The organism is Hydrogenophaga sp. OTU3427 (genome assembly GCF_038440225.1).
In the GTDB taxonomy this organism is placed as follows: Bacteria; Pseudomonadota; Gammaproteobacteria; order Burkholderiales; family Burkholderiaceae_C; genus Hydrogenophaga.
In genome coordinates, this window is record NZ_JASATI010000001.1 from 56,230 (window position 1) to 113,018 (window position 56,789).

47 protein-coding genes and 3 tRNA genes (2 of these 50 only partly in view) are annotated in these 56,789 nt (G+C 67.0%); 29 read left to right on the forward strand and 21 right to left on the reverse strand.

Features of this window, described 5'->3' with window-relative positions; all coding sequences use genetic code 11:
• The 6 genes from AAHB17_RS00245 to hpnC all read right to left on the reverse strand — a co-directional run.
• Nucleotides 1-912 carry the 5' portion of a sensor domain-containing diguanylate cyclase gene (locus AAHB17_RS00245; RefSeq protein WP_342128395.1) on the reverse strand. It extends 711 nt beyond the left edge of the window, so only the first 912 of its 1,623 coding nucleotides appear in the window; its start codon is at nt 910-912; the stop codon falls past the left edge of the window.
• The gene (locus AAHB17_RS00250; RefSeq protein WP_342128396.1) at nt 893-1,378 is read right to left on the reverse strand and encodes a hypothetical protein; all 486 of its coding nucleotides are present in this window, start codon (nt 1,376-1,378) and stop codon (nt 893-895) included. Before AAHB17_RS00250 ends, AAHB17_RS00245 begins: the two co-directional genes overlap by 20 nt.
• Before the next feature lie 178 nt (nt 1,379-1,556).
• Nucleotides 1,557-3,089 carry a SpoVR family protein gene (locus AAHB17_RS00255; RefSeq protein ID WP_342128397.1) on the reverse strand — a complete coding sequence of 511 codons (1,533 nt, stop codon included), beginning with the start codon at nt 3,087-3,089 and terminating at the stop codon, nt 1,557-1,559.
• Complete coding sequence (locus AAHB17_RS00260; RefSeq protein WP_342128399.1) at nt 3,086-4,357, reverse strand: YeaH/YhbH family protein; 1,272 nt, start codon at nt 4,355-4,357, stop codon at nt 3,086-3,088. Before AAHB17_RS00260 ends, AAHB17_RS00255 begins: the two co-directional genes overlap by 4 nt.
• A 27-nt stretch (nt 4,358-4,384) precedes the next feature.
• Nucleotides 4,385-6,307 (reverse strand): PrkA family serine protein kinase, encoded by a 1,923-nt coding sequence (locus AAHB17_RS00265; protein WP_342128400.1) that lies wholly within the window; start codon nt 6,305-6,307, stop codon nt 4,385-4,387.
• Between the two features lie 141 nt (nt 6,308-6,448).
• A complete protein-coding gene (gene hpnC / locus AAHB17_RS00270; protein WP_342128401.1) occupies nt 6,449-7,366 on the reverse strand; it encodes a squalene synthase HpnC in 918 nt (305 codons plus the stop codon).
• 130 nt (nt 7,367-7,496) lie between these two features.
• Between hpnC and AAHB17_RS00275 the strand changes: the two genes are divergently transcribed.
• Nucleotides 7,497-8,612 carry an efflux RND transporter periplasmic adaptor subunit gene (locus AAHB17_RS00275; protein ID WP_342128402.1) on the forward strand — a complete coding sequence of 372 codons (1,116 nt, stop codon included), beginning with the start codon at nt 7,497-7,499 and terminating at the stop codon, nt 8,610-8,612.
• Between the two features lie 7 nt (nt 8,613-8,619).
• A complete protein-coding gene (locus tag AAHB17_RS00280) occupies nt 8,620-11,757 on the forward strand; it encodes an efflux RND transporter permease subunit (RefSeq protein ID WP_342128404.1) in 3,138 nt (1,045 codons plus the stop codon).
• A 96-nt stretch (nt 11,758-11,853) separates the two neighbouring features.
• Here AAHB17_RS00280 and AAHB17_RS00285 read toward each other — a convergent pair whose 3' ends face one another.
• Both AAHB17_RS00285 and AAHB17_RS00290 read right to left on the reverse strand, forming a co-directional pair.
• The gene (locus AAHB17_RS00285; protein WP_342128405.1) at nt 11,854-12,372 is read right to left on the reverse strand and encodes a hypothetical protein; all 519 of its coding nucleotides are present in this window, start codon (nt 12,370-12,372) and stop codon (nt 11,854-11,856) included.
• 14 nt (nt 12,373-12,386) lie between these two features.
• The gene (locus AAHB17_RS00290) at nt 12,387-12,641 is read right to left on the reverse strand and encodes a GlsB/YeaQ/YmgE family stress response membrane protein (protein WP_342128406.1); all 255 of its coding nucleotides are present in this window, start codon (nt 12,639-12,641) and stop codon (nt 12,387-12,389) included.
• A gap of 247 nt (nt 12,642-12,888) precedes the next feature.
• On the opposite strand from AAHB17_RS00290, the gene AAHB17_RS00295 reads away from it, so the two are divergent.
• The 7 genes from AAHB17_RS00295 to AAHB17_RS00325 all read left to right on the forward strand — a co-directional run bounded on the left by AAHB17_RS00295 (nt 12,889) and on the right by AAHB17_RS00325 (nt 19,429).
• Nucleotides 12,889-12,975 (forward strand) — tRNA-Leu (locus AAHB17_RS00295).
• Between the two features lie 63 nt (nt 12,976-13,038).
• The gene (gene tig / locus AAHB17_RS00300; RefSeq protein ID WP_342128407.1) at nt 13,039-14,349 is read left to right on the forward strand and encodes a trigger factor; all 1,311 of its coding nucleotides are present in this window, start codon (nt 13,039-13,041) and stop codon (nt 14,347-14,349) included.
• A 174-nt stretch (nt 14,350-14,523) separates the two neighbouring features.
• Nucleotides 14,524-15,138: an ATP-dependent Clp endopeptidase proteolytic subunit ClpP gene (gene clpP, locus AAHB17_RS00305; RefSeq protein ID WP_342128408.1), complete on the forward strand. Its 615-nt coding sequence runs from the start codon at nt 14,524-14,526 to the stop codon at nt 15,136-15,138.
• Nucleotides 15,139-15,260: 122 nt separating this feature from the next.
• Nucleotides 15,261-16,526 (forward strand): ATP-dependent Clp protease ATP-binding subunit ClpX, encoded by a 1,266-nt coding sequence (gene clpX, locus AAHB17_RS00310; RefSeq protein WP_342128409.1) that lies wholly within the window; start codon nt 15,261-15,263, stop codon nt 16,524-16,526.
• Nucleotides 16,527-16,687: 161 nt separating this feature from the next.
• Nucleotides 16,688-19,117, forward strand: a complete 2,430-nt coding sequence (lon, locus tag AAHB17_RS00315; protein WP_342128411.1) for an endopeptidase La — start codon at nt 16,688-16,690, stop codon at nt 19,115-19,117.
• Between the two features lie 87 nt (nt 19,118-19,204).
• Nucleotides 19,205-19,280 (forward strand) — tRNA-Gly (locus tag AAHB17_RS00320).
• 75 nt (nt 19,281-19,355) lie between these two features.
• Nucleotides 19,356-19,429 (forward strand) — tRNA-Cys (locus AAHB17_RS00325).
• A 105-nt stretch (nt 19,430-19,534) separates the two neighbouring features.
• Here AAHB17_RS00325 and AAHB17_RS00330 read toward each other — a convergent pair.
• The 3 genes from AAHB17_RS00330 to AAHB17_RS00340 are packed head-to-tail and all read right to left on the reverse strand — an operon-like array spanning nt 19,535 to nt 23,209.
• A complete protein-coding gene (locus AAHB17_RS00330) occupies nt 19,535-21,124 on the reverse strand; it encodes a benzoate-CoA ligase family protein (RefSeq protein WP_342128412.1) in 1,590 nt (529 codons plus the stop codon).
• 46 nt (nt 21,125-21,170) lie between these two features.
• Nucleotides 21,171-22,724 carry a 3,4-dehydroadipyl-CoA semialdehyde dehydrogenase gene (locus AAHB17_RS00335; protein ID WP_342128413.1) on the reverse strand — a complete coding sequence of 518 codons (1,554 nt, stop codon included), beginning with the start codon at nt 22,722-22,724 and terminating at the stop codon, nt 21,171-21,173.
• A gap of 20 nt (nt 22,725-22,744) precedes the next feature.
• Nucleotides 22,745-23,209 carry a DUF4863 family protein gene (locus AAHB17_RS00340; protein ID WP_342128414.1) on the reverse strand — a complete coding sequence of 155 codons (465 nt, stop codon included), beginning with the start codon at nt 23,207-23,209 and terminating at the stop codon, nt 22,745-22,747.
• A gap of 115 nt (nt 23,210-23,324) precedes the next feature.
• Between AAHB17_RS00340 and AAHB17_RS00345 the strand changes: the two genes are divergently transcribed.
• The 4 genes from AAHB17_RS00345 to boxA all read left to right on the forward strand — a co-directional run bounded on the left by AAHB17_RS00345 (nt 23,325) and on the right by boxA (nt 29,148).
• On the forward strand, nt 23,325-24,248 hold the full coding sequence (locus tag AAHB17_RS00345; RefSeq protein ID WP_342128415.1) for a helix-turn-helix transcriptional regulator: 924 nt from the start codon (nt 23,325-23,327) through the stop codon (nt 24,246-24,248).
• A 129-nt stretch (nt 24,249-24,377) separates the two neighbouring features.
• Nucleotides 24,378-26,039, forward strand: coding sequence for a 2,3-epoxybenzoyl-CoA dihydrolase (gene boxC / locus AAHB17_RS00350; protein WP_342128416.1), 1,662 nt, complete (start codon nt 24,378-24,380; stop codon nt 26,037-26,039).
• Nucleotides 26,040-26,123: 84 nt separating this feature from the next.
• Nucleotides 26,124-27,551 (forward strand): benzoyl-CoA 2,3-epoxidase subunit BoxB, encoded by a 1,428-nt coding sequence (gene boxB / locus AAHB17_RS00355; RefSeq protein ID WP_342128418.1) that lies wholly within the window; start codon nt 26,124-26,126, stop codon nt 27,549-27,551.
• A 307-nt stretch (nt 27,552-27,858) separates the two neighbouring features.
• Complete coding sequence (gene boxA / locus AAHB17_RS00360; RefSeq protein ID WP_342128419.1) at nt 27,859-29,148, forward strand: benzoyl-CoA 2,3-epoxidase subunit BoxA; 1,290 nt, start codon at nt 27,859-27,861, stop codon at nt 29,146-29,148.
• Here boxA and AAHB17_RS00365 read toward each other — a convergent pair.
• Entirely contained in the window at nt 29,142-30,059 is a 918-nt protein-coding gene (locus AAHB17_RS00365) for a LysR substrate-binding domain-containing protein (protein ID WP_342128420.1), read from the reverse strand. The genes boxA and AAHB17_RS00365 overlap by 7 nt on opposite strands.
• 138 nt (nt 30,060-30,197) lie before the next feature.
• On the opposite strand from AAHB17_RS00365, the gene AAHB17_RS00370 reads away from it, so the two are divergent.
• The 10 genes from AAHB17_RS00370 to AAHB17_RS00415 all read left to right on the forward strand — a co-directional run bounded on the left by AAHB17_RS00370 (nt 30,198) and on the right by AAHB17_RS00415 (nt 39,031).
• The gene (locus tag AAHB17_RS00370; protein WP_342128421.1) at nt 30,198-30,887 is read left to right on the forward strand and encodes a substrate-binding domain-containing protein; all 690 of its coding nucleotides are present in this window, start codon (nt 30,198-30,200) and stop codon (nt 30,885-30,887) included.
• Nucleotides 30,888-30,930: 43 nt separating this feature from the next.
• Nucleotides 30,931-31,959 (forward strand): amidohydrolase family protein, encoded by a 1,029-nt coding sequence (locus AAHB17_RS00375; RefSeq protein ID WP_342128422.1) that lies wholly within the window; start codon nt 30,931-30,933, stop codon nt 31,957-31,959.
• 2 nt (nt 31,960-31,961) lie between these two features.
• The gene (gene ligK, locus AAHB17_RS00380; protein WP_342128580.1) at nt 31,962-32,645 is read left to right on the forward strand and encodes a 4-carboxy-4-hydroxy-2-oxoadipate aldolase/oxaloacetate decarboxylase; all 684 of its coding nucleotides are present in this window, start codon (nt 31,962-31,964) and stop codon (nt 32,643-32,645) included.
• 52 nt (nt 32,646-32,697) lie between these two features.
• Nucleotides 32,698-33,693 (forward strand): Bug family tripartite tricarboxylate transporter substrate binding protein, encoded by a 996-nt coding sequence (locus AAHB17_RS00385; protein WP_342128423.1) that lies wholly within the window; start codon nt 32,698-32,700, stop codon nt 33,691-33,693.
• A 38-nt stretch (nt 33,694-33,731) separates the two neighbouring features.
• On the forward strand, nt 33,732-34,730 hold the full coding sequence (locus AAHB17_RS00390; RefSeq protein WP_342128424.1) for a Bug family tripartite tricarboxylate transporter substrate binding protein: 999 nt from the start codon (nt 33,732-33,734) through the stop codon (nt 34,728-34,730).
• 9 nt (nt 34,731-34,739) lie between these two features.
• On the forward strand, nt 34,740-35,672 hold the full coding sequence (locus AAHB17_RS00395; RefSeq protein WP_342128425.1) for an amidohydrolase family protein: 933 nt from the start codon (nt 34,740-34,742) through the stop codon (nt 35,670-35,672).
• Between the two features lie 2 nt (nt 35,673-35,674).
• Complete coding sequence (gene ligA, locus AAHB17_RS00400) at nt 35,675-36,100, forward strand: protocatechuate 4,5-dioxygenase subunit alpha (RefSeq protein ID WP_342128426.1); 426 nt, start codon at nt 35,675-35,677, stop codon at nt 36,098-36,100.
• Nucleotide 36,101: 1 nt separating this feature from the next.
• Nucleotides 36,102-36,971: a class III extradiol dioxygenase subunit beta gene (locus AAHB17_RS00405; RefSeq protein ID WP_342128427.1), complete on the forward strand. Its 870-nt coding sequence runs from the start codon at nt 36,102-36,104 to the stop codon at nt 36,969-36,971.
• A gap of 40 nt (nt 36,972-37,011) precedes the next feature.
• On the forward strand, nt 37,012-37,959 hold the full coding sequence (locus tag AAHB17_RS00410) for a Gfo/Idh/MocA family oxidoreductase (RefSeq protein WP_342128428.1): 948 nt from the start codon (nt 37,012-37,014) through the stop codon (nt 37,957-37,959).
• Between the two features lie 70 nt (nt 37,960-38,029).
• Nucleotides 38,030-39,031 (forward strand): aldo/keto reductase, encoded by a 1,002-nt coding sequence (locus AAHB17_RS00415; RefSeq protein ID WP_342128429.1) that lies wholly within the window; start codon nt 38,030-38,032, stop codon nt 39,029-39,031.
• A gap of 43 nt (nt 39,032-39,074) precedes the next feature.
• Here the strand turns inward: AAHB17_RS00415 and AAHB17_RS00420 are convergent, their stop codons facing one another.
• Together AAHB17_RS00420 and AAHB17_RS00425 are read right to left on the reverse strand one after the other, a co-directional pair.
• Entirely contained in the window at nt 39,075-39,443 is a 369-nt protein-coding gene (locus AAHB17_RS00420; protein WP_342128430.1) for a hydroxyisourate hydrolase, read from the reverse strand.
• Nucleotides 39,443-40,411 carry a Bug family tripartite tricarboxylate transporter substrate binding protein gene (locus AAHB17_RS00425; RefSeq protein WP_342128431.1) on the reverse strand — a complete coding sequence of 323 codons (969 nt, stop codon included), beginning with the start codon at nt 40,409-40,411 and terminating at the stop codon, nt 39,443-39,445. Before AAHB17_RS00425 ends, AAHB17_RS00420 begins: the two co-directional genes overlap by 1 nt.
• Nucleotides 40,412-40,702: 291 nt before the next feature.
• On the opposite strand from AAHB17_RS00425, the gene AAHB17_RS00430 reads away from it, so the two are divergent.
• Genes AAHB17_RS00430 through arsA form a run of 5 tightly spaced genes read left to right on the forward strand, consistent with a single transcriptional unit; the run spans nt 40,703 to nt 45,393 of the window.
• Complete coding sequence (locus AAHB17_RS00430) at nt 40,703-41,167, forward strand: Spy/CpxP family protein refolding chaperone (protein WP_342128432.1); 465 nt, start codon at nt 40,703-40,705, stop codon at nt 41,165-41,167.
• Between the two features lie 14 nt (nt 41,168-41,181).
• Nucleotides 41,182-41,484, forward strand: a complete 303-nt coding sequence (locus tag AAHB17_RS00435; protein WP_342128433.1) for a hypothetical protein — start codon at nt 41,182-41,184, stop codon at nt 41,482-41,484.
• A 20-nt stretch (nt 41,485-41,504) separates the two neighbouring features.
• On the forward strand, nt 41,505-42,191 hold the full coding sequence (locus AAHB17_RS00440; protein WP_342128434.1) for a response regulator transcription factor: 687 nt from the start codon (nt 41,505-41,507) through the stop codon (nt 42,189-42,191).
• The gene (locus AAHB17_RS00445) at nt 42,188-43,537 is read left to right on the forward strand and encodes a HAMP domain-containing sensor histidine kinase (RefSeq protein ID WP_342128435.1); all 1,350 of its coding nucleotides are present in this window, start codon (nt 42,188-42,190) and stop codon (nt 43,535-43,537) included. Before AAHB17_RS00440 ends, AAHB17_RS00445 begins: the two co-directional genes overlap by 4 nt.
• Before the next feature lie 44 nt (nt 43,538-43,581).
• Nucleotides 43,582-45,393, forward strand: a complete 1,812-nt coding sequence (gene arsA / locus AAHB17_RS00450; RefSeq protein WP_342128436.1) for an arsenical pump-driving ATPase — start codon at nt 43,582-43,584, stop codon at nt 45,391-45,393.
• Here arsA and AAHB17_RS00455 read toward each other — a convergent pair.
• From AAHB17_RS00455 to dnaG, 4 genes are all read right to left on the reverse strand, one after another.
• The gene (locus AAHB17_RS00455; RefSeq protein WP_342128437.1) at nt 45,362-46,588 is read right to left on the reverse strand and encodes an esterase/lipase family protein; all 1,227 of its coding nucleotides are present in this window, start codon (nt 46,586-46,588) and stop codon (nt 45,362-45,364) included. The genes arsA and AAHB17_RS00455 overlap by 32 nt on opposite strands.
• A 60-nt stretch (nt 46,589-46,648) precedes the next feature.
• The gene (locus AAHB17_RS00460; RefSeq protein WP_342128438.1) at nt 46,649-47,536 is read right to left on the reverse strand and encodes a DMT family transporter; all 888 of its coding nucleotides are present in this window, start codon (nt 47,534-47,536) and stop codon (nt 46,649-46,651) included.
• A 148-nt stretch (nt 47,537-47,684) separates the two neighbouring features.
• Nucleotides 47,685-50,012 carry an RNA polymerase sigma factor RpoD gene (gene rpoD / locus AAHB17_RS00465; protein ID WP_342128439.1) on the reverse strand — a complete coding sequence of 776 codons (2,328 nt, stop codon included), beginning with the start codon at nt 50,010-50,012 and terminating at the stop codon, nt 47,685-47,687.
• Between the two features lie 262 nt (nt 50,013-50,274).
• A complete protein-coding gene (gene dnaG, locus AAHB17_RS00470; RefSeq protein ID WP_342128440.1) occupies nt 50,275-52,260 on the reverse strand; it encodes a DNA primase in 1,986 nt (661 codons plus the stop codon).
• Nucleotides 52,261-52,341: 81 nt separating this feature from the next.
• Here dnaG and AAHB17_RS00475 point away from each other — a divergent pair, with 81 nt between their 5' ends.
• Nucleotides 52,342-53,988: an acyl-CoA synthetase gene (locus AAHB17_RS00475; RefSeq protein WP_342128441.1), complete on the forward strand. Its 1,647-nt coding sequence runs from the start codon at nt 52,342-52,344 to the stop codon at nt 53,986-53,988.
• Between the two features lie 266 nt (nt 53,989-54,254).
• Here the strand turns inward: AAHB17_RS00475 and AAHB17_RS00480 are convergent, their stop codons facing one another.
• The 3 genes in view from AAHB17_RS00480 to cysT are tightly spaced (each overlapping or abutting the next) and all read right to left on the reverse strand, a layout consistent with a single transcriptional unit that may run on beyond the window.
• Entirely contained in the window at nt 54,255-55,343 is a 1,089-nt protein-coding gene (locus AAHB17_RS00480; protein ID WP_342128442.1) for a sulfate/molybdate ABC transporter ATP-binding protein, read from the reverse strand.
• On the reverse strand, nt 55,340-56,254 hold the full coding sequence (gene cysW, locus AAHB17_RS00485; protein WP_342128443.1) for a sulfate ABC transporter permease subunit CysW: 915 nt from the start codon (nt 56,252-56,254) through the stop codon (nt 55,340-55,342). The genes AAHB17_RS00480 and cysW overlap by 4 nt, the downstream gene beginning before the upstream one ends.
• Nucleotides 56,251-56,789 carry the 3' portion of a sulfate ABC transporter permease subunit CysT gene (cysT, locus tag AAHB17_RS00490; protein WP_342128444.1) on the reverse strand. Its footprint extends 352 nt past the window's final position, so the window shows 539 of its 891 coding nt (coding positions 353-891); its start codon lies off the right edge, out of view; its stop codon occupies nt 56,251-56,253. Before cysT ends, cysW begins: the two co-directional genes overlap by 4 nt.

A 56,789-nucleotide genomic window follows, 5' to 3' on the forward strand; every position in this document is an offset into this window, starting at 1 on the left:
GGGGTCGTGCAGCAGTTCGTGCAAGCGCAAGGTCTGTGGCTGCTGGCGCATGCCCAGGCGTTCCATGAGGCGGCGGTTGATGTAATGAACGCGTCCGCCCTCGGCATCGATCAGCGCGACGTCGCTGGGACTGGCATCGAGGATGAAGGTCAGCAGGTTGTGCGCTTCGTCGATCTGCCGGGTGCGCTCGCGCACGCGGGTCTCCAGCATCTGGTTGGCCTCGTTGAGGGCCTGTGAGGTCTGCACCGCGATCTGGCGGTCCTTGAGGGCACGCCAGATGAGCAGGGCCGTGCCCGCCAGCACGAACAGCAGGGCCAGGCTGAGCAGCGTGAAGCTCTGCAGCAGCCGCTGGCGCTGCCGGTCGGCTTCCAGGGTGTTGGCCACGTGCACATCGGCCACCGCCTTGGCGATGGGTTCGCGAAAGCCCTGCACCTCGTCGAGCACGCGCCGCAAGTCGGTGTTCGCGTCCGTGCCGCTGGACTGTTCGAGCCGCCGCGCCCAATTGTCGACTGCGCGGGCCAGCGCCTCGAGCACCTGAGCGGTTTCCGGCAGGTTCTCGCGGAACTGGACGTTGACCTTGGGTGCGGTGGGCGAATGATCGAGTACGCTGTAGAGCACGTCCAGTCGCAGCAGCAGGTCGTCGCGGCTGGCCTCGCCGGTCACCGTCTGGTGGGTCAGCAGCGCCACCCGCGACAGCTCGTTGTTGACGCTGGAGATGTACCAGAGGTCGTTGTGCTGGCTGGGGCGGGCAAGCCCGCGCGCATGGTTCAGCGCCAGCCACAACGCGGACGCGGCCACCACGGCCATGAGGATCACCACGCCCAGCACCCAGCGCATCATGCGCAGGTGCCGCTGGTCCACCCCTTTCTGCTGGGGGTACTGGTCCTGGCCGCTATTTGATGCGGATTTCATGGATTTGCCAGATCGATCGGTTCAGGTATTCCTGCGCGTCGAGCTCGCGGTGCTGATCGAACGGGTAGATGAGGATGAGCGGGCCCTTGTCGCGCACGCTCAGCATGTCACCGTTGCGGCGTGACGCCAGCACCGGGTCGTAGCGCCGCAGGTCGCTCATGGGCACCGACACCGCGTAGTTGTTGAGCGCGATCAGCTGGATGTCGGCGTTGGGGCCGGCGCCCAGCAGCCCGGCGATGTGGCTCAGCGCCACGCCGCTCCAGCGGTTGTGCCCGGTCAGCCCCAGGCTGGCGGGCAGGCTGGTTTCCAGGGTCTTCTGGGGCATTTTGTCCAGCGCCTGGAGGTCGCAGGGCGTGGCGGACCCGCCGGGAGGGTGCAACACGAGCACCACGCGGCCCGTGGGCTTGGGACACAAGGTCTGGGCGCTCAGCGCCGGATGGCAGGCCCACAGCAACATGGCGGCCATGCCCATGAGCCACCTGCGTTTTTCGGTTGTTTTCACCGCTTTCCCCCATTGACCGGTTCATTGTCTGTTTATAAAAATATGCCAGAAATGAACCCCAATTCCTGACAATTGTGTCAGGTTAGCACAAAGCGGTGACGAAAAATACGCCCAGGGCGGGCCCCACACCACAAAGGTGTCTTCAGATCCGGTTGCGCTTCTCCCACTTGCGCTCCCTCACGCCGGTCACGGTGCCGCTCTCGTCCACGGTTTCCAGCCGGACGTCGAAACCCCACAGCCGTGCCACGTGCTTGAGCACCTCGTCGGTCTGTTCGTTCAGTGGCCGGCGCAGGTAGGGCGTGTGCCTCAGGGTCAGCGCGCGGTCGCCCTGCAGGTCGACCGACCAGACCTGGATGTTGGGCTCGTTGTTGCTCAGGTTGTACTGGTCGGCCAGGCGCTGGCGGATGTGGTGGTAGCCGGCACCGTCGTGGATGGCGGAAATGGTGAGCTGACTGTCCTTGTCGTCGTCGAGCACGGCAAACAGGTGGAATTCGCGGATCAGCCGTGGCGACAGGTACTGGGCAATGAAGCTTTCGTCCTTGAAGTTGCGCATCGCGAAGTCCATCGTCTTGAGCCAGTCGCCGCCCGCGATGTTGGGAAACCACTCGCGGTCCTCGTCCTCGGGTTGCTCGCAGATGCGGCGGATGTCGCGCATCATCGCGAAGCCCAGTGCGTAGGGGTTGATGCCGCGGTAGTAGGGGCTGCCCACCGGGGGCTGCAAGACCACGTTGGTGTGGCTTTGCAGGAACTCCATCATGAAGCCGGGGCCCACCACCCCTTCATCGAACAACCGGTTGAGGATGGTGTAGTGCCAGAAGGTGGCCCAGCCTTCGTTCATCACCTGGGTCTGGCGTTGGGGGTAGAAGTACTGCGAGATCTTGCGCACGATGCGGATGATCTCGCGCTGCCAGGGCTGCAGCAGCGGGGCGAATTTCTCGATGAAGTACAGCAGGTTCTCCTGCGGTTCCTCGGGAAAGCGCAGCGGGGCTTCCTCGGCTTCGGCCTGGGCGCGCTGCGGCACGGTGCGCCAGAGGTCGTTGACCTGGCTTTGCAGGTAGGCCTCGCGTTCGCGCTGGCGGGCCCGTTCTTTTTCCAATGACAGTTTGGTGGGACGCTTGTAGCGGTCGACACCATGGTTTTGCAGCGCGTGGCACGAGTCCAGCAGCAGCTCCACCGCTTCGAGTCCGTGGCGTGCCTCGCAGTCGGCGATGTACTTGCGCGCGAACACCATGTAATCGACGATGGCCGCGGCGTCGGTCCAGGTGCGGAAGAGGTAGTTGCCTTTGAAGAAGGAGTTGTGTCCGTAGGCGGCGTGTGCGATCACCAGCGCCTGCATGGTCAGGCTGTTTTCCTCCATCAGGTAGGCGATGCAGGGGTTGGAGTTGATCACGATCTCGTAGGCCAGGCCCATCTGGCCGCGCTTGTAGCTTTTTTCGGTGGCCAGGAAATGTTTGCCGAAGGACCAGTGGTGGTAGGACACCGGCAGGCCCACGGAAGCGTAGGCGTCCATCATCTGCTCGGCGGTGATGATCTCGAGCTGGTTGGGGTAGGTGTCGAGCCCGAAGCCCCGCGCCACCCGGGCGATCTCCAGGTGGATCTGCTCGATCAGCTCAAAGGTCCACTCCGACTGCTCGGGCAGCCGAAAGTGGGGCAGGGCTTCGTGCGGCGCGTTCATTTGGGTTGCTTGCGGAACAGCTCCCGGAACACCGGGAAGATGTCGGCCGGCGACGCGATGCGTTGTTGCGCGAAGTTGCGGTGCATCTGCGCCACCTCGGCATAGGCGTGCCACAGGTTCTGGGGCTGGCCTTCGGTGATCTCGACATAGGCGTAGTACTGCACCGCGGGCATGATGGTCTCGTGCAACAGCTGCAGGCACTGCTCGGAGTCGTTGTCCCAGTTGTCGCCGTCCGAGGCCTGGGCCACATAGACGTTCCAGTCGCTGCTGGCGTAACGCTCGCGCATGACCTTGGTCAGCAGCTTGAGAGCGGAGGACACCACCGTGCCGCCGGTTTCGCGCGAATGGAAGAACTCGTGTTCGTCCACCTCGGCGGCCTGCGTGTGGTGGCGGATGAACACCACCTGGGTGTGCTCGTACATGCGCGACAGGAACAGGTACAGCAGGATGAAGAAACGCTTGGCGATGTCCTTGCGGCCTTCGTCCATGGAGCCCGAGACGTCGAGCAGGCAGAACATCACCGCCTGTGTGCTGGGCTTGGGCACGCGGATACGGTTGCTGTAGCGCAGGTCGAACGGATCGAGGTAGGGAATCGCCAGCAGGCGCGTGCGCAGGTGGTGGATTTCGCGGCGCAGCACGAGCACGCGTTCGTCGTCTTCGTCGACCTGGGTTTCCAGCAGGCCGATCAGTTCGCGCTCGGCTTCGCTCAGACGGCGTTGCGAGCGGCCACCGATGGCGATGCGCCGCCCCAGCGCGCCTCGCAGGGAACGCAGCACATGGATGTTGGTGGGCGTGCCCGAGATGGTGTAGCCGGCGCGCTGCGAGCGCCATTCGTGGATGGCGGCCAGCTGGGTCTTGACCAGGTCGGGCAGGGCGAGGTCGTCAAAGAAGCAATCGAGGAATTCTTCGCGCGTGAGCTCGAAGATGAAGTCGTCCTCGCCGACTTCGTCGCTGTTGCCGCCCTGGCCTTTGCCCTGACCACCTCCGCCTCCCGAGGGCCGGGGCACGCGGTCGCCCTTGACGTATTTGCGGTTGCCCGGGCGCACGGTTTCCCACACGCCGCCATGGGTGTGGCCAAAGCTGGGTTCGCCGACATCCTTGACGGGGATCGAAATCTTCTCGCCCTTTTCCATGTCGGTGATGGAACGGTCCTTGACCGCGCGCGCCACCGCCTGCTTGACCTGGTCCTTGAAGCGGCGCAGGAAACGCTCGCGGTTGACCGCGGACTTGTTCTTGCCCTGCATGCGGCGGTCGATGAGGTAGACCACGACGCCCTCCCGGTGTGTTGGTGGTGTTCAGGACGCCTTGCGCACCCGCAGGTACCACTCGCACAACAGCCGCACCTGCTTGGGCGTGTAGCCCTTGTCCACCATGCGCGAGACGAACTCCTGATGCTTGTTCGCGTCTTCCGCGCTGGCCTTGGCGTTGAAGCTGATGACCGGCAACAACTCTTCGGTGTTGCTGAACATCTTCTTCTCGATCACGGTGCGCAGCTTCTCGTAGCTGGTCCAGACCGGGTTTTTGCCCGCATTCTGGGCGCGCGCGCGCAGCACGAAGTTGACGATCTCGTTGCGGAAGTCCTTGGGGTTGGAAATGCCCGCGGGCTTCTCGGTTTTTTCCAGCTCGGCGTTGAGCGCGTTGCGGTCGAAGCTCTCACCGGTGTCGGGGTCGCGGAACTCCTGGTCCTGGATCCAGTAGTCGGCGAAGCTCACGTAGCGGTCGAAGATGTTCTGGCCGTATTCGCTGTAGCTCTCCAGGTAGGCGGTCTGGATTTCCTTGCCGATGAACTCGACGTAGTGCTGGGCCAGGTATTCCTTGAGGTAGGAGAGGTATTTCTGCTCGGTTTCGGGCGGGAACTGCTCGCGCTCGATCTGCTGCTCCAGCACGTACAGCAGGTGCACCGGGTTGGCCGCCACCTCGGTGTTGTCGAAGTTGAACACGCGCGAGAGGATCTTGAAGGCGAAACGGGTGGACAGGCCACTCATGCCCTCGTCGACGCCCGCGTAGTCCACGTACTCCTGGCGCGACTTGGCCTTGGGGTCGGTGTCCTTGAGGTTCTCGCCATCGTAGACCTGCATCTTGCTGTAGATGCTGGAGTTCTCGGGCTCCTTCAGGCGCGAGAGCACGGAGAACTGCGCCATCATCTTGAGCGTTCCGGGGGCGCAGGGCGCCTCGGCCAGCGAGGAATTGCGGACCAGCTTCTCGTAGATCTTCACCTCCTCGGTCACGCGCAGGCAGTACGGCACCTTGACGATGTAGATGCGGTCCAGGAAAGCCTCGTTGTTCCTGTTGTTGCGGAAGGCCTTCCATTCCGACTCGTTCGAGTGGGCCAGGATGACACCGTCAAAGGGAATCGCGCCAAAGCCCTCTGTGCCCTTGTAGTTGCCTTCCTGCGTGGCCGTCAGCAAGGGGTGCAGCACCTTGATCGGGGCCTTGAACATCTCGACGAATTCCAGCAGGCCCTGGTTGGCCAGGCACAAGCCGCCGGAGTAGCTGTAGGCGTCCGGATCGTCCTGCGCGTAATCCTCCAGCTTGCGGATGTCGACCTTGCCCACCAGCGAGGAGATGTCCTGGTTGTTCTCGTCGCCGGGTTCGGTCTTGGCGATCGCGGTCTGCTTGAGCACGGACGGATAGCGCTTGACGACGCGGAAGCGGTTGATGTCGCCGTTGAATTCCTGCAGCCGCTTGACCGCCCAGGGGCTGGGGATGGAGCGCAGATAGCGCCGCGGGATGCCGTAGTCCTCTTCGAGGATGGTGCCGTCCTCGGACTCGTTGAACAGGCCCAGCGGCGACTCGTTGATGGGCGAGCCCTTGAGGCAATAGAAGGGCACTTTTTCCATCAGCGCCTTGAGCTTCTCGGCGATGGACGATTTGCCACCGCCGACCGGGCCCAGCAGGTAAAGGATCTGCTTGCGCTCCTCCAGGCCTTGGGCGGCGTGGCGGAAATAGGACACCACCTGCTCGATGGCTTCCTCGGCGCCGTAGAAGTCGCGGAAGGCCGGGTAGATCTTCACCACCTTGTTGGCAAAGGTGCGCGACAACCTGGCATCGTGGCGGGTGTCCAGCAGCTCGGGCTCACCGATGGCCTCCAGCATGCGCTCGGCCGCGCTGGCGTAGGCCAGGCGGTCTCGCTTGCAGAGCTCCAGGTAGTCCTGCAAGGAGCATTCCTCCTCGCGGGTGCGCTCGTAGCGGCTGCTGTAGTGGTCAAGGATGTTCATGCGAATCCCCTTTGGTTTGACCCTCGGCACACAGGCGGAAACAGTGCCGATTCATCATACGCCCGCATTCCACTGACGTGGTGTTGCGTGGTGGCGCGAGTGTGGTTTCCATGCACATCACCGCGCGGCGGTTCGAGTGCGTCAAACGGTGGGGAGTTCCATGCGCGATGCGCGCCACAACAAGACGGGAAGGTCCATCGGGCGCAAGCGGGGCCGCTGCCGCCAGCTGGTGTGCCCGATCGCGGCGATGTGGTCGAGCAGGCGCAGGCCGCCCTGGACCACCAGGCGCAGTTCCCAGCCGCCCCGGCCGGGCAGTTGGAGCGCCAGGGGCGCGCCCGCCAGCATCAGGGCGCGGGCCCGTGCACACAGGTCGGCGACCATGGCGGCCGCCGGTGCCGCCGAAGAGGACAAAGCCAGCAGGCCGGCTTCGTCCACACCGTGCCGTTGCAACACGTCCCGCGGCAGGTAATGACGCTGCCGTGGCAGGTCCACGCTCAGGTCCTGCCAGAAATTGATCAATTGCAGCGCGCTGCAGACCTGGTCGCTGCGGCGCAGCGCATCGCTGTCGTGGACGCCATACAGGTGCAGCAGCAGGCGTCCGACCGGGTTGGCCGAGAGGCGGCAGTAGTCCAGCAGTTCGTCGTGGCTGCCGTAGCGGCGGCCCTCGCTGGTGTAGCGAACGTCCTGTTCAAAGGCGCTCAGCAGGTCGTGCAGCAGGGTGGGGGGCAAGGCGTGGCGGCGTATCACCGTGGCCAGCGGACCGAACACTTCTGGCCAGTCGTTGCCCGTGGGTGTTTCGCCGTTGGCGGCGCGGGCCAGCGTCACGCGGTAGCGCGCAAGATCCTGCAGGCGCTGCGTCGCTGGCGCGTCGCCTTCGTCGGCGATGTCGTCCGCCACACGGGCGAAGCGGTAGATGGCCAGGATGGGTGCGCGCAAGGCGGGTGGGCACAACCAGGAGGCCACCGGGAAGTTCTCGTAGTGCTGGGTGCCGCCATGCCCCAATGCTGCCAGGCCTGTGCCTGGCGGTGGGGCATGTGAAGGTGTGGGCGGTGGTGGCATGGCGGCTGCGATTGTCTCCTGCGGAGGCGGGCTGGCATGATGCCGGCGTTGTTGCACTTTGATGCACATTGACAAGCCCTGGGCTTGCCTCTACATTCTTAGCTAATTACTAACCAGTCAGTCATTAATTATGAAATCCCCGCTTGTGAAGGCCGTCGGGCGCCTGGCGCCGTTCCCCTTGCTGGCCTGGGCCCTGGTGGCCTGTTCGCCGCCGCCCCCGGCCGAGGAGCCGGTGCGGGCCGTCAAGGTGGTGACGGTGGCCGCCGGGGCGCTGGGCGCCACGAGCGAGTACGCGGGCGAAGTGCGCGCGCGCACCGAGTCGCGCCTGGGTTTTCGTGTTGCTGGCAAGTTGATCGAGCGTCCGGCCCAGGTGGGGCAGGTGGTCAAGGCGGGGCAGTTGCTCGCGCGCCTGGACGCGCAGGACTATGCGCTGGGCGTGCAGTCGGCAACGGCGGGCCAGCAGGCGGCGCAGACCCAGCGCGACCTGGCAGCGGCCGACCTCAAGCGTTACGTCGAGCTGAAGAACCAGGGTTTTGTGAGCGGCGCCGAAATCGAACGCCGTGAAGCCACGCTGCGCTCGGCCGATGCCTCGCTGGCGCAAGCCAAGGCGCAGCTTGCGCTGCAGGGCAACCAGTCGGCTTATGCCGCGCTGCGGGCCGAGGCGGCCGGCGTGGTGCTGGCGGTGGAGGCCGAGCCGGGACAGGTCTTGACCGCCGGCACGCCGGTGCTGCGCGTGGCGCACGACGGACCGCGCGACGTGGTCTTTGCCGTGCCGGAAGACCGGCTGGCAGGCCTCAAGCTGGGTCAGCCGGTGCAGGTGCGCCTGTGGTCAGGCGGCGACGCCTTGGCCGGTCAGGTGCGAGAGATCGCTGCAAGCGCCGATGCCGCGACCCGCACCTACCAGGTCAAGGTGGGGCTGCCCGCAGGCGCTCCCCTGCCGCTGGGCGCCACGGCCTATGCCCAGATGGCGCCTGCCGCTGGCGTGCCGCGCCAGGCCATCAAGCTGCCCACCAGCGCGCTGCGCCAAGCCGGCAAGGGCACGGCGGTGTGGCTGTTCGATGCCGCCAGCGGCACGGTCAGGTCGCAGCCGGTGCAGGTGGCTGCGGCCGATGGCAACGACGCGGTGATCGCCACCGGCCTCAAGGGGGGCGAGCAGGTGGTGGTGGCCGGTGTGCACGTGCTCAATGAGGGCCAGAAGGTGAGTCTGTATTCACCCCGCGGCGGCGACAAACCCGCAGCGCAGTGAGGTCCGCATGAACGATCTGACCACGGCCGAGCCGCAGCCCGAGGCTGCGCGCAAACGTTTCAACCTGTCGGAATGGGCGCTGAACCACCAGCCGCTCACGCGCTACCTGATGGTGGTGCTGATGCTGCTGGGTTTTGCCGCCTATTTCCAGCTGGGGCAGGACGAAGATCCGCCCTTCACCTTCCGTGCCATGGTGGTGCGGGCCTACTGGCCGGGCGCCACCGCGCAGCAGGTGGCTGACCAGGTGACCGACAAGATCGAGAAGACCCTGCAGGAGGTGCCATATGCGGATGTCATCCGCAGCTACTCCAAGCCGGGCGAGACCTTGATCATTTTCCAGATCGCCGATTCCTCGCCGCCCAACGCCGTCCAGGGCACCTGGTACACGGTGCGCAAGAAGATCGGTGACATGGCGGGCACCTTGCCGCAGGGTGTGATCGGTCCGTATTTCAACGACGAGTTCGGCGATGTCTACGGCGTCATCTACGCGTTGCAGGGCGAGGGCTACACGGCGGTGGAACTCAAGCGTTTTGCCGACCAGGCGCGCCAGCGACTGCTGGATGTGAAGGACGTTGCCAAGGTCGAGCTGTTTGGCGTGCAGGACGAAAAACTGTTCGTCGAAATCTCCCACAAGCGCCTGGCGGTGCTGGGCCTGGACATGAACGCCGTGCTGGCCCAGTTGGGCCAGCAGAACGCCGTGGCGCCTGCGGGCGCGGTGCAGACGCCGCTGGACGTGGTGCAGGTGCGCGTGGGCGGTGCCTTCAATTCCGTCGAGCAGTTGCGGTCCATGCCGATACGCGCCGCCAACGGCGCGCAACTGCGCCTGGGTGACATCGCCGAGGTGCGCCTGGGCCTGGTGGACCCACCCAGTACCCTGGTGCGCCACAACGGCAAGGACAGCATCGCCCTGGGCATATCCATGGCCCCGGGGGGCGACATCATTGCGTTGGGCAAGGCCTTGCGCGGCGCCGTGGCGACGTTCGAGAAGAACTTGCCGGCCGGCTTGCAGATGGTGCAGGTGCAGGACCAGCCCAAGGCGGTGGCCACCTCTGTGAACGAATTCGTGCGGGTGCTGATCGAGGCCGTGGTCATCGTGCTGGTGGTGAGCCTGCTGAGCCTGGGCCTGCACCGCAACCCCCACGGACGTGGCCTGCGCGCCTTCACCCTGGACGTGCGTCCCGGCCTGGTGGTGTTCGTCACCATCCCGCTGGTGCTGGCCATGACCTTCCTCGTCATGCAGTATTGGGGCATCGGCCTGCACAAGATCTCGCTGGGCTCGCTGATCATCGCCCTGGGCCTGCTGGTGGACGACGCCATCATCGCGGTCGAGATGATGGTGCGCAAGCTCGAAGAGGGCTACAGCATGTTCCGCGCCGCCACCTTCACCTGGGATGCCACCGCCATGCCCATGCTGACCGGCACGCTGATCACGGCGGCGGGTTTCCTGCCCATCGGCATCGCCAAGTCCACGGTGGGCGAATACACCTTCGCCATCTTCGGCGTCACCGTGGTCGCGCTGGTGTTGTCGTGGATCGTGGCGGTGGTCTTCGTGCCCTACCTGGGCGTGGTGCTGCTCAAGGTCAAGCCGTCGCACGCGGGGCACGAGGACGAGGTCTTCGACGGGCCCTTCTACGTGCGCTTTCGCGCCATGGTGGACTGGTGCGTGCAACACCGCTGGATCACCATCGGCGCAACGGTACTGACCTTCGCGCTGGGCATCGTGGGCATGGGCAAGGTGCAGCAGCAGTTCTTCCCCGATTCCAGCCGGCCGGAAATCCTGGTCGACATCTGGATGCCCGAAGGCAGCAGCCTGCGCGCCAACGACGAGGTGGCCAAGCGCGCCGAGGCCCGTTTTGCCCAATTGCCCGGTGTGACGGCGGTCAGCACCTGGGTGGGCTCCGGCGTGCCCCGTTTCTATTTGCCCCTGGACCAGATCTTCCCGCAGACCAACGTGTCGCAGATGATCCTGATGACCGACAGCCTGGTGAGCCGCGAGCGCCTGCGCAAGGAACTGCCGGCCCTGCTCGCGCACGAGTTCCCCGAGGTGCGAGGGCGCATCAAGCTGCTGCCCAACGGACCGCCGGTGCCTTATCCCGTGCAGTTCCGCGTGGTCGGTCCCGACCCGGCGGTGCTGCGCGGCCTGGCCGATGAGGTGCGCACCGCCATGCGCGAGCACCCGCTGACCCGGGGCGTGAACGACAACTGGAACGAGGCCGTCAAGGTCATGCGCCTGGACATCGACCAGGACAAGGCGCGAGCGCTGGGCGTGAGCAGCCAATCGATCGCGCAGGCGGCCCGCACCATCCTCACCGGCACCACGGTGGGCCAGTACCGCGATGGCGACAAGCTGATCGACATCGTGTTGCGCCAGCCGTTGGACGAGCGCGATGCCATCACCGATCTGGCCAACGCCTACCTGCCCACCTCCAGCGGCAAGAGCATCCCGCTGACGCAGATTGCCCGCGTGGGCTTCACCTGGGAGCCCGGCGTGATGTGGCGCGAGAACCGCAGCTACGCCATCACGGTGCAGAGCGACACCGTGGAGGGCCTGCAGGGCGCCACCGTGACGGAGGCCCTGATGCCCGCGCTCAACGCGCTGCAGGCCAAGTGGCCGGTGGGGTATGGCATCGAGGTCGCCGGGGCGGTGGCGGAGAGCAGCAAGGGTTCGTCGTCGATCACCGCCGGCATGCCGCTGATGCTGTTCATCATCTTCACCCTGCTGATGCTGCAACTGCACAGCTTCAGCCGGGCGATGCTGGTGGTGTTGACCGGCCCACTGGGCCTGGCCGGCGTGGCCGGTGCCTTGTTGCTGCTGAACCGGCCTTTTGGATTCGTCGCGCTGCTGGGGGTGATCGCCTTGATGGGCATGATCATGCGCAACTCGGTGATCCTGATCGACCAGATCGAACAGGACCGCGCGCGGGGCGTGCCGACCTGGACAGCCATCGTCGAGGCCGCCGTGCGCCGCCTGCGCCCCATCGTGCTGACGGCGGCCGCGGCCGTGCTGGCCATGATCCCGTTGTCGCGCAGCGTGTTCTGGGGCCCGATGGCGGTGGCCATCATGGGTGGCCTGATCGTGGCGACGGTGCTGACCCTGCTGGCCTTGCCGGCGATGTACGCGGCCTGGTTCAGGGTGAAAAGGTAGCCCCCCCGCGCCGCCTGCGGCGTCCCCCCCCCAAGGGGGTGATGCCAGCCGACCGGCGGAGCCGGATCGGTGGCATCCCCGGCGGGCCTTGGCGTGCTACCGGTCGAGGCTTTGGCGTGACTTGGCGGGTGCTGGGAGCGCCAGGCCAGCCGACTTGACGACGGCGATGCAGTCCTTGATGTGCTGCTCGCCCAGGTAGCGGATGGCGCTGTAGCCGATCAGCGCCGACACCGCCTGGCCCGCCAGCGGCACATATCGTGCCGCCTGCTTGGCGGTCAGGCGCACGCCCACCACCCTGGCCGCGCGCAGCACGAGATCCTGGGTGACGAACTTGCCCACCAGCAGCGTGCCCACCTGGGCCACCGCTTTCTGCACCTTTTCACGTTTGCCGGGATCGAGCCGGTCCAACTGCTCGGGCGTCAGCCCGAAGGCGGCGTTGATGGCCGGGATCAGGCGGGACAGCAGGGCCGCATCCACCGCCCAGTCCAAGCCAGGCACGGGCACCGCGCTGGCCACGCCGGCCACCAGGGCGCGACGGTGCAGCAGTTGCCGGCACTGCCGCACCACGGCCAGCATGGCCGGGTCGGCCGCCGCCATCTGCAAGGTGCTGGCCATGGCCTGCCAGTGCTTCAGTCGCCGCTCTGGACCACGCGGGTATAGGCGAACAGCAGCACGATGGCGCCCACCACCGATGCGATCCAGCCGGCGGCTGCGCCGGCAGGGTACCAGCCCATGAACTGCCCGGCATAGGACGCCGCGAACGAGCCGGCCACGCCCAGCAGCGAGGTCATGATGAGCCCGATGTTCTGTTTGCCCGGCAGCAGGAAACGCGCGATCCAGCCGACGATGAGGCCCACGAACAAGGTGCCGATGATGTGTCCCATGCAATGCTCCCAAAGGTGTTGATATGGCGCGAATGTAGCGCAGGCTGGCCTTGTCTATGTGTAGAAATGTCAAATCTGAACGCGACACACGCCGGCTCCGGCGGGCACTTGGCAGGCCTGGTCCGGGTTGGGTCATGGGATCTTTTTTGAGCGATTCGCCGCAAGCCTTACAATCACAGGTTTGCCGGTGGAAAGCCACCGAGGCAGTGGGCGCAGATGGCCCGCGGCTGGCAGAGAGACAGGTGTCGCGCGGGTGGCGAAATTGGTAGACGCACCAGGTTTAGGTCCTGACGCCAGCAATGGTGTGGGGGTTCGAGTCCCCCCCCGCGCACCACACCACTGGAATTCCGTGCCGCGTCGGCCTGGCGCGGCCCTTGCACATGAATAGGAGTCACAAATGACCGTGAATGTTGAAACCCTGGAAAAGCTCGAGCGCAAGATCACTCTCACCTTGCCGGTGGACGTGATCCAGAACGAGGTGGATGCCCGCCTCAAGCGCATGGCGCGCCAGGTCAAGATGGACGGTTTCCGTCCGGGCAAGGTGCCGTTCAACGTGGTGGCACAGCGTTATGGCTACTCGGTGCACTACGAAGTCATGAACGACAAGGTTGGCGAGGCGTTTGCCCTGGCCGCCAACGAAGCCCAGCTGCGCGTGGCCGGCCAGCCGCGCATCAGCGAAAGCGAAGGCGCGCCCGAAGGCCAACTGGCCTTTGACGCCGTGTTCGAGGTGTTCCCCGAAGTCAAGATCGGTGACCTGTCGACCGCCGAGGTCGAGAAGGTCAACACCGAGGTGAGCCAGGTCGCGATCGACAAGACGGTCGAGATCCTGCGCAAGCAGCGCCGCACCTTTGCCCAGCGCGCCATGGACAGCGCCGCCCAGGACGGCGACCGCGTGACCATCGACTTCGAAGGCAAGATCGACGGTGAACCTTTCGAGGGCGGCAAGGCCCAGGGCTTCCAGTTCCTGGTCGGCGAAGGCCAGATGCTCAAGGAATTCGAAGACGCCGTGCGTGGCATGAAGTCGGGCGAGAGCAAGACCTTCCCCCTGAACTTCCCGGCCGACTACCACGGCAAGGACGTGGCCGGCAAGACCGCCGACTTCCTGGTCACGGTCAACAAGATCGAAGCCGCGCACCTGCCGGAAGTGGACGAGGCTTTTGCCAAGTCCCTGGGCATCGCCGATGGCACCGTCGACGGTCTGCACGCCGACATCCGCAAGAACCTGGAGCGCGAAGTCAAGTTCCGCGTGCTGGCTCGCAACAAGCAGGCCGTCATGGACGCCCTGGTGGCCAAGGCCGAGCTGGACCTGCCCAAGGCGAGCGTGCAAGCCGAGCTGGAGCGCTTGGTGGAAGGCGCCCGCGCCGACCTCAAGCAGCGTGGCGTGAAGGATGCCGACAAGGCGCCCATCCCCGAGGAGCTGTTCCGCCCGCAGGCCGAGCGCCGCGTGCGCCTGGGCCTGGTGGTGGCCGAACTGGTCAAGGCCAACGAGCTGCAGGCCAAGCCCGAGCAACTGATGGCCCACATCAACGAGTTGGCTTCTTCGTACGAGAAGCCGGCCGACGTGGTGCGCTGGTACCAGGGTGACAACCGCCGCATGGCCGAAGTCGAAGGCATCGTGATCGAGAACAACGTGACCGAATTTGTCCTGGCCAAAGCCAAGGTGACCGAGAAGCAGGTCGAGTTCGACGAGCTGATGGGTCAGGGCTGAGGCCTGTTGTCCGCCGGCCCGCCAACGGCCGGCGCTTGAGCCAAGGGGCGCCGCGATGCGGGCGCCCCTTTGTTTTGGGCAACCCGTCCCCAGATGGGGGTTTGGACATTGGTTACAGTACGAAGCAGTGCCAAGTCCTGTTTCAAATACGCGGTCAGCCGTACGGAGATTTCAATGAGTGTGATGGACATCCAGAACCTGGGCATGGTGCCCATGGTGATCGAGCAGTCGGGCCGCGGCGAGCGCGCCTACGACATCTATTCGCGCCTGCTCAAGGAGCGCGTGATTTTCCTGGTCGGCCCGGTCAATGACCAGAGCGCCAACCTGGTGGTGGCGCAGCTGTTGTTCCTGGAAAGCGAGAACCCTGACAAGGACATCTCCTTCTACATCAACTCGCCTGGTGGATCGGTGAGTGCCGGCATGGCGATTTTTGACACCATGAACTTCATCAAGCCCGACGTGTCCACCCTGTGCACCGGCATGGCGGCCAGCATGGGCGCTTTCCTGCTGGCGGCCGGCGCCAAGGGCAAGCGCTTCTCGCTGCCCAACTCCAAGGTCATGATCCACCAGCCGCTGGGCGGCACCCAGGGCCAGGCCACCGAGATCGAGATCCACGCCCGCGAAATCCTCAAGACCCGCGAGCAGCTGAACAAGATCCTGGCCGAGCGCACCGGCCAGCCGCTGGAGAAGATCGAGCGCGATACCGAGCGCGACTACTACCTGTCGGCCGCCGAGGCCCAGGAATACGGCCTGATCGACAAGGTGATCGACAAGCGCGGCGCGGTCTGAGTCGCCGTTCAGCGGATCGCCACAAGGGCGGGCTGGCCTCAGGCCACCTCGCCTTTTTTCGTCTCCGGACGATGGCTTATCATTGACAAACAACGTTTCAGTTCGATCAAGGCATCCCACACATGGCCGATAAAAAAGGCTCAACCAGCGAAAAGTCCCTCTACTGCTCCTTCTGCGGAAAGAGTCAGCACGAGGTCAAGAAGCTCATCGCAGGCCCTTCGGTCTTCATTTGCGACGAGTGCATCGACCTGTGCAACGACATCATTCGCGACGAGCTGCCGGGCACGGCGCTGACCGCGGAAGCCGGTGACGCGCTGCCCACGCCCAGCCAGCTCAAGGGCAACCTGGACAACTACGTGATCGGCCAGGATGCCGCCAAGAAGGCCCTGGCGGTGGCGGTCTACAACCACTACAAGCGCCTGCGCCACAAGCAGAAGGCCAAGAAGGACGAGGTCGAGCTGGCCAAGAGCAACATCCTGCTGATCGGACCCACCGGTTCCGGCAAGACCTTGCTGGCCCAGACCATGGCGCGCATGCTCAACGTGCCCTTCGTGATGGCGGACGCCACCACGCTGACCGAAGCCGGCTACGTGGGCGAGGACGTCGAGAACATCGTCGCCAAGCTGCTGCAGAGCTGCAACTACGACGTCGAGCGCGCCCAGCAGGGCATCGTCTACATCGACGAGATCGACAAGATCACGCGCAAGTCCGACAACCCGTCCATCACCCGCGACGTGTCGGGTGAGGGCGTGCAGCAGGCCTTGCTCAAGCTGGTCGAGGGCACCATGGCCAGCGTGCCGCCGCAGGGCGGGCGCAAGCACCCCAACCAGGACTTCCTGCAGGTCGACACGACCAACATCCTGTTCATCTGCGGCGGCGCCTTTGCCGGCCTGGAGAAGGTGATCGAGAACCGCACCGAGGCATCGGGCATCGGCTTCGGCGCCACGGTCAAGAGCAAGCAGCAGCGCAGCCTCACGGATGTGTTCCGCGAAGTCGAGCCGGAAGACCTGATCAAGTTCGGCCTCATCCCCGAGCTGGTGGGCCGCCTGCCGGTGGTGGCCACGCTGGCCGAGCTCAGCGAGGACGCGCTGGTCGACATCCTGACCCAGCCACGCAACGCCGTGGTCAAGCAGTTTGCCCAGTTGCTGGCCATGGAAGGTGCCGAACTCGAAGTGCGGCCCAATGCGCTCAAGGCCATCGCCCGGCGTGCGCTGGCGCGCAAGACCGGTGCCCGGGGTTTGCGTTCCATCATGGAGCAGGCGCTGATCGACACCATGTACGAGCTGCCCAGTACCAGCAACGTCGAGCGTGTGGTGGTGGACGAGTCCACCATCGAAGAGAACAAGCCGCCGCTGCTGGTCTACCGCGAAGCGGCCAAACAGGCCTGAGCGCCGGGTGGCTGCAGGCGTGTGTCGGCAGCCATCGACCACCGCGTTTGCGTGTGTCGCCGATGATCGCCTGCCGGTCACAGGGATGTGCATTGGGGCGTACAGTGCGTATTGACATATGCACCTGTGCCCCCAAGTACGAACAAATCAGTTGAGGTTTTATGTCCGGCCAAACCCCCTTGCCCAGTACCCCCACCACGCTGCCCCTGTTGCCCTTGCGCGACGTGGTGGTGTTCCCTCACATGGTCATCCCGCTGTTCGTGGGCCGGCCCAAGAGCATCAAGGCGCTGGAAGCCGCCATGGAGGTCGAGCGCCGCATCATGCTGGTGGCGCAAAAGGCCGCCGCCAAGGACGAACCCACCGCGGACGACATGTTCGAGATGGGCTGCGTCGCCAGCATCCTGCAGATGCTCAAACTGCCTGACGGCACCGTGAAGGTGCTGGTCGAAGGCGTGCAGCGCGCCCAGGTGCAGGAGGTGATGGACGGCGAGAGCCACTTCACCGCCTCGGTGTTGCCGCTGGAGGCCACCCAGGAACTGGCCGGCACCGAAACCGCCGAGCTGGAAGCCCTGCGCCGCGCGGTGATGCAGCAGTTCGATCTGTACGTCAAGCTCAACAAGAAGATCCCGTCCGAGATCCTCACCTCCATCTCCAGCATCGATGACGCCGGCCGCCTGGCCGACACCATCGCCGCCCACCTGCCGCTCAAGCTCGAATCCAAGCAGGAAGTGCTGGGCCTGGACCAGGTGGCGCGCCGCCTGGAGAATCTGTTCGCCCAGCTGGAGCGCGAGGTCGACATCCTCAACGTCGACAAGAAGATCCGTGGCCGTGTGAAGCGCCAGATGGAGAAGAATCAGCGCGACTTCTACCTCAACGAGCAGGTCAAGGCCATCCAGAAGGAACTGGGAGAAGGCGAGGAGGGCGCCGACATCGAAGAGGTCGAGAAGAAGATCAAGGCCGCCAAGATGCCGGCCGAGGCGCGCAAGAAGGCCGAAGCCGAGCTGAAGAAGCTCAAGTTGATGTCGCCCATGTCGGCCGAGGCCTCGGTGGTGCGCAACTACATCGATGTGCTGACCGGCCTGCCCTGGAGCAAGAAGACCAAGATCAAACACGATCTGGGCCTGGCCGAGGGCGTGCTCAACGAAGACCACTTCGGCCTGGAGAAGGTCAAGGACCGCATCCTTGAGTACCTCGCGGTGCAGCAGCGTGTGGACAAGGTCAAGGCACCCATCCTGTGCCTGGTGGGCCCGCCCGGCGTGGGCAAGACCTCGCTCGGGCAGTCGGTGGCCAAGGCCACGGGCCGCAAGTACGTGCGCATGGCGCTGGGCGGCATGCGCGACGAAGCCGAGATCCGCGGCCACCGCCGCACCTACATCGGCGCCATGCCGGGCAAGGTGTTGCAGAGCCTGACCAAGGTCGGCACGCGCAATCCGCTGTTCCTGCTCGACGAGATCGACAAGCTGGGCACCGACTTCCGCGGTGATCCGTCGAGCGCGCTGCTGGAGGTGCTGGACCCGGAGCAGAACCACACCTTTGGCGACCACTACGTGGAGGTCGACTTCGACCTGTCGGACGTGATGTTCGTGGCGACCAGCAACTCGATGAACATCCCGCCGGCCCTGCTGGACCGGATGGAAGTGATCCGCCTGTCGGGCTACACCGAGGACGAAAAGACCAACATCGCCGTCAAGTACCTGCTGCCCAAGCAGATGAAGAACAACGGCGTGAAGGACGAAGAACTGGCCGTGGCCGAGGACGCGGTGCGCGACATCGTGCGCTATTACACCCGCGAGGCCGGCGTGCGTTCGCTCGAACGCGAACTCTCCAAGATCTGCCGCAAGGTGGTCAAGGGCCTGCTGCTCAAGAAGTACACCCCCACCGTCCAGGTGACGGCGGACAACCTGTCGGATTTCCTGGGCGTGCGCAAGTACTCCTATGGCCGCGCCGAAGGCCAGAACCAGGTTGGTCAGGTGGTCGGTCTGGCCTGGACCGAGGTGGGTGGCGACCTGCTGACCATCGAGGCCGCGCTCATGCCCGGCAAGGGTGTCATCACCCGCACGGGCTCGCTGGGCGATGTGATGAAGGAGTCGGTCGAGGCTGCGCGCACCGTCGTGCGCAGCCGCTCACGCGCCCTGGGCATCAAGGACGAGATGTTCGAGAAACGCGACATCCACATCCACGTGCCCGATGGCGCAACGCCCAAGGATGGCCCCAGCGCCGGCGCAGCGATGACCACCGCCCTGGTGTCGGCCCTGACCGGCATTCCCGTGCGCGGTGACGTGGCCATGACCGGCGAAATCACCTTGCGCGGCGAGGTCACCGCCATCGGTGGCCTGAAGGAAAAACTGCTGGCGGCGTTGCGCGGTGGCATCAAGACCGTGATCATCCCGGAAGAGAACGTCAAGGACCTGGCCGAGATTCCCGACAACGTGAAGAACGACCTGCAGATTGTCCCGGTGAAGTGGATCGACAAGGTGCTCGAGATCGCCCTGGAGCGCCTGACCGTGCCACTGACCGACGAAGAGGTGGCCGCGGCCGCCGTGGCCCCCACGCCCGTCGCCGCCCAGACCACCGAGTCTGTGAAGCACTAAAAATTTTCGGGCTCAGTTGACGAAATCCAAAAAATAGCGATATACTTTCAGCTTCAGACAAAACGCACAACGTTCTGTTTGAAACATGCGGGAATAGCTCAGTTGGTAGAGCGCAACCTTGCCAAGGTTGAGGTCGCGAGTTCGAATCTCGTTTCCCGCTCCACACATTGAAAAAGGGAAGCCCAGGCTTCCCTTTTTTGTCCACCCTGTTCAATCTTGGGGTGGGCGCACCGCACACGGCGCGATAGCAAAGCGGTTATGCCCCGGATTGCAAATCCGGTTAGTCCGGTTCGACTCCGGATCGCGCCTCCAGATGATCTTCGCAGAAACGACAAAGCCGACCTGAGGTCGGCTTTGTCGTTTCTGAGCGGTGAATCAGCCTGGCCCGTGCCGTTTGCACACACCAGGGCCAACCGATCACGCCGCCGGCTTCTCCCGCTCCCGCAGCTTGAAGCGTTGGATCTTGCCGGTGGCGGTCTTGGGCAGGTCGCTGACGAATTCGATCATGCGCGGGTATTTGTAAGGAGCCAGCCTGTCTTTGACGAAGGCCTTGAGCTCGGCGTCGGTGGCCGCGACGCCGGCCTTGAGCACCACAAAGGCCTTGGTCTTGGTCAGACCCTCCTCGTCGGGCACGCCGATCACCGCGGCCTCCAGCACCGCCGGGTGCTGCACCAGCGTGGCCTCCACCTCGAAGGGGCTGACGTAGATGCCGCTGACCTTGAGCATGTCGTCGCTGCGTCCGCCGTAGGTGTAGCTGCCGTCGGCGTTGCGGATGTACTTGTCGCCGCTCTTGGTCCAGCCTCCCTGGAAGGTCTCGCGTGTCTTGGCGCGGTTGCCCCAGTACATCAGCGCGGCCGACGGACCGTGGATGTAGAGGTCGCCGGGCTCACCGTCGGGCACGGGCTGGCCATCGTCGCCACGCAACTCGATGTCGTAACCCGGCACCGGCCAGCCGGTGGTGCCGTAGCGCACCTGGCCGGGACGGTTGGACAGGTAGATGTGCAGCATCTCCGTGGAGCCGATGCCATCGATGATCTCCACCCCATAGTGCTGGGTGAAGCGCTCACCGATGTCGGCCGGCAGGGCCTCGCCGGCCGACGAGGTCAGGCGCATGGCGACCTGATCGCGCGCCGGCAGCGAGGGCGAGGCCAGCATGCCGGCAAAGCCGGTGGGGGCGCCATAGAACACCGTGGGCTTGAGGCCTGCCTGCGCCGGCGTGGCGCCGGTCCAGCGCGCGAAGGTGGCGTCGGGCGTGGGGCGCTCGGCCATCAGCACGGTGGTGGCGCCCACGCTCATGGGGAAGGTGAGGGCGTTGCCCAGGCCGTAGGCAAAAAACAGCTTGGCGGCCGAGAAGCAGACGTCGTCCTCGCGCAGGCCCAGGATGGCCTTGCCATAGAGTTCGCAGGTCCAGTAGGGGTTGGCGTGGGTGTGCACCGTGCCCTTGGGGCGGCCGGTGGAGCCCGACGAATACAGCCAGAAACCGGGGTCGTCCGGCCCGGTGGCCGCCGGTCTGGCCAGCGGTGAATGGCCCGACACAAAGGCCTCGAAATCGACCTCGGCCGGGTGCAGTGGTGCCAGCGGCCGCGAGACGATGACCTTCTGCACCTCGTGGTCGGACTTGGTCATGGCCGAGGTCAGCGCCGGCAGCAGCGCGCCCGAAACCAGGGCCGCCTGGGCACGCGAGTGCTCCAGCATGTAGGCGTAGTCGTCGGCCGTCAGCAGGGTGTTGACCGCCACCGGCACCAGGCCCGCGTACATGGCGCCCAGAAAGGCCACCGGCCAGTCGTTGCCGTCCTGCATCAGCAGCAGCACGCGTTCCTCGCGCTTGAGGCCCAGGGCGCGCAGGCCGGCGGCCAGGCGGCGCACCCGCTCGTCCAGCGCGCCGTAGCTCAGGCGGCCCTGGTCGTCGATGAAGGCCGGCTTGTCCGCCCGGCCGGCATTGGTCTGCAGCAGGTGCTGGGCGAAGTTGAACGGTGCCTGGGGCGCCGCGATGGCGTGGTGGCTCATGGCCTGTCTCCTGTTGTCCTGTTGTTCTCTGCGGTCCGGCGCCAGCTTACAGCGCCGCCAGCACCTCGGTCGAGGCCTGCAAGGCGCTGCGTCGGTGGTAGAAGTTCAGCGCGCGGGCGCCGCCCAGTTCCTCGCCGCCACCGGCGCGGCCCGGGCCGCCGTGCAGCGACTGCGGCATCACGTTGCCGTGGCCGGTGTGCTGGTTGGCCACATCGGGGCTGATGATGTGCACGCGGCCGTGGCTGTCGGCCAGTTCCAGGGCGGTGGCGGCCAGCGCGCCGGCATCCGTGCCATAGAGCGAGGCCACCAGCGAACCCTGGCCCCGGCGGATCAGCCGCAGCGCGTGGGCGGCGTCGCGGTAGGGCACCAGGGTGGCCACGGGCCCAAACACCTCGGTGTCGTGCACCAGGTGGGCCGCGTCGCTGCCGGCCGCATTGCGCGTGCCCAGCAGGGTGGGGCCGACGCAGCAGGCGACCGCGGGATCGGCGTCCACCAGCGCCTGGGTGCTGCCGTCGTGCAGCACCTCGGTCTGGGTTTGCAGGCGTTGCAGACCCTCGCGCACGGTGGCCAGCTGGGCGCGGTTCACCAGGGCGCCCATGCGCACCACCTCATTGCGCGGGTTGCCCACCGTGGTCTTGGCCAGGCGCGCGGCCACGGCCTGGGCCACCGTGGTGTACAGCGCCTCGGGCACCAGCACGCGGCGGATGGCGGTGCACTTCTGGCCCGACTTCTGCGTCATCTCACGCGCCACCTCCTTGACCAGCAGTTCCACGGCCGGGCTGTCCGCGCCTTCGCCGGGCAGCAGCAAGGCCGAGTTGACGCTGTCGGCCTCGATGTTCACCCGCACCGAATGCTGGGTCACGGCCGGGTGCGAGCGGATCACGGCGGCGGTTTCGGCCGAGCCGGTGAAGGACACCACGTCAAAGGGCTGGAGCGCGTCCATCAGGCCGGCCGAGCTGCCACAGACCACCGACAGCGCGCCCACCGGCAGGATGCCGGCGTTGACCACGTCCTGGACCATGCGCTGCGTGAGCCAGGCGGTGGCCGTGGCCGGCTTGATGATCACCGGCACGCCGGCGAGCAGGGCGGGCGCGGCCTTTTCCCACAGGCCCCAGCTCGGGAAGTTGAAGGCGTTGATGAACAGCGCCACGCCGCGCGTGGGCGTGAGCACGTGCTGCGACTGGAACAGCGGCTCCTTTCCCAGGCGGGCCGGCTCGCCATCGAGCAGAAAGCGCCGGTCGCCCAGCGTGTCGCCCATCTTGGCGTAGGTGCCCAGGGTGTAGATGCCGCCGTCCACGTCGACAGCGGTGTCGTTCTTGACCGTGCCGCTGTTGGCGGTGGAGATTTCGTAGTAGGCATCGCGGTGCGTCTGCAGCACCTTGCCCACGGCGGCCAGCAGGGCGCCGCGTTCGCGGTAGGTGAGTGCGCGCAGGGCGGGGCCGCCCACCTCGCGCGCAAAGGCGAAGCCGGCCTGAAGATCCAGGCCGGTGGCGTCGACGCGGGCGATTTCGGTGCCCAGCACCGGGTCGAACAGCGCGGTGCCCGCGCCCTGGCCGGCCACCCATTGGCCGCCGATGAAGTTGGAAAGCAGTTCGGGCATGTGTGGGGTCTCGGTGGGGTTCAGCGGGTGAATTCGATCTGGCCCTGGGGCAGCAGGTAGAGCACCAGGGCGCGGCCCTGGCTCACGGTGGGGCGGTGGGCGCTGCCGGGCGGGCAGACCAGCCAGCCGGCCGGGCGGCCGTCGAAACAGGCGTCGGCGTCCAGCGGCATGATGAGGTCGATCTCGCCCTGCGGGTGGGTGTGGTGCGGGCCGGCGATGTCCTGCATGTCCACCACGTCGACCGAAAAGCCGTGCAGGTCGTCCGCGGGCTTGAAGATGCGACCGTAGCGTATGCCGCCGCCTTCGCGGTCGCACAGCCAGCCGTCGCGCACGCCGGCCTCGCAGCTGGCGCGCAGGGCGGTGTAGGTGACGCTGCCGACGCCGTGGGTCTGGTTGAGCCAGGTGTCGAGCGTGGCGTCCAGTGGCCGGCCAGCGAGTTGGGTGGTCAGGTTGGCGATCTGATCGCGAAACAGGGCGGGGGTCATGCAAGGGTCTCCTCGAAACGGGGGCTGCAGGCTTGCCGGGATGCAGAAGATGCAGTATTGTGCGTCTGCACTGTAGGCAATCGCGCCCACGGTGTCAAGCACTATATTGCATGTTATGAGCGAAAACTCTGTGTCTGCCGCCGTGCTGGCCGCGACAGACGAAGACAAGAACCCCTTTCTGACCGCCCTCGGCGAGCGTGTGCGCGCCCTGCGCGCGCGCCGTGGCATGACCCGCAAGGGCCTGGCGGCCGCGGCCGACGTGTCCGAGCGCCACCTGGCCAACCTCGAATACGGTGTTGGCAACGCCTCCATCCTGGTGCTGCTGCAGGTGGCGCAGGCGCTGCAGTGCCCGCTGGCGGAGCTGATTGGCGACATCACCACCTCCTCGCCCGAATGGCTGATGATCCGCGAACTGCTGGAGCGCCGCGACGAGGACACCTTGCGCCGCGTGCGCGTGGCCGTGGGCGAGATGCTGGGCACGGGCGGCGCCAACGCGGGTGCGGGCGGGCGCAGCTCGCGCGTGGCGCTGATCGGCCTGCGCGGCGCCGGCAAGACCACGCTGGGCAGCCTGCTGGCCGAAGACCTGGATTTCCCCTTTGTCGAGCTCAGCCGCGAGATCGAGAAATTCGCTGGCTGCAGCATCTCCGAGATCCAGGGCCTCTATGGCGTCAACGCCTACCGCCGCTACGAGCGCCGGGCGCTGGAGGAGGCGATACAGATCTACCCCGAGGCGGTGATCGCCACGCCCGGTGGCCTGGTGTCCGACCCGGCCACCTTCAACCTCCTGCTGGCCCACTGCACCACGGTGTGGCTGCAGGCCGCGCCCGAAGACCACATGAAACGCGTGGCGGCCCAGGGCGACATGCGGCCCATGGCCGCCAGCTCCGAGGCGATGGAGGACCTCAAAGGCATCCTGGCCGGGCGTGCGGCCTTTTATTCCAAGGCCGAGTTCCAGCTCGACACCAGCGCCCAGCCGCTGCAGCCCACCTTTGTGGCCTTGCGCACCCTGGTGCGGGAGGCGCTGAAGCTGCCAACCTGAAAAATAGTGCATAAAAATGCACCTGTCATGTTGCAAACCTTGAGTTAATGCAATATGATGCATATCAGCGGGTGCGCTGTGCCGTCCCGCGATCCGCCGCACCGAACACCGTCCGCCCGAGGAGACCCCATGAGCAACGCCGCACCCCAAGTCGATTACCAGACCGATCCTTCGCAATACCGGCACTGGAAGCTGGCCTTCAACGGCCCGGTGGCCACGCTGTCGGCCGACTTCGACGAAAACGCCGGTCTGCGTCCCGGCTACAAGCTCAAGCTCAACAGCTACGACCTGGGCGTGGACATTGAACTGAACGACGCCATCAACCGCGTGCGCTTCGAGCACCCTGAAGTGCGCACCGTGGTGGTGACCAGCGCCAAGGAAAAGGTGTTCTGCTCCGGCGCCAACATCTTCATGCTGGGCGTGTCCAGCCACGCCTGGAAGGTGAACTTCTGCAAGTTCACCAACGAGACCCGCAACGGCCTGGAAGACTCGTCCACCCACAGCGGCCTGAAGTTCCTGGCCGCCGTCAACGGCGCCTGCGCCGGCGGTGGCTACGAACTGGCCCTGGCCTGTGACGAGATCATCCTGGTGGACGACCGCAGCAGCGCGGTGAGCCTGCCCGAGGTGCCGCTGCTGGGCGTCTTGCCTGGCACCGGCGGCCTGACCCGCGTGACCGACAAGAAGAAGGTGCGCCACGACCTGGCCGACATCTTCTGCACCAGCGTGGAAGGGGTGCGCGGCCAGAAAGCCAAGGACTGGCGCCTGGTCGACCACATCGCCAAGCCGGCGCAGTTTGCCGCCAAGGTGCAGGAGCGCGCGCTGGAACTGGCCGCGCAGAGCGACCGCCCGGCCGACGCCAAGGGTGTGAGCTTGCCCCGCCTGGCCCGCACGGTGGCGGCCGATGCCCTGCATTACGCCCACGTGTCGGTCGAGATCGACCGCGCCAAGCGCACCGCCACCTTCACCGTCAAGGCGCCCACCGGCGCCCAGCCGTCGGACGTGGCCGGCATCGAAGCGGCCGGCGCCGCCTGGTACCCGCTGCAGATGGGCCGCGAACTCGAAGACGCCATCCTGCACATGCGCACCAACGAGCTGGACATCGGCACCTGGCTGATCAAGACCGCCGGTGACGCCGCCGCCGTGCTGGCCATGGACGCCGTGCTGATGGCAAACAAGAATCATTGGCTGGTGCGCGAAACCATCGGCCTGCTGCGCCGCACCTACAGCCGCCTGGACGTGTCCTCGCGCAGCCTGTTTGCTCTCATCGACAGCGGCACCTGCTTCGCCGGCAGCTTCCTGGAGCTGGCCCTGGCCTGCGACCGCAGCTACATGCTGGCCCTGCCCGACGACGAAGCCGCCGCACCCAAGATCACCGTGGGCGACACCAACTTCGGCCTCTACCCCATGGTCACCGGCCAGAGCCGCCTGGGCCGCCGCTTCTACGACGAAGCCCCCGCGCTGGACGCCGTGCGCGCCCGGGCCGGCCAGGCGCTGGACGCCGACGCCGCCTTCGCCGTGGGCCTGGTCACCGCCAACCCCGACGACATCGACTGGGCCGACGAGATCCGAATCGCCATCGAAGAGCGCGTGGCCATGTCGCCCGACGCCCTGACCGGCCTGGAAGCCAACCTGCGCTTCAACGGCCCCGAGAACATGTTCACCCGCGTCTTCGGCCGTCTCACCGCCTGGCAGAACTGGATCTTCCAGCGCCCCAACGCCGTCGGCGAAAAGGGTGCCTTGAAGGTCTATGGCAAGGGCGACAAGGCCGCCTTCGACTGGAACCGCGTCTAAACCACCGTTTTCGTTGTGCGGCGCGGACCGGGTGGCGCGCCGCAACCGAACCCCTTCCACCGTTGAAATCCCAGGAGACTCACCATGTCCAGCATCGACTACAGCGAGAAGATTCCCAACAACGTGAACCTGGCCGAGGACCGCACGCTCAAGCGCGCGCTCGAACAGTGGCAGCCCAACTACCTGAACTGGTGGAACGACATGGGCCCGGACGGCTCGCAGAACTTCGACGTCTACCTGCGCACGGCCATCAGCGTGGACCCGCAGGGCTGGGCCCAGTTCGGCCACGTCAAGATGCCCGATTACCGCTGGGGCATCTTCCTCAACCCCGCCGAGCAGGACCGCAAGATCCACTTCGGTGACCACAAGGGCGAAGCCGCCTGGCAGGACGTGCCTGGCGAATACCGCGCCAACCTGCGCCGCATCATCGTGACGCAGGGCGACACCGAGCCCGCATCGGTGGAGCAGCAGCGCCACCTGGGCCTGACCTGCCCGAGCCAGTACGACCTGCGCAACCTGTTCCAGGTCAACGTGGAAGAAGGCCGCCACCTGTGGGCCATGGTCTACCTGCTGCACAAGTACTTCGGCAAGGACGGCCGCGAAGAAGGCGAAGCCCTGCTGGAGCGCAACAGCGGCAACGCCGACAACCCGCGCATCCTCGAAGCCTTCAATGAAGAGACGCCCGACTGGCTGTCCTTCTTCATGTTCACCTACTTCACCGACCGCGACGGCAAGTTCCAGCTCTGCGCATTGGCCGAGTCCAGCTTCGACCCGCTGGCGCGCACGACCAAGTTCATGTTGACCGAAGAAGCCCACCACATGTTCGTGGGCGAATCGGGCGTGAGCCGCGTGATCAACCGCACCTGCCAGGTGATGAACGAGCTCAAGACCGACGACCCGGCCAAGCTGCGCGCCGCCGGTGTGATCGACCTGCCCACCATCCAGCGTTACCTGAACTTCCACTTCTCGGTGACCATCGACCTCTTCGGTGCCGACGAGTCCAGCAACGCCGCCACCTTCTACAGCACCGGCCTCAAGGGCCGCTACGAAGAAGGCAAACGCACCGACGACCACCAGCTGCGTGGCCAGTTCTACAAGGTGCTCAACGTGCAGAACGGCCAGCTGGTCGAAAAAGAAGTGCCCATGCTCAATGCGCTCAACGAAGTGCTGCGCGACGACTACATCAAGGACAGCGTGGGCGGCGTGGAGCGCTGGAACAAGGTGATCGAGAAGGCCGGCATCCCCGTGCGCCTGACCGTGCCGCACAAAGCCTTCCACCGCAACATCGGCCTGCTCAAGGGCGTGAAGGTGGCGCCGGACGGCCGCGTGATCTCCGAATCCGAATGGAGCGCCAACCGCGACAACTGGCTGCCCAGCGAGGGCGACCGCGCCTTTGTCGCCAGCCTGATGGGCCGCGTGGTCGATCCCGGCAAGTTCGCCAACTGGATCGCGCCTCCGGTGATGGGCATCAACCGCCAGCCGGTGGATTTCGAGTACGTCCGGTTCAATTGACCCCCCCGCGCCGCGCCTAGGGGCGCGTCACCCCCCAGGGGGCAACACCTACGGGCCGGCGGAGCCGGACCCGTGGTGTTCCCGGGTGAGGCACGCTTTTCGGAGAGTGTGGCTCTGTTTCCCGCCGCGCGCGCTACCGAGCATGGGTTGGGGTGGCTGGCGCAGTGAGGTAAAGGAGGAGCCGGCCGCAGGCCGGCGGGGGACACGAACGGAGCCAGTCACCCCAACCCATGCGGCGCCACCAGGTCACCCAAACGCGGCACCCTGCAAGACAATAGCGCACACCCCAGAAGTACGGAGACCTACGATGAACGCCCCTGCCGCTGTCGTCAAGCAGCACCTGATCGACCCCGAAATCTGCATCCGCTGCAACACCTGCGAGTCCATCTGCCCGGTGGGTGCGATCAGTCACGACTCGCGCAACTATGTCGTGGACATCGACAAGTGCAACTGGTGCAACGACTGCATCTCGCCTTGCCCCACGGGCAGCATAGACAACTACCGCAAGGTGCTCAAGGTCAAGGCCTACAGCCTGGCCGAGCAGCTGAGCTGGGACGTCCTGCCCGCCGAGCTGAGTCCGGCCGACCTGGTGGCGGACGGCGCCAGCGGTGAAGCCGAGCCCGTGGCGGCGCCCGAGCCGGCGCCCAGCGCCCTGGCCGCCCCCGGCGAACCGGTGTTCAACAGCGCCGCCTACGGCGCCACGCTGCCGCCCTGGTCGGCGGCACACGCCTACACCAACCTCTATGGTCCCAAGGCGGCCGAGAAGTCCATCACCGCCACCGTCGTGGGCAACGTGCGGGTGACCGAGGTGGGCGGCGAAGGCGGCAGCGACTATGACACCCACCACGTGGTGCTGGATTTTGGCGGCATGCCTTTCCCGGTGCTCGAAGGCCAGTCCATCGGCATCATCCCGCCCGGCACCGACGACAAGGGCCGGCCGCACCACGCGCGCCAGTACAGCATCGCCAGCCCGCGCAACGGCGAACGCCCCGGCTACAACAACCTCTCGCTGACCATCAAGCGGGTGCTGGAAGACCACCAGGGTCAGCCCGTGCGCGGCGTCGCCAGCAACTACATGTGTGACCTCCAGGTGGGCGACCAGGTGCAGGTGATGGGACCGTTCGGCACCAGCTTCCTGATGCCCAACCACCCCCGCAGCCACATCGTGATGATCTGCACCGGTACTGGCAGCGCCCCCATGCGTGCCATGACCGAGTGGCGGCGCCGGCTGCGTGCCTCCGGCAAGTTCGAAGGTGGCAAGCTGATGCTGTTTTTTGGCGCCCGCACCCAGCAGGAGCTGCCTTACTTCGGCCCACTGCAGAACCTGCCCAAGGACTTCATCGACATCCACTTCGCGTTCTCGCGCACGCCCGGTCAGCCCAAGCGCTACGTGCAGGACCTGATGCGCGAGCGCGCGGCCGACCTGGCCCAGATGCTGGCCGACCCCAACAGCCACTTCTACGTCTGTGGCCTCAAGAGCATGGAAGAGGGCGTGGTGCTGGCCTTGCGCGACGTGGCCCAGGGCGCCGGCATGGATTGGGAAAAAGTGGGGGCCTCGCTCAAGAAGGAAGGCCGGCTGCACCTCGAGACCTACTGAGCCGGCTGCGGCTGGCCCTCGCCCAGGAAGCGGGCCGCCATCGGCCCGATCAGCTCCAGCATGGCCTGTTGTGTCAGGGTGGCTGGGCGCTGGGCGCTGATGGCAATGCTCAGGCGGGTGCGCAAGCGAGGCGAATGCACCTTCTGCAGCACGAGCGAATGGGCTTGCGCCGAGGTGAGGACCGCGTTGCGCGACAGCAGGGCGCAGCCGGCGCCGTCGGCGACCAGGTCCAGGATGGCGCTGACGCCGTCGATTTCGAGGGCTATCTGCGGCCGGCAGCCGATGTTGGCCAGTTCGGTCTCGACCAGCATGCGGATGGCGTTGGGGCGGGTCGGGATCACCAGCGGCAGCTGAGCCACCTCGCGCAGCGTGATGCCGTCCTCGCCCACCGCCGTGCCCTGCCGTTGCACCAGGTACAGGTCTTCCTCCATCAATGGCGTGAGTTCGATCTCCGGCGACGGCATGGCGTTGTAGAGCACGACCAGGTCCAGGCGGCCCGACAGAAGGCCGTCGAGCATGCTCGACGACAGGCCCTCGCTGATCGACAGCGAGGCATCGGGCAGGCGCTGGCGGAATTCGCGCGTGAGCGGCACCGTCAGCACCTTGGCCACGCTGGTGGGCAGGCCGATGGCCACCCGGCCGGCCAGCGCACCCCGCACACGCCCCAGTTCCTCCTTGGCCCGCTCCACCTGGTGCAGGATGCCGCGCCCGTGGTCCAGCAGCAGCTTGCCGGCCTCGGTCGGCGTGGCGCCACGGCCATTGCGCACCAGCAGGTTCTGCCGCAACTCCACCTCCAGCAGCCGCACCTGCCGGCTCAGCGCCGGCTGGGCGATGTTGAGCGCGGTGGCGGCCCGGGTGAAACTGCCCAGTTCGGCCACGCGCACGAAATATTCCAGTTGCTTGAGGTCCATGGGGCAGGTGGGTGGTTGGAGCTATATCGCGACTCTCATTATGCCGAATTGTGATAGCTGCTAGCCAACATGCCCGCTTGGCGTTCGGGGTCTCCGTGTCCACAATGCTGGACCAACCGCAGACCACGCCACGCCACCATGAGCACAAGCATCCGAGGCATTTCGTCCATGGCCACCCGCCAGGTGCTGGCCGACCTGGTGTCGGCTTTCGAGCAGCGCACGGGCCAACGTGTGGTGTTCGAATCGGTCGGTGGTGTCGACGCGGCCAAGCGTGTCGCTGCCGGCGAGGCCTTCGACGTTGTCGCGCTGGCCTCGGACGCCATCGACAAGTTGATCGCCGCCGGGCGTGTGGACGCCGGCAGCAAGGTCGACCTGGTCCGCTCCGGTGTGGCGGTGGCCGTGCGTGCAGGTGCGCCCTTGCCCGACCTGTCCAGCGAAGCCGCCGTGCGCGACGCCGTGCTGGCCGCGCCCCGCATCAGCTACTCCACCGGTCCCAGCGGCGTGGCCCTGGCCCAGCTGTTCGAGCGCTGGGGCATCGCCGCGGCGATCCAGTCCCGCATCGTGACGCCGCCGCCCGGCGTGCCCGTGGGCACGCTGGTGGCAAAGGGCGAGGTCGACCTGGGTTTCCAGCAACTGAGCGAACTCATCCACCTGGACGGCATCACCGTGGCAGGCCCGCTGCCGCCGGCCATCCAGATCATCACCACCTTCTCGGCCGGCGTCTGCACGGGCTCGGCCCAGGCCGGCGTGGTGCGCGAGATGCTGGCCTACATGGCCTCGCCCGAAGCGCTGGAGGCCAAGCGCCGCCAGGGCATGGACGCCGCCTGAGCGACCTTCCCCGACCCTCACCGACAACAACAGGAGCCGCACCATGATCATCGACTGCCATGGCCACTACACCACCGCCCCCAAGGCGCTGGAGAACTGGCGCAACGCCCAGATCGCCAACCTCAAGACCCCCGAGCTGGGCCCCAAGGTGGCCGATCTCCAGATCAGCGACGACGAGCTGCGCGAGTCCATCGAGACCAACCAGCTGCGCCTGATGAAGGAACGCGGCTCCGACCTCACCATCTTCAGCCCGCGCGCCAGCTTCATGGCCCACCACATCGGCGACTTCAACACCTCGTCGACCTGGGCCGCCATCTGCAACGAGCTCTGCTACCGCGTGTCCCAGCTGTTCCCGGACCACTTCATTCCGGCCGCCATGCTGCCGCAAAGCCCCGGCGTCGATCCGCGCACCTGCATCCCCGAGCTGGAGAAGTGCGTCAAGGAATACGGCAACGTCGGCATCAACCTCAACCCGGACCCGAGTGGCGGCCACTGGACCAGCCCGCCCCTGAGCGACAAGTCCTGGTACCCCATCTACGAAAAGATGGTCGAGTACGACATCCCGGCCATGGTCCACGTCAGCACCAGCTGCAACGCCTGTTTCCACACCACCGGCGCCCACTACCTGAACGCCGACACCACGGCCTTCATGCAGTGCCTGACCAGCGACCTGTTCAGCGACTTCCCGACGCTGAAGTTCATCATCCCCCACGGCGGTGGCGCCGTGCCCTACCACTGGGGCCGCTTCCGGGGCCTGGCGCAAGAGCTCAAGAAGCCGCTGCTCAAGGACCACCTGCTCAACAACATCTTCTTCGACACCTGCGTCTACCACCAGCCGGGCATCGACCTGCTGACCAAGGTGATCCCGGTCGACAACATCCTGTTCGCCAGCGAGATGATCGGCGCCGTGCGTGGCATCGACCCCGAGACCGGCCACTACTACGACGACACCAAGCGCTACATCGAGGCCTCGACCATTGTCGTCGGCGACGACCGTCACAAGATCTACGAAGGCAACGCGCGCCGCGTGTTCCCGCGGCTGGACGCCGCTCTCAAAGCAAAGGGGAAATGACCATGTACGAACTCGGCGTTGTTTACCGCAACATCACCCGCGCGGACCGTGCAGCCGCCGATGGCCTGGCCGCGCTGGGCTCGGCCACGGTGCACGAGGCCATGGGCCGCGTGGGTCTGCTCAAGCCCTACATGCGCCCGATCCAGACCGGTGTGCAGGTATCGGGCACGGCCGTCACGGTGCTGCTGCAGCCTGGCGACAACTGGATGATGCACGTCGCGGCCGAGCAGATCCAGCCCGGCGACATCGTGATCGCCACCGTCACCGCCGACTGCACCGACGGCTACTTCGGCGACCTGCTGGCCACCTCCTTCCAGGCCCGGGGCGCGCGTGCCCTGGTCATCGAAGCCGGCGTGCGCGACGTCAAGACCCTGAAGGAAATGAACTTCCCGGTCTGGTCCAAGGCGATCTCGTCCAAGGGCACCATCAAGGCCACCCTGGGCTCGGTCAACATCCCCATCGTCTGCGCGGGCGCCTTGGTCACGCCCGGCGACGTGATCGTGGCCGACGACGACGGCGTGGTCTGTGTGCCCCAGGCGCTGGCCGCCAAGACCCTGGAAGCCGCGATCAAGCGCGAGAGCTTCGAGGGCGAGAAGCGCGACAAGCTCGCCAGCGGCGTGCTGGGCCTGGACATGTACAAGATGCGCGAGCCGCTGGCCGCCGCGGGCCTGAAATACATCGACTGAGACATCGACCGAATTTTGCGTTTTTGATCCCGATATCCGGAGACATTTGGACATGAGACCCCTTGCCTTTTCCCGCCGCGCCCTGCTGACCGCCGCAGCCCTGGCGGCCACCGTGGTGGGCGCCAGCCTGCCGGCCCAGGCCCAGGATTTCCCGACCAAAAGCGTGCGCATCATCACGCCCTTCCCGGTGGGCGGCGGCCCCGAAGGCGTGGTCCGCCTGGTGGCTGACAAGCTGGCCCGCCAGTGGGGCAAGCCGGTGGTGGTGGAGAACCGCCCGGGCGGCAACGGCTTCATCGCCATCGACGCCTTCAAGCGCGGCGCCACCGACGGCCACGATCTGATCCAGCTCGACAACGTGCACCTGTCGGCCTACCCCCACCTGTTCAAGAAACTGCCCTACGACGCGGCCAAGGATTTCGATGTCCTGCTGCCGCTGTTCAAGACCTATTTCTTCTTCACCACCGCGGTCGACAGCAAGTACAAGAACGTCGCCGATCTGATCGCGGACGCCAAGGCACACCCGGGCAAGCTCAACTACGGCTCCTGGTCGGTGGGCAACCCGGTGCACCTGGGCTCGGCCCTGTTCGACACCGTGGCGGGCGTGGACACGCAGCACGTGATCTACAAGGAAACCTCGCAGCTCTACACCGGCGTGGCCACCGGCGAGCTGGCCTACGCGCTGGGCACCAGCGCCACCGCCGGTCCGCTGTACCGGGCGGGCAAGCTCAAGTTCCTGGCGATTGCCGGCCCGCAGCGCCTGCCCGCCTACAAGGACGTGCCCACCGTGGCCGAGGCCGGCGGCCCCAAGGGCTTCGAGGTCAGCGGCTGGACCGCCATCGCCGCGCCCAAGGGCCTGCCCAAGGCGGTGGCCGACAAGATCCAGCGCGACATCGAGAAGGCCTTGAGCGAGGTCGACGTGAAGGAGAAATTCGTCTCCTTCGGCTACGAGAGCTACACGCCCACGCGGGTGCAGTTCCAGCAATACATGGACAGCGAATCCAAGCGCTTCGCCGACGTGATCAAAAAGGCCGGCGCTTCGCTGGACTGATGGTTGGTTTTTTCAGACAGATTCGGAGACATTGCGTCATGACAGCTTCCTTCATTTCCCGCCGCGCCCTGCTGGCGACAGCCGCACTGGCGGCCACCGTGGCGGGCGCCTCCCTGCCGGCCCATGCCCAGGAGTGGCCGACCAAGAACGTGCGCCTGATCACGCCTTACCCCGTGGGTGGCGGCCCCGATGGCATCGCCCGCCTGCTGGCCGACAAGCTGTCCAAGAAGTGGGGCAAGCCGGTGGTGGTGGACAACCGACCGGGTGGCAACGGTTTCATCGCCATCGACGCCTTCAAGCGTGGCGCCAGCGACGGCCATGACCTGCTGCAGCTCGACAGCGTGCACCTGACGGCCTACCCCTACATGTTCAAGAAGCTGCCCTACGACGTCAGCAAGGACTTCGAGCCCATCGCGCCGCTGTTCCAGTCATTCCTGTTCTTTGTGGTGCCCACCAACAGCAAGTACCAGAAGATGTCGGAGCTGATCGCCGACGCCAAGGCCAGGCCTGGCAAGATCAACTACGGTTCGTGGTCCATCGGCAACCCGGTGCACCTGGGCGTCGAAGAGCTGCAGGAGCTGGCCGGCATCAAGGTCGAGCACGTGCTCTACAAGGAGACCACCCAGCTCTACACCTCGGTGGGCACGGGTGAGCTGGACTTCTCGGTCGGCTCGGCCGGCACCGCCGGCCCGATGTACCGCGCCGGCAAGCTGCGTTTCCTGGCCGTGGCCGGCCCCAAGCGCATGGAAGCCTACCCCGACGTGCCCACGGTGGCCGAATCGGGTGGCCCGGCCAACAACTACGAGGTCAGCGGCTGGAACACCATCGCCGGCCCCAAGGGCCTGCCGCCCGCCATCCAGGACAAAATCCGCAAGGACATCGCCGAGGCCCTGTCCGGCCCCGACGTCAAGGAAAAATTCCTGACCTTCGGTTACGTTCCGTTGAACCTGGACCGCCCGCAGTTCGCCAAGTTCATCCAGAACGAGGCCAACCGTTACTCGGCCGTCATCAAGCGTGCCAAGATCGAACTGGAATAAGGAGCCGCCATGAGCAAACCCACCACGGGTGATTTCACCAAGACCACCGGCTGGCTCGACTGGTACACCGGTCCGGCCAAGCCCCGTTTCCAGCTGCCCGCGGGCGCGGTGGACGCTCACTGCCACGTGTTCGGCCCGGGGGCCGAGTTTCCCTACGCGCCGGAGCGCAAGTACACCCCCTGCGACGCCAGCAAGGCCGAGTTGTACGCGCTGCGCGACCACCTGGGTTTTGCGCGCAACGTGGTGGTGCAGGCCACCTGCCACGGCGCCGACAACCGCGCCATGGTCGACGCCTGCCTGTCCAGCGGCGGCAAGGCGCGCGGCGTGGCCACGGTCAAGCGCTCGGTGACGGACGAAGAGTTGCAGGCCCTGCATGCCGCTGGCGTGCGCGGCGTGCGTTTCAACTTCGTCAAGCGCCTGGTCGACTTCACGCCCAAGGACGAGCTGATGGAGATCGCCGCGCGCATCGGCAAGCTCGGCTGGCACGTGGTGATCTACTTCGAGGCGGTGGACCTGCCCGAGTTGTGGGACTTCTTCACCGCGTTGCCCACCACCGTGGTGGTGGACCACATGGGCCGCCCCGACGTGAGCAAACCCATCGACGGGCCCGAGTTCGAACTGTTCCTCAAGTTCATGCGCCAGCACCCCAACGTCTGGAGCAAGGTGAGCTGCCCCGAGCGCCTGTCGGTCACCGGCCCCAAGGCCTTGCACGGCGAGCAGGCCGCCTACCGCGACGTGGTGCCGTTCGCGCGCCGCGTGGTCGAGGAATTCCCCGACCGCGTGTTGTGGGGCACCGACTGGCCACACCCCAACCTCAAGGACCACATGCCCGACGACGGCCTGCTGGTGGATTTCATTCCCCACATCGCGCCCACGGCCGAGCTGCAGCGCAAGCTGCTGGTCGACAATCCGATGCGTCTGTACTGGCCTGAGGAAGTTTGACCATGGCACTCGACAAACCCTACCTGGACGTGCCCGGCACGACCATCTTCGACGCCGAACAGAGCCGCAAGGGCTACTGGCTCAACCAGTTCTGCATGAGCCTGATGAAGCCGGAGAACCGCGCCCGGTTCAAGGCCGATGAGCGCGCCTACCTCGATGGGTGGGCGATGAGCGAGGAGCAGAAGCAGGCCGTGCTCGACCGTGACCTGAACCGCGCCATCTCGCTGGGCGGCAACATCTACTTCCTGGCCAAGATTGGCTCCACCGACGGCAAGAGCTTCCAGCAGATGGCGGGCAGCATGACAGGCATGACCGAAGCCGAATACCGCGACATGATGATCAACGGCGGCCGCTCGGCCGAGGGCAACCGCTACGTCGGCGAGGACGGCGACGCCCAGGCCCACCGCCAGCCGCAAGGGAAACACTGACATGGCACGCATCACCGCATCCGTTTTCACCTCGCACGTGCCCGCCATCGGCGCCGCGCTCGACCTCGGCAAGACCCACGAGCCCTACTGGCAGAAGGTGTTCGCCGGCTACGAGTACGGCAAACAGTGGATCAAGGAGCAGAAGCCCGACGTCATCTTCCTGGTCTACAACGACCATGCGACGGCCTTCAGCCTGGACCTGATCCCCACCTTCGCCATCGGCACCGCGGCCGAGTACGAGGTGGCCGACGAGGGCTTCGGTCCGCGCCCGGTGCCCAAGGTCGTGGGCCACCCCGACCTGGCCGCCCACATCGCGCAGTCGGTCATCCAGCAGGACTTCGACCTCACCATCGTCAACAAGATGGCGGTGGACCACGGCCTGACCGTGCCGCTGTCGCTGATGTTCGGCGAGCAGGACCCGGTCCAGGGCGCCTGGCCCTGCCCGGTGATCCCCTTCGCCGTCAACGTGGTGCAGTACCCGGTGCCCAGTGGCCGCCGCTGCTTCGAGCTGGGCAAGGCCATCCGCCGCGCCGTGGAAAGCTACGACCAGGACCTCAACGTGCAGATCTGGGGCACGGGTGGCATGAGCCACCAGCTGCAGGGCCCGCGTGCCGGCCTGATCAACCGCGAGTGGGACAACGCCTGGCTGGACAAGCTGATCAACGACCCCGAGGCCTGCGCCGCCGTGCCCCACATCGACTACGTGCGCGAGGCCGGCAGCGAAGGCATCGAGCTGGTGATGTGGCTGATCGCGCGGGGCGCCATGGCCGACGTGGCCGGCGGCCCCAAGCCGGTGCTCAAGCACCGCTTCTACCATGTGCCCGCCAGCAACACGGCGGTGGGCCACGCCATCCTGGAGAACCCGCTCTGACCGCTCTGGCGGGTTTCATAAAAATGTGTAAGGACAGACCATGACCATCAAAGTTGCACTCGCCGGCGCCGGCGCCTTCGGCATCAAGCACCTGGACGGCATCAAGAACATTCCCGACGTGGAAGTGATCTCGCTGATCAGCCGCGACCTCGACAAGACGCGCGAAGTGGCCGACAAGTACGGCATCCCACACGTCACCACCGACCTCGCCGACAGCCTGGCGATCAAGGAGCTGGACGCCGTCATCCTGTGCACGCCCACGCAGATGCACGCCTCGCAGACCCTGGCCTGTTTGCAGGCCGGCAAACACGTGCAGGTCGAGATCCCGCTGTGTGACGTCTACAAGGAAGGCCAGGCCGTGCTGGCCCTGCAGCAACAGACCGGCCTGGTGGCCATGTGTGGCCACACCCGCCGCTTCAACCCCAGCCACCAGTACGTCCACCAGAAGATCCAGGCCGGCGCCTTCAACATCCAGCAGATGGATGTGCAGACCTACTTCTTCCGCCGCACCAACATGAACGCGCTGGGCCAGGCACGCAGCTGGACCGACCACCTGCTGTGGCACCACGCCGCCCACACGGTGGACCTGTTCGCCTACCAGTGTGGCAGCCCCATCGTCAAGGCCAACGCGGTGCAGGGCCCCATCCACCCGACCCTGGGCATCGCGATGGACATGAGCATCCAGCTCAAGGCCGCCAACGGCGCCATCTGCACGCTGAGCCTGAGCTTCAACAACGACGGCCCGCTGGGCACCTTCTTCCGCTACATCGGCGACAGCGCGACCTACATCGCCCGCTACGACGACCTGTTCAGCGGCAAGGAGGAGAAGATCGACGTGTCCCAGGTGGCGGTGTCCATGAACGGCATCGAGCTGCAGGACCGCGAGTTCTTCGCCGCCATCCGCGAAGGCCGTGAACCCAATTCGAGCATCGCGCAGGTGCTGCCCTGCTACCAGGTGCTGCACGACCTGGAACAGCAACTGCTGTAAGCTGTTCGCAACGGCTGTCCCAACGGCTCCAAGCCTCTGGCTGGGGCCGTTTCCATTTGGAGTACCACACATGCAACAACGACAACTGGGCCCCTTCACCGTCAGCGCCATCGGCCTGGGCTGCATGAACATCTGCCACGCCTACGGCGCGCCGGTGTCCGCGCAGCAGGCCGAGCGGGTGCTGCTCGCGGCGCTGGACGCCGGTGTCACCCACTTCGACACCGCCGCCCTCTACGGCTTCGGCGCCAGCGAGACCCTGGTGGGCCAGGTGCTGAGCGCCCACCGATCCCGTTTCACCCTGGCCAGCAAATGTGGCATGGGCGGGGTGGACGTGAACGGCGATGGCAAGCTGGTGCGTGTGATCGACGGCCGGCCCGAGACCTTGCGCGCCACCTGCGAGGCGGCGCTCAAGCGCCTGCGCACCGACGTGATCGACCTCTACTACCTGCACCGCTGGGACAAGAAGGTGCCCATCGAGGACAGCGTGGGCGCGCTCAGCGACCTGGTGCGCGCCGGCAAGATCCAGACCATCGGCCTGAGCGAGGTGTCGGCCACGACCTTGCGCAAGGCCCATGCGGTCCATCCCATCACGGCGCTGCAGACCGAGTACTCGCTGTGGACGCGCAACCCCGAGATCGCCGTGCTGGACGCCTGCCGCGAGCTGGGCGTGGCCTTTGTCGCCTTCAGCCCGGTGGCGCGGGGCTTCCTGTGCGGGCCGCTGGACATCAACGCTTTTGACGCCAAGGACATCCGCCGCGCCATGCCGCGTTTCGCGCCAGACAACTACGCCCGGAACCTGGCCCTGCTGCCGCCTTACCTGGCCATCGCGCAGGAACTGGGCTGCAGCCCGGCGCAGCTGGCCATCGCCTGGCTGCTGCACAAGGCGCCGCACATCCTGCCAATCCCCGGCACCGCCAACGTCGAGCACTTGCGCGACGACCTCGGGGCCGATGGTGTCCAGCTGTCGACCGAGGTGATGGCGCGGCTGGAGGCGCTGATCAACGAATCCACCGTGGCCGGCAACCGCTACACGGCCCAGGCCAACAGCGAGGTCGACACCGAGGTGTTTTGATGGGGGTCAGCGACCCGCGCAGCGGCGGAGTGTGGGGGCATCTTCAAGCGCCGCCACGGAACAATGAAAAGCCCCAGGCGGTGAACTTGAAGGGCAGGTGGTAGTGCTGGGCCGCGTCCACGATGTGGAAGCGGTAAGGCACCTGTTCCAGAAAACCCGTGGCCGCCGCCTGCGGCTGCGTGGCGCGGTAGAAGTCGCCCACCGCGAACAGCACCTCGTAGCCGCCCGGCGTGATGGCCTCGCTCATCAGCGCCGGGTGCTGCAGCAGGCCGTTGCTGCCGATCTGGCCCTGGGCCAGCCAGGGCCCGGTGGGCTGGCCGTCCGGTCCCAGGCGGCGCAGGCCAACCGACAGGCCCACGGCCACGCGGCCACTGGCCACGTCCACACAATGGATGGAGATACCGCCGCTCATCAGTTCAGCTTCGCGCCGGAGGCCTTGACCGCGGGTGCCCAGTCGGCCACCTGCCTGGTGACGAAATCGGTGAATTCCGCGGCGCTCATCTTCTCGGGCGTGACGCCCAGGTCGTCCAGGCGCTTGGCCACGTCGGGCCGGGCCACCACCTCGGCCACCGCCTTGTTGACTTTGTCGATCACCTCGCGCGGCACGCCGGCCGGTGCCGACACGCCCAGGAAGTTCTCGGCCAGCAGCTTGGGGAAACCGGCCTCGCCCACGGTGGGCACGTTGGGCGACAGCGTGGTGCGCTTGCGCGAGGTCACCGCGATGCCGACCAGCTTGTTGTCCTTCATGTAGGGCACGTTCTGGGTCAGCGTGTCCACCGCGAACTGCAGCGTGCCGCCCAGCAGGTCGGTGTGCATGGGCGAGGAGCCCTTGTAGGGCACGTGCTCCATCTGCAGGCCGTACTGGTTCTTGAACATCTCGCCCACGATGTGGCCGATGGAGCCCATGCCGCCGGAGCCGTAGTTCACCGGCTTGGACTGCGCCTTGATCCAGCCGACCAGCTCGGGCATGGTCTTGGCCGGCACCGAGGGGTGGACCACGAACACGTTGGGCACCGCGCCGATGTAGGCGATGTGGGCGAAGGACTTGACCGGGTCGTAGGGCAGCTTGTCCATCATGAAGGGCGAGATGCTGATGGGCGCGGTGTTGGACAGCAGCAGCGTGTAGCCGTCGGCCGGGGCCCGCGCCACCTCGGCCGCGCCGATGGTGCTGCCCGCGCCCGGCTTGTTCTCCACGATCACGGGCTGGCCCAGCTTCTCCTGCAGGCCGGGCTGCAGCAGGCGCGCCACGATGTCGGAGGAACCACCGGGGGCGAAGGTGACGATCAGCTTGATCGGTTTCTGCGGCCAGCTCTGCGCGTGGGCGGCGGGCAGCAGGAGGGCGCTGGCACAGGCCAGAAGCAGTCGGCGTTGGGCGTTCATGGGGCTTCCTTGGATGGCGTGGGTGGACCGGATGGGACTTGCAATTCCTGTGCCGCAGCGCTTGGCCGACAGCCAGCGGACGCGGGGCCCTCCAGTTTGCAAGCCTGCTGTGTTGCTGTCCATCGCCTATTTCCATACGCATCATTCCAATAATCAGCATGGAAAGCGTCGGCTGCCGTGCCCAGGTGCTGAAACAAAACGAAAAAAACCGATACCGCGCCGAGACCCCTTGCGGCGGCCGCGCCGGCACCATGGCGGACATGTTCAACACGGTCTGGAAAGGACCCCGCCATGAAGCCCTGGATCAAGAAAACCCTGTTCACCGCCTTCGGCGCCACCCTGGTGCTGGGCGGCCTGTCGGCCTGCGGCTCGCGCGACCATCATGGCCGAGGCTGGAGCGACGAGCGCGTGACCGAGATGCGCGGCAAGGCCATCGAGCGCATCAGCGGCAAGCTGGACCTCAACACCGCGCAGCAGCAGAAGCTGGCCGTGCTGGCCGATGAGCTGATCGCGCAGCGCCAGGCCTGGCGCGGCCAGGGCGCCGATCCGCGGACCCAGTTCAAGGGCCTGATCGCCCAGGACAAGTTCGACCGCGCCGGGGCCCAGGCCCTGCTCGACCAGAAGGCCCAGCTGGTGCAGGGGGCCGGTCCCAAGGTGATTGCCGCCCTGGCCGACTTCTACGACAGCCTCAACCCCGAGCAGCAGAAGCAGGTGCGCGAGAAGCTGGACAAACGCCACGGCTGGGGACGCGGTTGAGCGCCGGGCCGGCCATGTCGCCCATGTCGCTGCCGGCCCGCCAGCTGGCCCAGGGCGTGCGTTGCTGTGGCCCGGCCCTGCTGGCCGGCAGCGACGATCCCCACGCCGAACTGCTGGCCATGGTCTGGGGGCCACGTTTCGACCGCGAACACGCCCTGGGGCTGTGGGCACGTCTGTCGCAGCGCCAACCCCAGGCCGCGCTGCCGGTGCTGCCCCTGCTGTTGTCGGCCGCCGACCGCTACGATGCCCTGGCCGCGCCTGCCCAGCACCAGGTGCGCCGCCTGATCCTGCGCCACCGCCGCGCCGGCGGCGCCTGAGCGTGGTGTGAGAATCGGGCATGCCGCGCATCCTGCTCATTGACGACGACGAACAGCTCGGGGCCCCGCTGGCGGCCTATTTCCAACGCTTCGAGCTGGCGCTGACCCAGGCGCTGCGGCCCAGCGCCGGCCTGGCGCTGCTGCAGGGCGGTGGTTTCGACGCCGCCATCCTCGACGTCATGCTGCCCGAGATGGACGGCTTCGAACTCTGCCGCACCATCCGCAAGACCAGCGACCTGCCCATCCTCATGCTGACCGCGCGCGGCGAGGTGATGGATCGGGTGGTGGGCCTGGAGCTGGGCGCCGACGACTACCTGCCCAAACCCTTCGAGCCGCGCGAACTGGTGGCCCGGGTGCAGACCGTGCTGCGCCGCCGGCGCGCGGCGGCGCCGGCCGGCGAGGGCGCCACCAGCCTGGTGTTCGAGGGCCTGCGCATCGACCCGAGCCGGCGCGCCGTCGCGCGCGAGGGCCAGGCGGTCGAACTGACCGGCACCGAATTCGACCTGCTGCACCTGCTGGCGCGCGAGCCCGGCCGGGTCTTCAGCCGCGATGACATCCTCAACCAGCTGCGTGGCCACGAGGCTGAGCTCTACACCCGGGCGGTGGACATCGTGGTGAGCCGCCTGCGCAAGAAGCTCGAACCGCTGGACGCCATCAAGACGGTGCGCAACGCCGGCTACACCCTCGCGCTGCCCCGCCTGCCATGACACGCGACACCCCCTCTGCCGCAGCCCCCTGGCACCGCCGCGCCCGCCAGGCGCTGTCGCATTCGCTGCGGGTGCGTCTGGTGCTGGTTTTCGTGGTGTTCGCGCTGGCCCTGGCCGGCATTTTCATCGGCGGCGTGCAGAAGGCCTTTTCGCTGGGCTGGCGCGATGCGGCGCGCCCGCTGCTGATGGATTACGTGGACCGGCTGGCGGCCGACATCGGCAGCCCGCCCGACGTGGCGCAAGCCGAAGCCATCACCCAGCGCCTGCCCCTGACGGTCCGCATCACCGGCCCGGGGGTGCAGTGGGATTCCCACCCGGGGCAGCCGCGGCCCGACTGGATGGGCGACCGCCAGTGGGCCGGCGAAGGCGAGGGCCGCCGGCTGCTGCAACGCACGACCGCCGACGGCCACCACATCGAATTCGGCCTCAGCGTTCGGGCCTGGGAGCGTCGCCCGCGCGTGGCCTGGCTCACGTTGGGCGCGCTGCTGGGCCTGACCGCGCTGGCCTATCTCTACGTGCGCCGCCTGCTGCGCCCGCTCGACGCCATCCGGGACGGCGCACAGCGCTTCGGCGCCGGCGACTTTGCCCAGCCCATTCCCGTGCGCCACGCCCACCGGCCCGACGAACTGGGCCAACTCGCGGCCACCATCAACACCATGGGGCGCGACATCGAACAGATGCTGGACGCCAAGCGCGGGCTGCTGCTGGCCATCAGCCACGAACTGCGCAGCCCGCTCACGCGCGCGCGCCTGCACACCGAGCTGCTGCCCGAAACGGCCGAGATCACGCCCCAGCGCGAGGCCCTGCTGCGCGACCTGACCGAAATGGCCCGCCTGATCACCGACCTGCTGGAAAGCGAACGCCTGAGCGGCCAGCACGCCGCCGTGTTGCGCGAGCCCACCGACCTGCTGGCGCTGGCCCACGAGGTGCTGGCCGACCTGGCCTCGCGCCACCCCCAGGCGGCGCAGGTGCGGGTGCTGGCCGATCCCGGCCTGCCCGTGCTGGCGCTGGACGCCACCCGCATGCGCCTGCTGCTGCGCAACCTGCTCGACAACGCCTGCCGCCACGGCGGCGATGCGCCGTCGCCGCCCGAACTGCACCTGCAACACGCGCCGCAGGGCATCACCCTGGAGGTGCGCGACCATGGCTCTGGGGTGAGCGAAGCCCAGCTCGCCCAGCTGGCCGAACCCTTCTACCGCCCCGACAGCGCCCGCACCCGCGCGGCCGGTGGCGTGGGCCTGGGCCTGTACCTGTGCAAGCTGGTGACCCTGGCCCACGGGGGGCGCTTCACCGTGCGCAACGCGGCGCCAGGGCTTCGCGTCACGGTCACGCTGCCACCGCCTTGATCCGCATCAGACCCACCGCCGCTTCGGTGTGCGATGCTGGCCGCATGAACACCACCTCGTTCCCCGGCTTTGTCCAAGCGGCCACCCGCTTTCTGTTCTTCACCGGCAAGGGTGGCGTGGGCAAGACCTCGCTGGCCACCGCCACCGCCATCGCCCTGGCCGATGGTGGCCAACGGGTGCTGCTGGTCAGCACCGACGCAGCCTCCAACCTCGACGAGATGCTGGGCGTGCCGCTGTCCAACCAGCCCGTGACGGTGCCCGGGGTGCCGGGCCTGCGGATGCTCAACATCGATCCCCACGCCGCCGCCGAGGCCTATCGGCAGCGTGTGCTGGCGCAGCTCGGCGCTGGCGTCAGCGCCGAGGAGCGCCGCACCGTGCGCGAGCAGCTCTCGGGTGCCTGCACCACCGAGATCGCCGCCTTCGACGAATTCGCCGCGTTGCTGGCGGGCGAGGGCGACGGGGCGCGTTACGACCACGTGGTCTTCGACACCGCACCCACCGGTCACACCCTGCGCCTGCTGAGCCTGCCCAAGGCCTGGACCGGTTTCCTGGCCGGCAACGACCGCGGCGCTTCCTGCCTCGGCCCGCATTCAGGCCTGAAGATGCAGGAAACGCGCTTCAACGCGGCGCTGAAAGCATTGAGCGACCCGGCCTTGACCACGGTGGTGCTGGTCACGCGACCCGACCCGCACCCCATGCAGGAAGCCGCACGCACCGCCGACGAACTGCGCCGGCTCGGCCTGGGCAACCAGCGCCTGGCCGTGAACGGCGTGTTCCACGCCGACCGATCCACCGACCCGATTGCCCAGGCCATCGAAGCGCTGGGCCGCCAGGCACTTGATGAAATGCCCGATGCGCTTGGCCGTCTGCCCCGCGACGAGGTGCCACTGCGCGCCTTCGACACGGTGGGCCTGCGCGCGCTGCGTGCCTTGCTACAAGGCGGCGACTTCGCCGATCCTGTGCCCGCATCGACCGCCACCGTGTTGCCCGCCGAGCCCTTGTCGCGCATGGCTGACGAACTCGCGGCGGCCGGCCACGGCCTGCTCATGGTCATGGGCAAAGGCGGCGTGGGCAAGACGACGATTGCCGCCGCGCTCGCCGTGGGCCTGGTGCAGCGCGGCCACCGCGTGCACCTCACCACCACCGACCCGGCCGCCCATGTGGCCGACGCGCTGGATGGCAGCTTGGAAGGCCTCCGGGTCAGCCGCATCGACCCCAAGGCCGAGACCGCCATCTACATCGCCAAGGTCATGGCCACGCGCGGCAAGGCGCTGGACGAACAGGGCCGGGCGCTGTTGCTCGAAGACTTGCAATCGCCCTGCACCGAAGAAGTGGCGGTGTTCCACGCCTTCAGTCGCGTGGTCAACGAGGCGCGCAGCGCCTTCGTGGTGCTGGACACCGCACCCACCGGTCACAGTCTGCTGCTGATGGACGCCACCGGTGCCTACCACCGGCAGATGCTGAGTCAGTACGAAGGCAAGGGCGGCACGGCCCACCTGATCACACCGTTGATGCGCCTACAGGATGCCGACATGACTCGGGTGCTCATCGTCACTCTGCCCGAGATCACCCCTGTGAGCCAGGCCGCCGCGCTCCAGGACGACCTGCGCCGCGCTCACATCGAGCCCTGGGCCTGGGTCATCAACAAGAGCCTGGCGGCCACCGGCACCCGCGATCCGCTGCTGCTGGCACGGCTCGCGGGCGAGCGGCGGCAGGTCGAACGCATCGCCACCGGCCTGGCCCGGCGCACCTTCGTGTTGCCCTGGCTGCCCGAGCCGCCGGTGGGGGTGACGAACCTGGGAGCGCTGGTTTCGCGGCCCTTGCTCAGCGCAACCAGCGCAGCAACTGCGCAGTGACGGCGGGGCTGCCCAGCAGGCCCAGGTGCCCGGTGCGATAGGCCACCCACTGGTGGTCGGTGGGGAAGTCCAGCCGGTGGGCCGGGTCGTCGTGCTCGCCCAAGGCGCTGCGCAGCGGCACCAGGCCATCGCCCAGCAGGCGCTCGGCCACCGTGCTCCGACGGGTGGCGGTGGTGGCCGCCACCGCGTAGCAGCCGACCCCGGCCGGCAGCGGCAGGGGCTGGCGGCGGTCCTCGGTGTGGGTGAAGCGGTCGCTCTCGGCCCGATCATCCCGACGCACCTGGCCATGGCGCAGGTCGGTGATGCCCGCGCTGCGCAGCCGCGCCAGGCTGGCCAGCGGCGCGGTGTAGGACGTGGTGCCGAGCAGGATGTGCAACCATTGGCCGGCGCGCTCCAGTGGGGCGCCGTGGTGGGGCGTGCCGAGGCACACCAGGTGGCGCAGCCGTGCCGGCCAGCCGAGCCGTCGCGCCTGCGCCTGGTGCACGGCGCTGCGTGCCACCAGCCCGCCCATGCTGTGGCCCAGCAGGGCGATCTCCTGCACCGGCACCGGCCAGCGCGCCAGCAAGGCCTCCATTTGATCCGCGAATTCACGGCCGTTGTCGGCGATGTGGCGGCCGGTGTTGTAGCGCAGGTAGAGCGGGGTGCAGCCCAGTGCCTGGGCCAGGGCTTCGCCGTGGTTGACGGTCTGGCCGCCCTGGTCGCTGGTCCATTGCTGATCGTTCATGCACAGGCCGTGCAGCATCACCAGCAGCCTGGGGCTGGCGTCGGGCACGGTCAGGGGGCTTGAAAGGTCCAGGGGCTGGCCGGCATGCTGCAGCGTCATGGGCAGGGCGAGCGAGTTGCCCTGGGTGGCCAGCCGGTCGCCCATCACGCCATTGAGGGCCGATCGCATCGCCAGCCGCTGGGGCGAGTCGGGCGTGGCGGTGTCGGCGGGAAAACGTTGCTCGACGCGCGCCAGCACGGCTTCGGCCCCCAGGCCCGCCAGCGCGGTCACACCGTGCACGCCTCGGTACACCAGCCCGGTGAGGCCGCGTGTCCGTCCCGGCGTGGGGCCGCCGGGCAGCCCGACGGTGTCCAGCACCGCGCGGTGCACACCTTCCACCACCCGCGTGGCGCCGTGGGTGGCCTGGGTCAGCAGCTGGGCGGCGGCCCGCAGGTCGACGGCGCGCAGGTGGGTGTGGTGGGTGGTGGACATGAGGCATTGTGTGCCCCGGGGCGGTCCCGCGTTAGAGCCGGCAGTCCAATGCCGGGCGCGTCAGTCCATGGCGGCGTCGAGCGCTGCACGCGCACGGGCGCGTTCGCTGTGCAGCATGCCCAGGCCGGCGGCCACCAGCAGGGCGATGCCCACCCAGGCCAGCGCGTTGGGCACGTCGCCCCACAGCACATAACCCAGCAGCAGCGCCACCAGCAGGCCGCTGTAGCGGAAGGGGCCGACCACGCTCATGTCGCCGGCCCGCATGCTCAGCGTCAGCAGGTGGTAGGCGGCGGCCAGGCAGACGGCGGCGCCGGTGAGTTGCGCCAGTGCCAGCGGTGGCATGGGCTTCCACTGGTCGAGCAGCGTCCACACGCCCGACAGCAGCGTGACCATGCCGGCCGTGGACAAGGTGATCAGCAATGAGGGCACGCTGGCCGGCACCTTGCGGGTCATGAAATCGCGCCCGGCGTGCAGCAGCGTGGCGCCCACGCACAGCAGGGCGTAGCCGTTGAAGCCGTCGGCGCGCGGCTGCACCACCAGCAGCACGCCGGCAAATCCCAGTCCGATCAGGGCCCAGCGCCCCGCGCTCACCCGCTCGCCCAGCAGCAGCACCGCGAACAGCGTGAGGAACAGCGGCGCCGCCAGGTTGATGGCGGTGGCATTGCCCAGCGGCAGGTGGAACAGCGCCGTGAGGTAGGTGAAGGTGGCCATCGAATCAAACAGCGCGCGCACCGGCACGGTGGCGGTCAGGGCGCTGCGCCACTGCCGTGCCACCCCGCTTCGCGCCACCACCGCCGCCAGCAGCAACGTGCACAGCAGCCCGCGCACGAAGATCAGCTGGGCCGTGGGCAGCGTCGCGCTCACCAGCTTGACCAGCGCGTCGTTGGCGATGAAGAAGGCCATGGCCGCGGTCATCATCAGGATGCCACGCCGGTTGTCAGGGTTCATGCCCGTCCCAAAAAAAACACCCCGGACTCAGCCGGGGCGACACAACAGAAGCGCACCACAAAACCACCCGGGGACACCGCCGGGCCGGCTTTGCCGGACGGCTGGTGTCGCCCCCTGGGGGGAGGCGGCGCAGCCGCTTCGGGGGGAGTTACATGGAATCAATGAAGCTGCGCAGCTTGTCCGAACGGCTCGGGTGCTTGAGCTTGCGCACGGCCTTCGACTCGATCTGGCGGATGCGCTCGCGCGTCACGTCGAACTGCTTGCCCACTTCTTCCAGCGTGTGGTCGGTGGACATTTCGATGCCGAAGCGCATGCGCAGCACCTTGGCCTCGCGCGGCGTGAGGCTGTCGAGGATTTCCTTGACCACGTCGCGCAGGCCGGCCTGCATGGCGGCCTCGATGGGCGCGGTGTTGGCGCTGTCCTCGATGAAGTCGCCCAGGTGCGAATCGTCGTCGTCGCCGATGGGGGTTTCCATCGAGATTGGCTCCTTCGCGATCTTCATGATCTTGCGGATCTTGTCCTCGGGGATTTCCATCTTGGCCGCCAGGATGGATGCATCGGGCTCGAAGCCGAACTCCTGCAAATGCTGGCGGCTGATGCGGTTCATCTTGTTGATGGTCTCGATCATGTGCACCGGGATGCGGATGGTGCGTGCCTGGTCGGCGATCGAGCGCGTGATGGCCTGGCGGATCCACCAGGTGGCGTAGGTCGAGAACTTGTAGCCGCGGCGGTATTCGAACTTGTCCACCGCCTTCATCAGGCCGATGTTGCCTTCCTGGATCAGGTCGAGGAACTGCAGGCCCCGGTTGGTGTACTTCTTGGCGATGGAGATCACGAGGCGCAGGTTGGCCTCGATCATTTCCTTCTTGGCATCACGCGACGAGGACTCGCCGGCGTTCATGCGCTTGTGGATGTCCTTGAGGTGGGTCAGCGGCACCACCACGCTGGACTGCAGGGTGATCAGGCCTTGCTGCAGTTCCTGGATGGGCGGGATGTTGCGCGTCATCACCGTGCTCCAGGGCTTGCCGGCCGTGGCCTGCTTCTCCACCCACTGCAGGTTGAGCAGGTTGGCCGGGAAGTCGGCGATGAACTTTTCCTGCGGCATGCCGCACTTGTCCACGATGATGCGGCGCAGCTCGCGCTCCTTCTTGCGCACGCTGTCGACCTGGTCGCGCAGCGTGCCGCACAGCTTCTCGATCGCCTTGGCCGTGAAGCGGATGCTCATCAGCTCTTCGGTGATGGACTTCTGCGTCTTCATGTAGACCACGCCGCCGTAGCCTTCCTTGTCGTAGGTCTTGTGCAGCTTCTCGAACAGCACGGCGATCTTGTCGAAGCGGCTCAGGGCCTCGCGCTTGAGTTCTTCCAGCTTGCGGGTCAGCGCCTTGGAGCCGCCCTTGCCGTCGTCGTCGTCGGCTTCGTCGTAGTCGTCGAAGTCTTCCTCGGCCACGTAGTCGTCGGCGGCATCGGCGTCGGCGAAACCGTCCACCACGGTGGAGATCACCACCTTGCCGTCGCGGATCTCATTGGCCATGGCCAGGATCTCGGCGATGGTGGCCGGGCTCTCGCTGATGGCGGCCATCATGTCGTTGAGGCCACCCTCGATGCGCTTGGCGATCTCGATTTCGCCTTCACGCGTGAGCAGCTCCACCGTGCCCATCTCGCGCATGTACATGCGCACCGGGTCGGTGGTGCGGCCGAATTCGCTGTCCACGGTGGACAGGGCGGCTTCGGCTTCCTCTTCCGCTTCCTCTTCGGTGGCGGCGGTGGGGCCGGTGTTGTTGAGCAGCAGGGTTTCGGCGTCGGGCGTCTGTTCGTAGACCGCCACGCCCATGTCGTTGAGCAGCGAGACCACCACTTCCAGGGTCTCGGCCTCCACCAGCTTGTCGGGCAGGTGGTCGTTGATTTCGCCGTGGGTCAGGTAGCCACGCGTCTTGCCCAGCTTGATCAGGGTCTTGAGGCGTTCGCGGCGCAGCTTGGCTTCTTCCTCCGACAACACGGTGTCGTCGAGGCCGAATTCCTTCATCAGCGCGCGCTCCTTGGCCTTGCTGATCTTCATGCGCAGCGGCTTGACCTTCTCGGTCGTCTCGGCCGCGACTTCCTCGACCTCGGCCACCTCCTCGGTCAGCTCGTCGATGTCCGACAGGTCGGCATCGTCCAGGCCATCGCTGTCCTTGGCGGCGCCGGCCTTGGGCTTGCGGCCACGCTTGGCGGCCGGCTTGTCGGCCGCGGTCTTGGTGGCGGCTGCCTTGGCGGGGCGGCCGGCCTTTTTCTTCGGCTCGGCCTCGGCGGCGCTGGCGAGCAGTTCGTCGGCGGCCTTCTTGAGCAGAGCGGCCTTGGAGGCGGGGGCGGGGGTCTTGGCGGTCACAGCGGTGGCTTTCGTCTTGGGCTTGGGCGCTGCATCTGCGGGCTTGGACGCGGCCTTGGCGGCGGGCGTGGTGCGGACGGCGGCGGACGGGCTGGACTTCTTCTGGGGCATGCGGACCTCAAAAATGTCGGGACAAACACGAACGGGGCGGAAACACGGAACGCCCGAGCCGACGGGCTCGGTCAAGCGCCTGCGGATGGCAGGGCCTGGGTGCAAGCTGTGTGGGCGAACATTTGGTGTGCAGTCCTTGCGGTGCCGCCATGAAACGGGTCACGGCGGTGTTTGGCCAGTCGAGTGGTGCTGCTCGTCCGTCGCTGGTGGACGGTTGGCCGGTCCGGAGGTGCTGCTGTCGCGCTTGCGGAAAAACCCTGGATTATACCGGCGTTCCGGTTTTGGGGCTTTTGTGGGCGCGGATGCGGGCGCTCAGCTCGCGCAGCCGCTGCAGCGCGGCGGGGTCGTCGGCGGCCAGTGGGGCCAGTTCGCTGGCCTCGTTTTCCCATTGGTCCAGCCGCAGCCGGTCCATCACGTCGCGCAGCTCGATCAGTTCGGCCTCGGCGTCGTTGCCGGCGGTGGCCTGCTCCACCTGCTGCAGCGCAAAGGCCTCGAAGGCGTGGCCGCGCAGGCCTTCGCGCAGTGCCGCCCAGGGCTGCGCACCGTGTTCGTGCAGCTGGGCCTCCAGCCAGGCCAGCAGTGGGCCGTGGGGTTCGGGCAGGTGGGCCAGCATGGCCTGGTCCTCGGCGCTGAGGCTGTCCCAGGCCTGGGCATTGGCCAGCAGCAGGCCCACCGCGCGGTCGCCGCGGCTGGCCGGGCGCGAACGCCCGCCGGGCAGCCGCCGGGGGCGCTCGCTGCCCTTGTCCCGGTAGTTGCCCCAGGGTTTGCCGTCGCGGCGGGTCTTGCCGCCCGAGCCGTAGCCGCCGCCATAGGGCGCGCCGTGGCCTCCGCTGTAGCCGCCGGTCTCTTGCGCCTCCGCGTAGCCGCCGTCCTGGTGGGGCTCGCGCTCCTGGCGTTTGCCGCCACCGCCCTTGCGCGGCGCGCCCGTGCCGGGCAACTGCCACAAATCGTTCAGCTCGTGCTGACCCAGCTGCACCATGTCGGCGATGTCGCCCAGCAGCTGGCGCTTGAGCGCGCCGTCGGGCATGGCGCTCCACAGCGGCCGGGCCTGGCTGGCCATGCGGGCGCGGCCTTCGGCCGAGTCGAGGTCGCAGTCGGCGCTGGCGGCGTCGAGCAGAAAGCGGCTCAGGGGCAGGGCGCCCTTGACGGCGGCGGCAAAGGCGTCGGCGCCGTTCTCGCGGATGAAGCTGTCGGGGTCGTGTTCGGCCGGCAGGAAGAGGAATTTCACGCTGCGGGTGTCGGTGGCCAGGGGCAGGGCGGCGTCCAGCGCCTTGCGGGCGGCCCGGCGGCCGGCGCCGTCGCCGTCGAAGCTGAACACCACCGACTCGGTGAAGCGGAACAGCTTGTGCACGTGTTCGGCCGTGCAGGCCGTGCCCAGCGTCGCCACCGCGTTGCCAAAACCCAGCTGGGCCAGGGCCACCACGTCCATGTAGCCCTCGGTCACCAGCGCGTAGCCGAGCTGTCGCATGGCGGTGCGGGCCTCGAACAGGCCATAGAGCTCGCGGCCCTTGCTGAACACCGGCGTCTCGGGTGAGTTGAGGTACTTGGGTTCGCCCTGGTCCAGCACCCGGCCGCCGAAGGCGATGACCTCGCCCTTGACGTTGCGGATGGGGAACATGATGCGGTCGCGGAAGCGGTCGTAGCGCTTGGTGTCCTCGCCCTCGCTGCCGTCCTCGTTGCGGTGGACGATGACCAGTCCACTTTCCTCCAGCCGGGCGTCGGTGTAGTCGGGGAACACGGTGGACAGGAAACGCCAGCCCTCGGGCGCGTAGCCCAGGCCGAAGGTCTTGGCGATCTGGCCGGTGAGGCCGCGCTTCTTGAGGTAGTCCACCGCGCGCGGCGCGCCCTTGAGGTGTTTGGCGTAGGCGTGGGCGGCCTTCTCCAGCACGTCGGTCAGCGTGACCTGTTTTTCCCGTGCCTCGGCGGCGCGGGCGCGCTCTTGCGGGGAGAGCTCTTCCTCCGGCACCTGCAGGCCCACCTGGCCGGCCAGGTCCTTCACCGCTTCAATGAAGCTCACGCCGGTGTGTTCGGTGAGGAACTTGATGGCGTCGCCGCTGACGCCGCAGCCGAAGCAGTGGTAGAACTGCTTGGACGGGCTGACGCTGAAGGAGGGCGATTTTTCGCCGTGGAAGGGGCACAGCCCCATGAAGTTGGCGCCACCCTTCTTGAGCTGCACGTGGCGGCCCACGATCTCCACCACGTCGATGCGGGAGAGCAGTTCCTGGATGAAGGACTGGGGAATGGCCATCCGGGTATTTTGCCTTGCGCGCCTGTCAGCTTGCAGAACGGCTGGCGGCGTTAAATTCCGGCCTACAAGGAGTGAGACACGATGACGCCCCACATGTTTGACCGCGACCTGGCACAGAACGGCGCCAACCACGCCCCGCTGTCGCCGCTGTCCTTTCTGCAGCGCAGCGCCGAGGTGCACCCCCACCGCCTGGCCATCGTGCATGGCGCGCTGCGCCAGACCTGGGCCCAGACCTATGCGCGCTGCCGCCAGCTGGCCAGCGCGCTGCGGCGCCACGGTATCGGAAAAAACGACACCGTGGCGGTGATGCTGCCCAACACGCCGCCGATGGTGGAGGCGCACTTCGGCGTGCCCATGGCCGGCGCAGTGCTCAACGCACTCAACACCCGGCTCGACCCCGAGACGGTGGCCTTCATGCTGGACCACGGCGAGGCCAAGGTGGTGATCGTCGACGTGGAGTTCGCGCCGCTGATGAAAAAGGCGCTGGCGCTGCGCCAGTCCAGTGCGCCGCTGCTGGTGATCGACGCCGAGGACGCGGTGTTCGGCCCGGGCGCAGGCGTGGGCCGCCAAGGCTACGAGGCCTTCCTGGCCCAGGGCGACGCGGCGTTTGCCTGGGAACTGCCTGGCGACGAGTGGGATGCGATCGCGCTCAACTACACCAGCGGCACCACCGGCAACCCCAAGGGCGTGGTCTACAGCCACCGGGGGGCGGCGCTGAACGCGCTGTCCAACGTGATGGAGTGGGACATGCCCAAACACGCGGTCTACCTGTGGACCTTGCCCATGTTCCATTGCAACGGCTGGTGTTTCCCGTGGACGCTGGCGGCGCGCGCGGGGGTCAACGTCTGCCTGCGCCGGGTCGAGGCGGCGGCCATCTTCGGCGCCATGCGCGAGCACGGCGTCACCCACTACTGCGGCGCGCCCATCGTGCACGGGCTGCTGGTCAACGCGCCGGCCGAGCTCAAGGCCGGTGTGCCGGCGGGCATCAAGGCCATGGTGGCCGGTGCGGCGCCGCCGGCGTCCATGATCGAGGGCATGGAACACCTGGGCTTTGACCTCACCCATGTCTACGGCCTGACCGAGGTCTACGGCCCGGCGACGGTGTGCGTGAAACACCCCGAGTGGGACGCGCTGGACGTGGGCGAACGCGCCCGCCTCAACGCACGCCAGGGTGTGCGCTACCACCTGGAGCGCGACGTGCAGGTGCTGGACCCCGAGACCCTGGCGCCCGTGCCCTGGGATGGCGAGACCATGGGCGAGATCATGTTCCGCGGCAACATCGCCATGAAGGGCTACCTGAAGAACCCGCAGGCCACCGAAGCGGCCTTTGCCGGCGGCTGGTTCCACAGCGGCGACCTGGCGGTGCAGTACCCCGACGGCTACATCAAGATCAAGGACCGCAGCAAGGACATCATCATCTCGGGCGGGGAGAACATCTCGTCCATCGAGGTGGAAGACGTGTTGTACCGCCACCCCGAGGTGCTGGCCGCCGCGGTGGTGGCCAAACCCGACGCGCGCTGGGGCGAGACGCCCTGTGCCTTCGTGGAATTGAAGGCAGGCGCCACCGTCACGCCCGAAGACATCGTGGCCCACTGCAAAAAGCACCTGGCCGGCTTCAAGGTGCCGCGTGCGGTGGTGTTTGGCGAACTGCCCAAGACCAGCACCGGCAAGATTCAGAAGTTTGAATTGCGCAAGGCGGCGGGGTCGGCGGCGGCGATTGATGTCTGAAGCGGGTGGGTGAAACCTGTGTGCCGGGGTACTTGACTCCGCGGCTGTCCCCCGGGCGCTGCGCGCCTTCCTCCTTTATGCCGCTGCGTCAAGCACCCCAACACCCAGGTTCTGCCAGCGTGTCTGAATGCCTGCAACGCTTGCCTACAGCGCTCGCTGATCAGGCAGGCGGGGCGGTCGGCGCAGCGGCATAAAGGAGGAGGCCGAAGGCCGGGGGACAGCCGCGGAGCCGACTGCGCCGTCGGCCTGATCCCACCAGCCAAGCATCAAACTGCCTCAGGCTGCAAAAACACCCGCGCCTTCTTCGGACACACCACCAGCTTCTCGCCTTCCTTGAAGCCCAGCGCACGGAACTGCTCGGCCGACATCTGGGCCTCGATCAGCGGGTCGTGCCCGCCGGGCGCCTGTTCGTCCACCGGCAGCAGCTCCAGACGGGCGATGGGGCCCACCACGATGGCGCGCTGCAGCTCGGCCACGATGCCGGTTTCGCCCGGCGCATAGCGGCGCACGTCCAGATCGTGTGGGCGCACGTAGGCAAAGGCCTGGGCGTCCTGCGCACCGGCGTGTTCGGGCGAGGCGATGGACACGCCGTCCAGGTGCAGCAGGCCCTCGTGGGCGCGGCCGTGGAACAGGTTCACGTCGCCCAGGAAGCCGTACACGAAGGGGCTGGCCGGGTGGTCCCAGACGTCCTGCGGCGTGCCGATCTGTTCGATCTGGCCGCGGTTCATCAGCACCACGCGGTCGGCCACTTCCAGCGCCTCTTCCTGGTCGTGGGTGACGAAGATGCTGGTCACGTGCAGCTCGTCGTGCAGGCGGCGCAGCCAGCGGCGCAGTTCCTTGCGCACCTTGGCGTCGAGCGCGCCGAAAGGCTCGTCGAGCAGCAGCACCTGGGGCTCCACCGCCAGCGCGCGTGCCAGGGCGATGCGCTGGCGCTGGCCGCCCGAGAGCTGAGAGGGGTAGCGGTCGGCCAGCCAGTCCAGCTGCACCAGCTTGAGCAGGTCGGTCACCTTGCTCTTGATCTGCGCTTCGCTGGGGCGTTCGCCGCGCGGCTTCACGCGCAGGCCAAAGGCCACGTTCTCGAACACCGTCATGTGGCGGAACAGCGCGTAGTGCTGGAACACAAAGCCCACGTTGCGTTCGCGCACGTGCTTGTCGGTGCTGTCCTCGCCGCTGAACAGGATGCTGCCGGCGTCGGCCGTTTCCAGGCCGGCGATGATGCGCAGCAGCGTGGTCTTGCCGCAACCCGAGGGGCCGAGCAGGGCGACCAGTTCGCCCGAGCCGATGTCCAGGCTGACATCGCCCAGGGCGCGGAAGTCGCCGAACTGTTTGGAGACGTTGCGGATTTCGATGCTCATGATGCGGCTTTCAGGGTCAGGGGCGTGTCTTGGCGGCCGGCTGGGTTCTCGGGCGGCAGCTCGGCGATCGCCTTCATCTCGCGCTCGTGGCGCCATTCGACGGCGCTCTTGATGACCAGTGTGACGATGGCCAGCAGCGCCAGCAGAGAGGCCACCGCGAAGGCGGCCACCGACTGGTATTCGTTGTAGAGGATCTCGACGTGCAGCGGCATGGTGTTGGTCTGGCCCCGGATGTGGCCCGAGACCACCGACACCGCGCCGAACTCGCCCATGGCGCGGGCGTTGCACAGGATCACGCCGTAGATCAGGCCCCACTTGATGTTGGGCAGCGTGACGTACCAGAAGGTCTGCCACCCGCTGGCGCCCAGCACCTGCGCGGCCTGTTCCTCCTCGTTGCCCTGGGCCTGCATCAGCGGGATGAGCTCGCGCGCGATGAAGGGGAAGGTGACGAAGATGGTGGCCAGGATGATGCCGGGCACGGCGAACACGATCTTGATGTCGTGTGCCATCAGCCACGGGCCCAGCCAGCCCTGGGCGCCGAACACCAGCACGTAGATCAGGCCCGCCACCACCGGCGACACCGAGAAGGGCAGGTCGATCAGGGTGGTGAGGAAGGACTTGCCCTTGAACTCGTACTTGGCGATGCACCAGGCGGCGGCGATGCCGAAGACCAGGTTGAGCGGCACGGCGATGGCCGCGGTGATCAGCGTCAGCCGGATGGCCGACCAGGCGTCAGGTTCCTTGAGCGCTTCCCAGTAGGCCGCCCAGCCCTTGCGCAGGGCCTCGGTGAAGACGGCGGCCAGCGGCAGCACCAGGAACAGGAACATGAAGACCAGCGCGATGCCGATCAGGGTCCAGCGGACCCAGGGCGCTTCGGTGGTGTGGGGCGATTTCTTGGCCGGCGCGCTCATGACGAGGCTCCCGAACGCTTGCGCTGCCAGGTCTGCAGCGCGTTGATGACCAGCAGCAGCACGAAGGAGATGCCCAGCATGACCGAGGCCACGGCGGTGGCGCCGGCGTAGTCGTACTGCTCCAGCTTGCCGATGATGATGAGCGGCGTGATCTCCGACACCATGGGCATGTTGCCGGCGATGAAGATGACCGAGCCGTACTCACCGATGGCGCGGGCGAAGGCCATGGCGAAGCCGGTCAGCAGCGCGGGCGCGATGGCCGGAAAGATCACCTTGGTGAAGGTCTGCCAGCGGGTGGCGCCCAGGCACATGGCGGCTTCTTCGAGTTCCTTCTCGGTGTCTTCCAGCACCGGCTGCACCGTGCGCACCACAAAGGGCAGGCCGATGAAGATGAGGGCGATCACCACCCCATTGGGGTTGAAGGCCAGCTGTACGCCCAGCGGCTCGAGGTACTGCCCGATCCAGCCGTTGCCGGCCAGCAGCGCGGTGAGCGAGATGCCGGCCACGGCGGTCGGCAGGGCAAAGGGCAGGTCGA

Coding starts and splice junctions, on each gene's coding strand:
- AAHB17_RS00445 (WP_342128435.1), top strand. CDS start 42,188: ATGACACGCGACACCCCCTCTGCCGCAGCCCCCTGGCACCGCCGCGCC.
- AAHB17_RS00455 (WP_342128437.1), bottom strand. CDS start 46,588: ATGTCCACCACCCACCACACCCACCTGCGCGCCGTCGACCTGCGGGCC.
- AAHB17_RS00285 (WP_342128405.1), bottom strand. CDS start 12,372: ATGGCCAGCACCTTGCAGATGGCGGCGGCCGACCCGGCCATGCTGGCC.
- AAHB17_RS00435 (WP_342128433.1), top strand. CDS start 41,182: ATGTCGCCCATGTCGCTGCCGGCCCGCCAGCTGGCCCAGGGCGTGCGT.
- AAHB17_RS00480 (WP_342128442.1), bottom strand. CDS start 55,343: ATGAGCATCGAAATCCGCAACGTCTCCAAACAGTTCGGCGACTTCCGC.
- AAHB17_RS00280 (WP_342128404.1), top strand. CDS start 8,620: ATGAACGATCTGACCACGGCCGAGCCGCAGCCCGAGGCTGCGCGCAAA.
- clpX (WP_342128409.1), top strand. CDS start 15,261: ATGGCCGATAAAAAAGGCTCAACCAGCGAAAAGTCCCTCTACTGCTCC.
- AAHB17_RS00475 (WP_342128441.1), top strand. CDS start 52,342: ATGACGCCCCACATGTTTGACCGCGACCTGGCACAGAACGGCGCCAAC.
- dnaG (WP_342128440.1), bottom strand. CDS start 52,260: ATGGCCATTCCCCAGTCCTTCATCCAGGAACTGCTCTCCCGCATCGAC.
- AAHB17_RS00440 (WP_342128434.1), top strand. CDS start 41,505: ATGCCGCGCATCCTGCTCATTGACGACGACGAACAGCTCGGGGCCCCG.
- boxB (WP_342128418.1), top strand. CDS start 26,124: ATGTCCAGCATCGACTACAGCGAGAAGATTCCCAACAACGTGAACCTG.
- AAHB17_RS00330 (WP_342128412.1), bottom strand. CDS start 21,124: ATGAGCCACCACGCCATCGCGGCGCCCCAGGCACCGTTCAACTTCGCC.
- AAHB17_RS00405 (WP_342128427.1), top strand. CDS start 36,102: ATGGCACGCATCACCGCATCCGTTTTCACCTCGCACGTGCCCGCCATC.
- AAHB17_RS00460 (WP_342128438.1), bottom strand. CDS start 47,536: ATGAACCCTGACAACCGGCGTGGCATCCTGATGATGACCGCGGCCATG.
- AAHB17_RS00250 (WP_342128396.1), bottom strand. CDS start 1,378: ATGGCCGCCATGTTGCTGTGGGCCTGCCATCCGGCGCTGAGCGCCCAG.
- AAHB17_RS00390 (WP_342128424.1), top strand. CDS start 33,732: ATGACAGCTTCCTTCATTTCCCGCCGCGCCCTGCTGGCGACAGCCGCA.
- hpnC (WP_342128401.1), bottom strand. CDS start 7,366: ATGCCACCACCGCCCACACCTTCACATGCCCCACCGCCAGGCACAGGC.
- AAHB17_RS00425 (WP_342128431.1), bottom strand. CDS start 40,411: ATGAACGCCCAACGCCGACTGCTTCTGGCCTGTGCCAGCGCCCTCCTG.
- AAHB17_RS00430 (WP_342128432.1), top strand. CDS start 40,703: ATGAAGCCCTGGATCAAGAAAACCCTGTTCACCGCCTTCGGCGCCACC.
- AAHB17_RS00340 (WP_342128414.1), bottom strand. CDS start 23,209: ATGACCCCCGCCCTGTTTCGCGATCAGATCGCCAACCTGACCACCCAA.
- lon (WP_342128411.1), top strand. CDS start 16,688: ATGTCCGGCCAAACCCCCTTGCCCAGTACCCCCACCACGCTGCCCCTG.
- boxC (WP_342128416.1), top strand. CDS start 24,378: ATGAGCAACGCCGCACCCCAAGTCGATTACCAGACCGATCCTTCGCAA.
- AAHB17_RS00335 (WP_342128413.1), bottom strand. CDS start 22,724: ATGCCCGAACTGCTTTCCAACTTCATCGGCGGCCAATGGGTGGCCGGC.
- AAHB17_RS00265 (WP_342128400.1), bottom strand. CDS start 6,307: ATGAACATCCTTGACCACTACAGCAGCCGCTACGAGCGCACCCGCGAG.
- arsA (WP_342128436.1), top strand. CDS start 43,582: ATGAACACCACCTCGTTCCCCGGCTTTGTCCAAGCGGCCACCCGCTTT.
- rpoD (WP_342128439.1), bottom strand. CDS start 50,012: ATGCCCCAGAAGAAGTCCAGCCCGTCCGCCGCCGTCCGCACCACGCCC.
- AAHB17_RS00415 (WP_342128429.1), top strand. CDS start 38,030: ATGCAACAACGACAACTGGGCCCCTTCACCGTCAGCGCCATCGGCCTG.
- AAHB17_RS00410 (WP_342128428.1), top strand. CDS start 37,012: ATGACCATCAAAGTTGCACTCGCCGGCGCCGGCGCCTTCGGCATCAAG.
- AAHB17_RS00290 (WP_342128406.1), bottom strand. CDS start 12,641: ATGGGACACATCATCGGCACCTTGTTCGTGGGCCTCATCGTCGGCTGG.
- AAHB17_RS00345 (WP_342128415.1), top strand. CDS start 23,325: ATGAGCGAAAACTCTGTGTCTGCCGCCGTGCTGGCCGCGACAGACGAA.
- AAHB17_RS00370 (WP_342128421.1), top strand. CDS start 30,198: ATGAGCACAAGCATCCGAGGCATTTCGTCCATGGCCACCCGCCAGGTG.
- cysW (WP_342128443.1), bottom strand. CDS start 56,254: ATGAGCGCGCCGGCCAAGAAATCGCCCCACACCACCGAAGCGCCCTGG.
- AAHB17_RS00275 (WP_342128402.1), top strand. CDS start 7,497: ATGAAATCCCCGCTTGTGAAGGCCGTCGGGCGCCTGGCGCCGTTCCCC.
- ligA (WP_342128426.1), top strand. CDS start 35,675: ATGGCACTCGACAAACCCTACCTGGACGTGCCCGGCACGACCATCTTC.
- AAHB17_RS00255 (WP_342128397.1), bottom strand. CDS start 3,089: ATGAACGCGCCGCACGAAGCCCTGCCCCACTTTCGGCTGCCCGAGCAG.
- AAHB17_RS00365 (WP_342128420.1), bottom strand. CDS start 30,059: ATGGACCTCAAGCAACTGGAATATTTCGTGCGCGTGGCCGAACTGGGC.
- AAHB17_RS00385 (WP_342128423.1), top strand. CDS start 32,698: ATGAGACCCCTTGCCTTTTCCCGCCGCGCCCTGCTGACCGCCGCAGCC.
- ligK (WP_342128580.1), top strand. CDS start 31,962: ATGTACGAACTCGGCGTTGTTTACCGCAACATCACCCGCGCGGACCGT.
- AAHB17_RS00375 (WP_342128422.1), top strand. CDS start 30,931: ATGATCATCGACTGCCATGGCCACTACACCACCGCCCCCAAGGCGCTG.
- tig (WP_342128407.1), top strand. CDS start 13,039: ATGACCGTGAATGTTGAAACCCTGGAAAAGCTCGAGCGCAAGATCACT.
- clpP (WP_342128408.1), top strand. CDS start 14,524: ATGAGTGTGATGGACATCCAGAACCTGGGCATGGTGCCCATGGTGATC.
- AAHB17_RS00420 (WP_342128430.1), bottom strand. CDS start 39,443: ATGAGCGGCGGTATCTCCATCCATTGTGTGGACGTGGCCAGTGGCCGC.
- AAHB17_RS00395 (WP_342128425.1), top strand. CDS start 34,740: ATGAGCAAACCCACCACGGGTGATTTCACCAAGACCACCGGCTGGCTC.
- boxA (WP_342128419.1), top strand. CDS start 27,859: ATGAACGCCCCTGCCGCTGTCGTCAAGCAGCACCTGATCGACCCCGAA.